This window comes from Bacillus sp. A01H (assembly GCF_045277205.1).
In the GTDB taxonomy this organism is placed as follows: domain Bacteria; phylum Bacillota; class Bacilli; order Bacillales; family Bacillaceae_G; genus Bacillus_A; species Bacillus_A paranthracis.
Window position 1 is genome coordinate 4,804,522 of record NZ_CP117702.1, and the last position, 55,408, is coordinate 4,859,929.

General features: G+C 35.1%; 70 protein-coding genes, 1 pseudogene and 1 riboswitch (3 of these 72 only partly in view). Of the genes and pseudogenes, 39 read left to right on the forward strand and 32 right to left on the reverse strand.

All coding sequences use genetic code 11. The annotated features are described in order from the left end of the window. Both PSR14_RS25480 and PSR14_RS25485 read right to left on the reverse strand, forming a co-directional pair. Nucleotides 1-14 carry the beginning of a hypothetical protein gene (locus PSR14_RS25480; protein ID WP_001129345.1) on the reverse strand. It extends 136 nt beyond the left edge of the window, so only the first 14 of its 150 coding nucleotides appear in the window; its start codon is at nt 12-14; the stop codon falls past the left edge of the window. Between the two features lie 15 nt (nt 15-29). Then, the gene (locus tag PSR14_RS25485; RefSeq protein WP_000840869.1) at nt 30-293 is read right to left on the reverse strand and encodes a YtzC family protein; all 264 of its coding nucleotides are present in this window, start codon (nt 291-293) and stop codon (nt 30-32) included. A 110-nt stretch (nt 294-403) separates the two neighbouring features. On the opposite strand from PSR14_RS25485, the gene PSR14_RS25490 reads away from it, so the two are divergent. From PSR14_RS25490 to PSR14_RS25520, 7 genes are all read left to right on the forward strand, one after another. Then, nucleotides 404-1,363: a TIGR01212 family radical SAM protein gene (locus tag PSR14_RS25490; protein ID WP_000868043.1), complete on the forward strand. Its 960-nt coding sequence runs from the start codon at nt 404-406 to the stop codon at nt 1,361-1,363. After that, the gene (locus tag PSR14_RS25495) at nt 1,360-1,932 is read left to right on the forward strand and encodes a class I SAM-dependent methyltransferase (protein ID WP_000764489.1); all 573 of its coding nucleotides are present in this window, start codon (nt 1,360-1,362) and stop codon (nt 1,930-1,932) included. Before PSR14_RS25490 ends, PSR14_RS25495 begins: the two co-directional genes overlap by 4 nt. A 192-nt stretch (nt 1,933-2,124) precedes the next feature. Beyond that, nucleotides 2,125-2,958, forward strand: a complete 834-nt coding sequence (locus PSR14_RS25500) for an ABC transporter ATP-binding protein (protein WP_061185185.1) — start codon at nt 2,125-2,127, stop codon at nt 2,956-2,958. A gap of 18 nt (nt 2,959-2,976) precedes the next feature. After that, nucleotides 2,977-3,657, forward strand: a complete 681-nt coding sequence (locus PSR14_RS25505) for an ABC transporter permease (protein WP_076855876.1) — start codon at nt 2,977-2,979, stop codon at nt 3,655-3,657. A gap of 24 nt (nt 3,658-3,681) precedes the next feature. Continuing rightward, the gene (locus tag PSR14_RS25510) at nt 3,682-4,356 is read left to right on the forward strand and encodes an aspartate/glutamate racemase family protein (protein WP_000579312.1); all 675 of its coding nucleotides are present in this window, start codon (nt 3,682-3,684) and stop codon (nt 4,354-4,356) included. Next, nucleotides 4,353-4,874 (forward strand): hypothetical protein, encoded by a 522-nt coding sequence (locus tag PSR14_RS25515; RefSeq protein WP_076867793.1) that lies wholly within the window; start codon nt 4,353-4,355, stop codon nt 4,872-4,874. Before PSR14_RS25510 ends, PSR14_RS25515 begins: the two co-directional genes overlap by 4 nt. 115 nt (nt 4,875-4,989) lie before the next feature. Further along, a complete protein-coding gene (locus tag PSR14_RS25520) occupies nt 4,990-6,291 on the forward strand; it encodes a PepSY domain-containing protein (RefSeq protein ID WP_000867806.1) in 1,302 nt (433 codons plus the stop codon). A 37-nt stretch (nt 6,292-6,328) separates the two neighbouring features. On the opposite strand, the gene PSR14_RS25525 is transcribed toward PSR14_RS25520, so the two are convergent. The 3 genes from PSR14_RS25525 to PSR14_RS25535 form a co-directional block, all read right to left on the reverse strand. Next, a complete protein-coding gene (locus tag PSR14_RS25525; protein WP_046198233.1) occupies nt 6,329-6,541 on the reverse strand; it encodes a hypothetical protein in 213 nt (70 codons plus the stop codon). A gap of 62 nt (nt 6,542-6,603) precedes the next feature. Continuing rightward, nucleotides 6,604-7,668 (reverse strand): tetraprenyl-beta-curcumene synthase family protein, encoded by a 1,065-nt coding sequence (locus PSR14_RS25530; protein WP_001102457.1) that lies wholly within the window; start codon nt 7,666-7,668, stop codon nt 6,604-6,606. 37 nt (nt 7,669-7,705) lie between these two features. After that, entirely contained in the window at nt 7,706-8,509 is an 804-nt protein-coding gene (locus PSR14_RS25535) for an alpha/beta hydrolase (RefSeq protein ID WP_000267442.1), read from the reverse strand. A gap of 74 nt (nt 8,510-8,583) precedes the next feature. Here PSR14_RS25535 and PSR14_RS25540 point away from each other — a divergent pair, with 74 nt between their 5' ends. The 3 genes from PSR14_RS25540 to PSR14_RS25550 all read left to right on the forward strand — a co-directional run bounded on the left by PSR14_RS25540 (nt 8,584) and on the right by PSR14_RS25550 (nt 10,928). Further along, complete coding sequence (locus PSR14_RS25540; RefSeq protein WP_000640211.1) at nt 8,584-9,096, forward strand: gamma carbonic anhydrase family protein; 513 nt, start codon at nt 8,584-8,586, stop codon at nt 9,094-9,096. Nucleotides 9,097-9,239: 143 nt separating this feature from the next. Next, nucleotides 9,240-9,773: a phosphatase PAP2 family protein gene (locus tag PSR14_RS25545; protein ID WP_000868600.1), complete on the forward strand. Its 534-nt coding sequence runs from the start codon at nt 9,240-9,242 to the stop codon at nt 9,771-9,773. Between the two features lie 12 nt (nt 9,774-9,785). Further along, nucleotides 9,786-10,928 (forward strand): glycosyltransferase family 1 protein, encoded by a 1,143-nt coding sequence (locus PSR14_RS25550; RefSeq protein ID WP_061185183.1) that lies wholly within the window; start codon nt 9,786-9,788, stop codon nt 10,926-10,928. A gap of 433 nt (nt 10,929-11,361) precedes the next feature. Here PSR14_RS25550 and PSR14_RS25555 read toward each other — a convergent pair whose 3' ends face one another. Both PSR14_RS25555 and PSR14_RS25560 read right to left on the reverse strand, forming a co-directional pair. Beyond that, nucleotides 11,362-11,964, reverse strand: a complete 603-nt coding sequence (locus PSR14_RS25555; RefSeq protein ID WP_098487230.1) for a molybdenum cofactor guanylyltransferase — start codon at nt 11,962-11,964, stop codon at nt 11,362-11,364. Continuing rightward, a complete protein-coding gene (locus PSR14_RS25560) occupies nt 11,961-12,470 on the reverse strand; it encodes a molybdenum cofactor biosynthesis protein B (RefSeq protein WP_000117140.1) in 510 nt (169 codons plus the stop codon). Before PSR14_RS25560 ends, PSR14_RS25555 begins: the two co-directional genes overlap by 4 nt. A gap of 239 nt (nt 12,471-12,709) precedes the next feature. Between PSR14_RS25560 and PSR14_RS25565 the strand changes: the two genes are divergently transcribed. Together PSR14_RS25565 and PSR14_RS25570 are read left to right on the forward strand one after the other, a co-directional pair. Then, a complete protein-coding gene (locus PSR14_RS25565; RefSeq protein WP_000424795.1) occupies nt 12,710-12,889 on the forward strand; it encodes a hypothetical protein in 180 nt (59 codons plus the stop codon). Between the two features lie 6 nt (nt 12,890-12,895). After that, nucleotides 12,896-13,075, forward strand: a complete 180-nt coding sequence (locus tag PSR14_RS25570; protein WP_061185182.1) for a hypothetical protein — start codon at nt 12,896-12,898, stop codon at nt 13,073-13,075. Between the two features lie 41 nt (nt 13,076-13,116). On the opposite strand, the gene metK is transcribed toward PSR14_RS25570, so the two are convergent. Continuing rightward, a complete protein-coding gene (gene metK, locus PSR14_RS25575; protein ID WP_000163125.1) occupies nt 13,117-14,316 on the reverse strand; it encodes a methionine adenosyltransferase in 1,200 nt (399 codons plus the stop codon). Nucleotides 14,317-14,485: 169 nt separating this feature from the next. Beyond that, a riboswitch (SAM riboswitch) is annotated at nt 14,486-14,607 on the reverse strand. 228 nt (nt 14,608-14,835) lie between these two features. Between metK and pckA the strand changes: the two genes are divergently transcribed. After that, nucleotides 14,836-16,422, forward strand: coding sequence for a phosphoenolpyruvate carboxykinase (ATP) (gene pckA / locus PSR14_RS25580; RefSeq protein WP_000108804.1), 1,587 nt, complete (start codon nt 14,836-14,838; stop codon nt 16,420-16,422). Between the two features lie 290 nt (nt 16,423-16,712). Beyond that, nucleotides 16,713-16,910, forward strand: a complete 198-nt coding sequence (locus tag PSR14_RS25585; protein ID WP_000788116.1) for a hypothetical protein — start codon at nt 16,713-16,715, stop codon at nt 16,908-16,910. Between the two features lie 234 nt (nt 16,911-17,144). Here the strand turns inward: PSR14_RS25585 and PSR14_RS25590 are convergent, their stop codons facing one another. Continuing rightward, nucleotides 17,145-17,528, reverse strand: a complete 384-nt coding sequence (locus PSR14_RS25590) for an ATP synthase subunit I (protein ID WP_000624930.1) — start codon at nt 17,526-17,528, stop codon at nt 17,145-17,147. A gap of 279 nt (nt 17,529-17,807) precedes the next feature. On the opposite strand from PSR14_RS25590, the gene PSR14_RS25595 reads away from it, so the two are divergent. Continuing rightward, on the forward strand, nt 17,808-18,029 hold the full coding sequence (locus tag PSR14_RS25595; protein WP_000639042.1) for a hypothetical protein: 222 nt from the start codon (nt 17,808-17,810) through the stop codon (nt 18,027-18,029). Between the two features lie 28 nt (nt 18,030-18,057). Here the strand turns inward: PSR14_RS25595 and PSR14_RS25600 are convergent, their stop codons facing one another. Together PSR14_RS25600 and PSR14_RS25605 are read right to left on the reverse strand one after the other, a co-directional pair. Then, nucleotides 18,058-18,963, reverse strand: a complete 906-nt coding sequence (locus PSR14_RS25600) for a DMT family transporter (RefSeq protein ID WP_001255398.1) — start codon at nt 18,961-18,963, stop codon at nt 18,058-18,060. A gap of 298 nt (nt 18,964-19,261) precedes the next feature. Then, the gene (locus PSR14_RS25605; RefSeq protein WP_000289565.1) at nt 19,262-19,585 is read right to left on the reverse strand and encodes an iron-sulfur cluster biosynthesis family protein; all 324 of its coding nucleotides are present in this window, start codon (nt 19,583-19,585) and stop codon (nt 19,262-19,264) included. A gap of 321 nt (nt 19,586-19,906) precedes the next feature. Between PSR14_RS25605 and PSR14_RS25610 the strand changes: the two genes are divergently transcribed. Then, nucleotides 19,907-20,827: a Nif3-like dinuclear metal center hexameric protein gene (locus PSR14_RS25610; protein WP_086405136.1), complete on the forward strand. Its 921-nt coding sequence runs from the start codon at nt 19,907-19,909 to the stop codon at nt 20,825-20,827. Nucleotides 20,828-20,848: 21 nt separating this feature from the next. Here PSR14_RS25610 and PSR14_RS25615 read toward each other — a convergent pair whose 3' ends face one another. Further along, a complete protein-coding gene (locus PSR14_RS25615; RefSeq protein ID WP_000676034.1) occupies nt 20,849-21,475 on the reverse strand; it encodes an HAD family hydrolase in 627 nt (208 codons plus the stop codon). A gap of 14 nt (nt 21,476-21,489) precedes the next feature. Continuing rightward, complete coding sequence (locus PSR14_RS25620) at nt 21,490-22,251, reverse strand: DeoR/GlpR family DNA-binding transcription regulator (protein ID WP_033671964.1); 762 nt, start codon at nt 22,249-22,251, stop codon at nt 21,490-21,492. Nucleotides 22,252-22,359: 108 nt separating this feature from the next. Between PSR14_RS25620 and PSR14_RS25625 the strand changes: the two genes are divergently transcribed. Beyond that, nucleotides 22,360-23,010: an HAD family hydrolase gene (locus tag PSR14_RS25625; RefSeq protein ID WP_098487229.1), complete on the forward strand. Its 651-nt coding sequence runs from the start codon at nt 22,360-22,362 to the stop codon at nt 23,008-23,010. Between the two features lie 416 nt (nt 23,011-23,426). Here the strand turns inward: PSR14_RS25625 and PSR14_RS25630 are convergent, their stop codons facing one another. Together PSR14_RS25630 and PSR14_RS25635 are read right to left on the reverse strand one after the other, a co-directional pair. Then, entirely contained in the window at nt 23,427-24,647 is a 1,221-nt protein-coding gene (locus PSR14_RS25630) for an ATP-binding protein (RefSeq protein WP_001030619.1), read from the reverse strand. Further along, complete coding sequence (locus PSR14_RS25635) at nt 24,644-25,897, reverse strand: ATP-binding protein (protein ID WP_000664894.1); 1,254 nt, start codon at nt 25,895-25,897, stop codon at nt 24,644-24,646. Before PSR14_RS25635 ends, PSR14_RS25630 begins: the two co-directional genes overlap by 4 nt. 268 nt (nt 25,898-26,165) lie before the next feature. Between PSR14_RS25635 and PSR14_RS25640 the strand changes: the two genes are divergently transcribed. Continuing rightward, complete coding sequence (locus tag PSR14_RS25640; protein ID WP_000498295.1) at nt 26,166-26,975, forward strand: alpha/beta fold hydrolase; 810 nt, start codon at nt 26,166-26,168, stop codon at nt 26,973-26,975. Nucleotides 26,976-27,332: 357 nt separating this feature from the next. Here the strand turns inward: PSR14_RS25640 and PSR14_RS25645 are convergent, their stop codons facing one another. After that, entirely contained in the window at nt 27,333-29,402 is a 2,070-nt protein-coding gene (locus PSR14_RS25645) for an LTA synthase family protein (protein WP_000873612.1), read from the reverse strand. A gap of 290 nt (nt 29,403-29,692) precedes the next feature. Here PSR14_RS25645 and PSR14_RS25650 point away from each other — a divergent pair, with 290 nt between their 5' ends. Next, the gene (locus tag PSR14_RS25650) at nt 29,693-30,946 is read left to right on the forward strand and encodes a glycosyltransferase family 39 protein (protein ID WP_000956217.1); all 1,254 of its coding nucleotides are present in this window, start codon (nt 29,693-29,695) and stop codon (nt 30,944-30,946) included. Between the two features lie 263 nt (nt 30,947-31,209). On the opposite strand, the gene PSR14_RS25655 is transcribed toward PSR14_RS25650, so the two are convergent. Both PSR14_RS25655 and PSR14_RS25660 read right to left on the reverse strand, forming a co-directional pair. After that, complete coding sequence (locus tag PSR14_RS25655) at nt 31,210-31,440, reverse strand: hypothetical protein (protein WP_000227427.1); 231 nt, start codon at nt 31,438-31,440, stop codon at nt 31,210-31,212. Nucleotides 31,441-31,451: 11 nt separating this feature from the next. Beyond that, the gene (locus PSR14_RS25660) at nt 31,452-31,748 is read right to left on the reverse strand and encodes a DUF3986 family protein (RefSeq protein ID WP_000455572.1); all 297 of its coding nucleotides are present in this window, start codon (nt 31,746-31,748) and stop codon (nt 31,452-31,454) included. A gap of 120 nt (nt 31,749-31,868) precedes the next feature. Here PSR14_RS25660 and PSR14_RS25665 point away from each other — a divergent pair, with 120 nt between their 5' ends. The 3 genes from PSR14_RS25665 to PSR14_RS25675 are packed head-to-tail and all read left to right on the forward strand — an operon-like array spanning nt 31,869 to nt 34,451. Continuing rightward, nucleotides 31,869-32,876 carry an ABC transporter substrate-binding protein gene (locus PSR14_RS25665; protein ID WP_000733214.1) on the forward strand — a complete coding sequence of 336 codons (1,008 nt, stop codon included), beginning with the start codon at nt 31,869-31,871 and terminating at the stop codon, nt 32,874-32,876. Nucleotides 32,877-32,887: 11 nt separating this feature from the next. After that, the gene (locus PSR14_RS25670; protein WP_061185177.1) at nt 32,888-33,652 is read left to right on the forward strand and encodes an ABC transporter ATP-binding protein; all 765 of its coding nucleotides are present in this window, start codon (nt 32,888-32,890) and stop codon (nt 33,650-33,652) included. Next, complete coding sequence (locus tag PSR14_RS25675) at nt 33,645-34,451, forward strand: ABC transporter permease (RefSeq protein WP_000368785.1); 807 nt, start codon at nt 33,645-33,647, stop codon at nt 34,449-34,451. The genes PSR14_RS25670 and PSR14_RS25675 overlap by 8 nt, the downstream gene beginning before the upstream one ends. Before the next feature lie 34 nt (nt 34,452-34,485). On the opposite strand, the gene PSR14_RS25680 is transcribed toward PSR14_RS25675, so the two are convergent. Both PSR14_RS25680 and PSR14_RS25685 read right to left on the reverse strand, forming a co-directional pair. Beyond that, nucleotides 34,486-34,713 (reverse strand): hypothetical protein, encoded by a 228-nt coding sequence (locus PSR14_RS25680; RefSeq protein WP_000849109.1) that lies wholly within the window; start codon nt 34,711-34,713, stop codon nt 34,486-34,488. A gap of 214 nt (nt 34,714-34,927) precedes the next feature. Then, on the reverse strand, nt 34,928-36,043 hold the full coding sequence (locus PSR14_RS25685) for a hypothetical protein (RefSeq protein WP_000827057.1): 1,116 nt from the start codon (nt 36,041-36,043) through the stop codon (nt 34,928-34,930). A 92-nt stretch (nt 36,044-36,135) separates the two neighbouring features. On the opposite strand from PSR14_RS25685, the gene PSR14_RS25690 reads away from it, so the two are divergent. Then, nucleotides 36,136-36,810: an HAD family hydrolase gene (locus PSR14_RS25690; RefSeq protein ID WP_061185176.1), complete on the forward strand. Its 675-nt coding sequence runs from the start codon at nt 36,136-36,138 to the stop codon at nt 36,808-36,810. A gap of 38 nt (nt 36,811-36,848) precedes the next feature. Here PSR14_RS25690 and PSR14_RS25695 read toward each other — a convergent pair whose 3' ends face one another. From PSR14_RS25695 to PSR14_RS25705, 3 genes are all read right to left on the reverse strand, one after another. Beyond that, the gene (locus PSR14_RS25695) at nt 36,849-37,388 is read right to left on the reverse strand and encodes a DUF3267 domain-containing protein (protein ID WP_000370319.1); all 540 of its coding nucleotides are present in this window, start codon (nt 37,386-37,388) and stop codon (nt 36,849-36,851) included. Nucleotides 37,389-37,496: 108 nt separating this feature from the next. Beyond that, nucleotides 37,497-37,976, reverse strand: coding sequence for an antimutator 8-oxo-(dGTP/GTP)ase (mutTA, locus tag PSR14_RS25700; protein ID WP_000276388.1), 480 nt, complete (start codon nt 37,974-37,976; stop codon nt 37,497-37,499). An 84-nt stretch (nt 37,977-38,060) separates the two neighbouring features. Then, a complete protein-coding gene (locus PSR14_RS25705) occupies nt 38,061-38,378 on the reverse strand; it encodes a hypothetical protein (protein ID WP_000435818.1) in 318 nt (105 codons plus the stop codon). A gap of 83 nt (nt 38,379-38,461) precedes the next feature. Between PSR14_RS25705 and ytzI the strand changes: the two genes are divergently transcribed. Genes ytzI through PSR14_RS25720 form a run of 3 tightly spaced genes read left to right on the forward strand, consistent with a single transcriptional unit; the run spans nt 38,462 to nt 39,055 of the window. Continuing rightward, complete coding sequence (gene ytzI / locus PSR14_RS25710; RefSeq protein WP_000472802.1) at nt 38,462-38,611, forward strand: YtzI protein; 150 nt, start codon at nt 38,462-38,464, stop codon at nt 38,609-38,611. Next, on the forward strand, nt 38,604-38,780 hold the full coding sequence (locus PSR14_RS25715) for a DUF3953 domain-containing protein (protein WP_219993374.1): 177 nt from the start codon (nt 38,604-38,606) through the stop codon (nt 38,778-38,780). The genes ytzI and PSR14_RS25715 overlap by 8 nt, the downstream gene beginning before the upstream one ends. Nucleotides 38,781-38,824: 44 nt before the next feature. Continuing rightward, nucleotides 38,825-39,055 (forward strand): YczI family protein, encoded by a 231-nt coding sequence (locus PSR14_RS25720; RefSeq protein WP_000911960.1) that lies wholly within the window; start codon nt 38,825-38,827, stop codon nt 39,053-39,055. A gap of 495 nt (nt 39,056-39,550) precedes the next feature. Here PSR14_RS25720 and luxS read toward each other — a convergent pair whose 3' ends face one another. After that, entirely contained in the window at nt 39,551-40,024 is a 474-nt protein-coding gene (gene luxS, locus PSR14_RS25725) for an S-ribosylhomocysteine lyase LuxS (RefSeq protein WP_001141369.1), read from the reverse strand. Nucleotides 40,025-40,152: 128 nt separating this feature from the next. On the opposite strand from luxS, the gene yidD reads away from it, so the two are divergent. Next, nucleotides 40,153-40,389, forward strand: a complete 237-nt coding sequence (gene yidD / locus PSR14_RS25730) for a membrane protein insertion efficiency factor YidD (RefSeq protein ID WP_000809334.1) — start codon at nt 40,153-40,155, stop codon at nt 40,387-40,389. On the opposite strand, the gene PSR14_RS25735 is transcribed toward yidD, so the two are convergent. After that, entirely contained in the window at nt 40,386-40,949 is a 564-nt protein-coding gene (locus tag PSR14_RS25735) for a carbonic anhydrase (RefSeq protein WP_000838159.1), read from the reverse strand. The two genes, yidD and PSR14_RS25735, sit on opposite strands and share 4 nt — an antisense overlap. A 224-nt stretch (nt 40,950-41,173) precedes the next feature. Between PSR14_RS25735 and cydA the strand changes: the two genes are divergently transcribed. Continuing rightward, nucleotides 41,174-42,523 (forward strand): cytochrome ubiquinol oxidase subunit I, encoded by a 1,350-nt coding sequence (gene cydA / locus PSR14_RS25740; protein ID WP_048557024.1) that lies wholly within the window; start codon nt 41,174-41,176, stop codon nt 42,521-42,523. Then, complete coding sequence (gene cydB / locus PSR14_RS25745; protein WP_000017662.1) at nt 42,513-43,541, forward strand: cytochrome d ubiquinol oxidase subunit II; 1,029 nt, start codon at nt 42,513-42,515, stop codon at nt 43,539-43,541. Before cydA ends, cydB begins: the two co-directional genes overlap by 11 nt. A 166-nt stretch (nt 43,542-43,707) precedes the next feature. On the opposite strand, the gene PSR14_RS25750 is transcribed toward cydB, so the two are convergent. Next, nucleotides 43,708-43,941 carry a spore germination protein gene (locus PSR14_RS25750; RefSeq protein ID WP_001998505.1) on the reverse strand — a complete coding sequence of 78 codons (234 nt, stop codon included), beginning with the start codon at nt 43,939-43,941 and terminating at the stop codon, nt 43,708-43,710. 84 nt (nt 43,942-44,025) lie between these two features. Further along, a complete protein-coding gene (locus PSR14_RS25755) occupies nt 44,026-44,844 on the reverse strand; it encodes an S-layer homology domain-containing protein (RefSeq protein ID WP_001211243.1) in 819 nt (272 codons plus the stop codon). A gap of 709 nt (nt 44,845-45,553) precedes the next feature. On the opposite strand from PSR14_RS25755, the gene PSR14_RS25760 reads away from it, so the two are divergent. Both PSR14_RS25760 and PSR14_RS25765 read left to right on the forward strand, forming a co-directional pair. Further along, nucleotides 45,554-46,588, forward strand: coding sequence for a YdcF family protein (locus tag PSR14_RS25760; RefSeq protein WP_000007818.1), 1,035 nt, complete (start codon nt 45,554-45,556; stop codon nt 46,586-46,588). Nucleotides 46,589-46,775: 187 nt separating this feature from the next. Further along, nucleotides 46,776-47,648, forward strand: coding sequence for a YitT family protein (locus tag PSR14_RS25765; RefSeq protein WP_000411240.1), 873 nt, complete (start codon nt 46,776-46,778; stop codon nt 47,646-47,648). A gap of 169 nt (nt 47,649-47,817) precedes the next feature. On the opposite strand, the gene PSR14_RS25770 is transcribed toward PSR14_RS25765, so the two are convergent. The 5 genes from PSR14_RS25770 to PSR14_RS25790 form a co-directional block, all read right to left on the reverse strand. After that, nucleotides 47,818-48,036, reverse strand: a complete 219-nt coding sequence (locus PSR14_RS25770; protein WP_000180098.1) for a hypothetical protein — start codon at nt 48,034-48,036, stop codon at nt 47,818-47,820. A gap of 100 nt (nt 48,037-48,136) precedes the next feature. Continuing rightward, nucleotides 48,137-48,952: a DUF4247 domain-containing protein gene (locus PSR14_RS25775; RefSeq protein WP_000071211.1), complete on the reverse strand. Its 816-nt coding sequence runs from the start codon at nt 48,950-48,952 to the stop codon at nt 48,137-48,139. A 12-nt stretch (nt 48,953-48,964) separates the two neighbouring features. Beyond that, nucleotides 48,965-49,471, reverse strand: coding sequence for a DUF4178 domain-containing protein (locus tag PSR14_RS25780; protein ID WP_098487228.1), 507 nt, complete (start codon nt 49,469-49,471; stop codon nt 48,965-48,967). A 21-nt stretch (nt 49,472-49,492) separates the two neighbouring features. Next, nucleotides 49,493-49,897, reverse strand: coding sequence for a DUF350 domain-containing protein (locus PSR14_RS25785; RefSeq protein WP_000220322.1), 405 nt, complete (start codon nt 49,895-49,897; stop codon nt 49,493-49,495). A gap of 80 nt (nt 49,898-49,977) precedes the next feature. Continuing rightward, a complete protein-coding gene (locus PSR14_RS25790; protein WP_000110284.1) occupies nt 49,978-50,643 on the reverse strand; it encodes a PspA/IM30 family protein in 666 nt (221 codons plus the stop codon). 403 nt (nt 50,644-51,046) lie between these two features. On the opposite strand from PSR14_RS25790, the gene PSR14_RS25795 reads away from it, so the two are divergent. Continuing rightward, complete coding sequence (locus PSR14_RS25795) at nt 51,047-51,625, forward strand: lipoprotein BA_5634 family protein (RefSeq protein WP_000737498.1); 579 nt, start codon at nt 51,047-51,049, stop codon at nt 51,623-51,625. A 726-nt stretch (nt 51,626-52,351) separates the two neighbouring features. After that, nucleotides 52,352-52,825: a hypothetical protein gene (locus PSR14_RS25800; RefSeq protein WP_000933426.1), complete on the forward strand. Its 474-nt coding sequence runs from the start codon at nt 52,352-52,354 to the stop codon at nt 52,823-52,825. Between the two features lie 48 nt (nt 52,826-52,873). Further along, a complete protein-coding gene (locus tag PSR14_RS25805; protein ID WP_001095277.1) occupies nt 52,874-53,305 on the forward strand; it encodes a hypothetical protein in 432 nt (143 codons plus the stop codon). A 46-nt stretch (nt 53,306-53,351) separates the two neighbouring features. Next, nucleotides 53,352-54,494 (forward strand): S8 family peptidase, encoded by a 1,143-nt coding sequence (locus PSR14_RS25810; RefSeq protein ID WP_000724386.1) that lies wholly within the window; start codon nt 53,352-53,354, stop codon nt 54,492-54,494. A 144-nt stretch (nt 54,495-54,638) separates the two neighbouring features. Further along, nucleotides 54,639-54,960 (forward strand): annotated as a pseudogene (locus tag PSR14_RS25815) (WXG100 family type VII secretion target); the annotation flags it as partial. Beyond that, nucleotides 54,934-55,143 carry a hypothetical protein gene (locus PSR14_RS25820; protein WP_370648076.1) on the forward strand — a complete coding sequence of 70 codons (210 nt, stop codon included), beginning with the start codon at nt 54,934-54,936 and terminating at the stop codon, nt 55,141-55,143. The pseudogene PSR14_RS25815 and the gene PSR14_RS25820, both read left to right, overlap by 27 nt. Continuing rightward, nucleotides 55,143-55,408: the 5' portion of an EndoU domain-containing protein gene (locus PSR14_RS25825; RefSeq protein WP_229131380.1), read on the forward strand. Its footprint extends 1 nt past the window's final position; 266 of the gene's 267 nt are visible here — the first part of the coding sequence; the start codon lies at nt 55,143-55,145; its stop codon straddles the right edge of the window (only 2 of its three bases are visible, at nt 55,407-55,408). The genes PSR14_RS25820 and PSR14_RS25825 overlap by 1 nt, the downstream gene beginning before the upstream one ends. After that, nucleotides 55,366-55,408: the beginning of a hypothetical protein gene (locus tag PSR14_RS25830; protein ID WP_000413492.1), read on the forward strand. The gene runs 359 nt beyond the window's last position; the window shows 43 of its 402 coding nt (coding positions 1-43); the start codon lies at nt 55,366-55,368; its stop codon lies off the right edge, out of view. The genes PSR14_RS25825 and PSR14_RS25830 overlap by 44 nt, the downstream gene beginning before the upstream one ends.

The following is a 55,408-nucleotide window of genomic DNA, read 5'->3' on the forward strand; positions in this document are numbered from 1 at the left end:
GAACGTTTCGCCATTACATTCACTCCTTATTAGTGCGGTGTAATAATCATTTGATGTTGCAACTGGCGAATTGCCATACGCGCTCTATTTAATTGCTCACGTTGCTCATCATTCGCATGTTGTTGCATCGTTTGTAAATCGTTATACGCTTGTTCTAATTGTAACTGCGCATCCGAATACTCCATCGTATTGTAATGCTCTTGTCTCATGCCTTGGTCTAATTGTTCTTTCGCATATTCCACCGCTTGTTCCGCTTGTGTAATATACGATTCAAGTGATTGACGCTCTGCCATAATTGTCCCTCCTTGCTTCAATTCCCCTTTAGTGTGTCCCTTCCATATGAACCTTATGAGTATGTTATAATGGATTTTGTTTCATTTTGATCGGCTTAGGAGGGAAAGTAATGAAGGTTCAAAACCCTTTTCCATATACAAACGACAATAAACGTTATCATACATGGAATTACCATTTACGAAATGAATTTGGTGGAAAAATCTTTAAAGTTTCATTAGATGCTGGCTTCGATTGTCCGAACCGTGACGGTACAGTTGCTTATGGCGGTTGTACATTTTGCAGTGCTGCTGGATCTGGTGACTTCGCTGGCGATCGCCGCGATGATGTTATAACGCAATATCATGAAATGAAAGAAAAAATGCACTCAAAGTGGAAAGATGGAAAATGTATCGCTTATTTTCAGGCTTACACAAATACACATGCACCACTTGAAGTATTAAAAGAAAAATTCGAACCGCTTCTAGCTGAAAAAGACGTTGTCGGTCTTTCTATCGCAACTCGTCCAGATTGTTTACCAGACGATGTCGTTGCATATTTAGCGGACTTAAATAAACGCACATACCTTTGGGTTGAACTCGGATTACAAACTGTTCATGAACGTACTGCAAACCTTATTAACCGCGCTCACGATTATCCTTCTTACGTTGAAGGCGTAAATAAATTACGTAAGCATGGTATTCGAGTTTGCTCTCATATTATTAACGGTCTTCCTCTTGAAGATTACGACATGATGATGGAAACAGCTCGTGAAGTAGCGAAGCTTGACGTACAAGGAATTAAAATTCATTTACTTCACTTATTAAAAGGAACGCCAATGGTGAAGCAATATGAAAAAGGACAACTCGAGTTCCTTTCTCTTGAGGATTACGTAAGTCTCGTTGTTGATCAACTTGAAATCATTCCAGAGGACGTAATTGTGCACCGCATCACAGGTGACGGTCCACCTGATTTAATGATTGGTCCAATGTGGAGCTTAAATAAATGGGAAGTATTAAATTCCATCGATGCAGAATTTGTACGCCGCGGAAGCTGGCAAGGAAAATATGCAAATGAGGAGAAACAAAAATGAAATTAGAACGTGTATTACCGTTTGCTCGCACTCTCTTGCAAACGGCAGTAAAAGAAGGCGATTACGCTGTAGATGCAACTTTAGGAAACGGGCATGACACATGCTTTCTAGCTGAAATCGTTGGCGATAACGGAAAAGTATTTGGATTTGATATTCAAAAAGAGGCAATTGAAAGCTCAACAACTCGTCTAAAAGAAAAAGAACTTTTCGAACGTACTGTTTTAGTTCACGATAGTCACGATACACTTCTATCCGTATTACCAGAAGATGCAAAAGGTAAAGTAACAGGCGCAATTTTCAACTTAGGTTACCTGCCAGGCGGAGACAAGCATATCGTTACAAAACCGAACTCAACAATCTCAGCAATCGAACAATTATTAGAAGTAATGGCACCTGAAGGTATCATCGTCCTTGTTATTTACCACGGACATCCAGAAGGACAAGTAGAACGGGACGCTGTTCTCAAATTTGCCGAAGAATTAGACCAAAAACAAGCACACGTACTGCGCTACGGCTTCATTAACCAACAAAATAACCCGCCATTTATTGTGGCGATTGAGAAGCGATAAATATATCGACGATTTTTCAATTATATCTATCGTAACTTAAAATATATCAACGATTTTTTCGATATATCGACGATTCGACACACTATATCGACTTATCGACAAAACATAACAAAAAAAGACGTGCACTCACTGCACGTCTTTTTGTTATTCTCCTATATAATGGATATATACACTGTATAGGAGGATAGAACTTTGCTAGTAGAACTAAGGGGAATTCAAAAGAAGTATGGCAAATCACTTATACTAGACAACATTGATTTATCCATTCCAGAAGGAGAAGCACTCGCCATTGTTGGCGGGAACGGGACTGGAAAAAGTACTCTACTCAAAATAATTGCAGGCTTTATTTCACATACGGCAGGGACAATTCAAAGGAAAGAACATATACAAATCGGTTATGTACCTGAACATTTTCCTGAAGGGATTCGTTTTACATTAGAGGATTATCTATTTCATCTCGGCCGCATTCACGGTTTATCAACAAAATATGTAAAAGATAAAATTCCGCTGCTTCTTGAAAGGTTTCATTTACTTCATGCAAGACATTCCGTTATACGAAACTTTTCAAAAGGTATGAAACAAAAAACCGGTATTATGCAAGCATTACTTACGGACGTCCATTTATTAATTTTAGACGAACCGCTTTCTGGACTCGATCCGAACTCTCAGCAAGAATTAGAACATATTTTACTCTCATTAAAACAACAAGGTATATCTATACTCTTCACATGTCACGAAAAACAGCTACTAGAAAACTTCGCCGATAGAATTGTGACGTTAGCAAATCATACAATCACAGAAAATATCTCTGCACAAAAAGGAGCAGAACAAGTCTATATTGAAGCAATTGTTCACGAAACATTTTCAGCGATAGAACTACAAAAACAATCCGGTTTTATACACGTTGCACACAATTCAAATCAAAACCTTATTCAATTACAAATCGAAAAAGAATATACAAACGAAATGCTTCAGTTTTTATTGCATAAAAAAGCATCTATCACACTGCTACAACCTAACTTTTAAATCGAAAGAAGGTTTATTATGTTTGCTCTTATTCGTTACCATTTTCTCGACTATACAAAATCGTATAAGTACGTCCCTCCTATTGCGATGTACTTCATGAGCTTACTTTTTGTATATGCATATAAACCGACTCCTATTGTACCGACATATTTAGAAACAGCAATTGCGCTTTATTTATTATCTGCCTGGATTACGGTCACAATTTTTCATACGGAAGATCCTGTACAAGAACAAATTACGATTTCTCACACAAATAATATTTCCGCACTATATGTAGGGAAATATATTACAGCTCTTCTCATTTGTACTGTTTTATCTTTTATATCCGTAATCTACCCAATTATTTTGCAAATGTTTAATGAAAAAATGACAGTTTCTTTATTTTTAGTCGGATTTCTCGCTCATATGTCTTTCTCTATACTTGGAATTTCAATCGCATCTTTATTTACTAGAAATATGATTCCAAAAGCAAGCACCGCTTGGCTTAGTCTTACATTTATATTGCTTATAACGATTGCATCTATCCGGTTTAAAAAAGAGTTACTATGGTTTTTACCACCTGTCGAAAGCTTTCTAATGCTTGGACAATACAAATATAATATACTGACTCACACGCTATGGCTCACAGCTTGGGCTATCGTATATTCATTTTTATTATTTACCTTATTTCTTTTTATCGTTCGCAAAAAACGTTTTTAATTACATATTGAAGGAGACAAAACAATGATCGGAATACTAGCAGGAATGGGGCCAAAATCAACTGGACCATTCGTTGATACAGTTGTAGCAGAGTGCCAAACAATATACGGAGCAAAGCATGACATGGACTTTCCTCATATGATGATCTATTCGTGCCCAACACCGTTTTACATGGATCGCCCTATTGATCATGAAGCGATGAAAAAAGCGATTATTGAAGGAGCACAAAAACTCGAGAGTACTGGCGCAAGCTTTATCGCTATGCCGTGCAATACAGCGCATCTTTATTTTGAAGAATTACAGCAATCTCTTTCTATTCCTATTTTGAATATAGTTGATGAAACGTTAAAAGCGATTCCTGAAACTGCAAAAAGAGTCGCTCTTCTCGCAACAGAAGCAACTGTTCAAGCTGGTATTTACCAAGATGGGATTGCAAAGCGTAATATAGAGTACATTCATCATGAAAAATGGCAGGATATGATTAATCAAATTATTACTTATATTAAAAGTGGAAAAGTTGAAGAAGCTCGCGAATTGTGGAATGCGCTCGTTTTACAATTGAGAGAGGAAGTTGATACTGCAATTATTGCATGTACTGATTTGAATGTGGTGGCGATTGAGGATTTTGTTGATTCCTCTCAATGTCTTGCGAAAGCGGTTGTTAGGATGTATGTAGAAAATATAAGGGGGTCCAAATGAATATACCTTTTGAAATGGGATACACATTTGATGAAAATCTTAGAGAAAAGCCTATATCCCTTGCTGAAATGAAGCAGGGGATTTTATTTTTGAAAGAGCATTTACATGAAAGATCGTTATATGGAAAAAACTGCGGATTAATCGGTGTTTATGAACGAATCGCTGGCAACCTTTCTGACAGTAAGTATTACTTACAGGAAGCCATTGAATATTACACACAAACAGACAACATCCAAGGGATTTTTATTAACAAACTTCGTCTCGCACATACATATCATTGGGAAAGCAATTTTTCTGCTGCAAATACAATCTTTGCCGAACTTCTACAAACACTACCAGACTTACCCGCTTATGAAGATTTTTTCTACCAACATTACGGAAAAAGCAAATTAGATGAGGGTGACTTCCAAACCGCCCTTACTTGTTTTCAAAAAGCGCTTCAAATTAGGCTACAAAAAGGAGATGAAGAGCTAATTCATTCAACTAAGCTTTGCATTGCGTATTGTATGTCTCGCTGATAAAAATCCCCAAAACTTTTAACTTTCTTCACAATTCTTTCAAAGTAATCACACTTAATCTCGCTATATTAAATAAGTAGTTATTCATATAGGGAAGGTTAGGGGAACTAAGAGCATGAAAGTAAATCGTTCGCTTCATTACATTTTTTGGCGTTGGCATTTTTATGCTGGGCTTTTTATTACGCCGCTTCTTATTACGTTGTCACTGAGCGGAATTGGGTATTTATTTCGGGAAGAGGTTGAGGATTTCATCTATAAAGATTTATATTTTGGGAAGAGTGCTCAAACAGAATCTATTTCGATGGCTGATTCTATTTCCTTAACAGAGAAAAAATATCCACATTATAGTGTGGCGAAAATTAGTGAGTTTAATGGGGATTATAATACGAGACTTACGATTGCAAATGAGTATACTGGGCAACAAAAATATGTGTATTTAGATAGTAATAATCAAATTGTTGGGGATCAAAACGCAAGTGAAACGTTTGCCAATATCATGAGGGAATTACATAGTTCTCTTTTAGTTGGTGGCACTGTCGTTAACTATACGGTAGAACTTGCGGCATGTTGGACAATCTTTTTAATTGTAACTGGGTTGTACATGAGTATACGCCAATTCAAAAATACACCGGCATCCAATAAGCGAGAAAAAGCAAAACGACGTCATTCTATTATCGGTATTATATTTACAATTCCTCTCGTTTTGTTAGTTGCATCTGGGTTGCCATGGTCAGGATTTATGGGTAACCAAATTTATAAAATTGCATCGTCAAATGAATCACTCGGATATCCAAAATTGTATATGGCACCTCCTGAATCGAAGGTAAAAGAATTGCCGTGGGCAACTAGAAAAGAAGCACCTCCTGAATCGAATTCGAATGAGCCAAAAGCAATTTCTGTCGATGAATTGCGAAACGGAATTAAAATAAAGAAACCATATGTTATTTCACTACCAGCTGATCCAAAAGGTGTGTTCACTGTTTCGAAATCGAGCGGTTCTGGTATTACAGGTATGCATGTTGCACCAAATGAAGAAATAACAGCTTATTTTGATCAATATAGCGGAGAGCTCATTTCCAAAACGGACTATCGTGATTATGGATTACTTGCGCAATGGTTCACTTACGGTATCCCGCTTCACGAAGGTCATTTATTCGGATGGCCAAATAAAATATTATGCTTACTAACGACATTATCTTTATTACTTCTTATTTATTACGGAATAAAAATGTGGTTAGCAAGAAAGCCGAAAGGAAAATTAGCAGCACCGCCAAAGCAAAGAGATAAGAAAAGCATAATCGTTTTCTTTATCATGATGGTTATACTAGGCGCTGTCATGCCTTTATTCGGACTATCTGTTTTAGCTATTTTTGTGATTGAACTTCTTATATATGTATTTTCAAAAATACGCTCATAGTAAAAAAGCATTTGTACTACCGTGTACAAATGCTTTTTTATTTACTATTTTCTTTTTTTCTACCGCTTATTAAAAAGACAATATCTACTATAATAATCAATACAATAATAACTTGAGCTACATAATCCATCGTTGTAGGACCACCGGCTTTATTCATCATCATATACATTCCAGTTACAAATGAAATGGAGAGTAGCACGAGTAATGTTATTTCAATATGGTTATACAGCTTTTGAAACAATTGCTTCATTTCTGTCACCATCTTTACCATATTATAACAAAAAAACCACTCTACATGAGTGGTTTTCTTTATCACTGCGCCGTTTTCTTTCGGTACATCTTCCCGTTCCAATAGAAGAATCGTGAAGTGAGACCACCGTATTTTACAATGCGCCTTGCCATTTTGTGCATATTCTTTTGTGCTGATACTTTTTGGTCTGATAAATAAATACCAAGTAATCCGCGGCTTATGAGACGATGAAACTTCGCATGAGGCAAATCACCAATGCTCTTCTCTGCTTCTTCTACAAAATGTTTCATACGATCTAATATCACTTGCTCGTTTTCATAATAACTACAGAAATTCAAATCCCCGCCGATGCGGTCTTCTTCTTGATCAATGAAATAATCAAGTAAGATATGAAGTCCTTGTACGTAAGGAAAATATCCTTGTCTAATTTTCGCAATATCTTCATCATGTAATTCATCATGAAAGGCATATGCGACAAGACAGAAGATTCCAAGCGTAGAACCGGCACATGCTGAAAATTCAAACCAACTCATCTCCGGTAAGTTTTCTTTATGTGCTTCAAACCATGTTTGTAATCTTGGTTCTCTTTCTTCTAATTTCACATGTTTATGAATTTGCAGATCACAATAATAACAAGCAAGTTCATGAAGAATAGGAGCAATTTTGTCATAGTGCTTCGTTTTCTTTAAAACATCTTGGCATGTTTCAACAAGTTCATCTAAATAACCACCATCATCTTGATCATCACGATAGCGATAATAATTACCGCCACCTTCTACTTCAGGTGATAATGCCATTAACATAGATTCATGCAGTGCGGCAAAATCATTCGGATCAAGTGATGTACTGCGATCACATAAATTATCTAAGTAGTCACTAATCGTTTGATATGCGACGATAAAACGAATACATTCCTCACGGTGTTCATTTGCTAATAGTGCTAAAATGCCACCGCCTTCGCAATGAAACGTTTTATGCTCAATACTTGCGATTGCCTGACTATGAAGCTCATCATTCGGAATATGGTAGGCACGCTCTTTCCACATCGCTAGCTCATGGTGTACAACCGGAAACACATCACGGTATACTTTCGCCATGAGCGTTATGGGATTACTCGGTACGTTCACTTCTTCCTTCATCTCCTCTATTCAATGTACAAATAATTTACTTATTTGTTTCTATTATGTTATTGATGCGTATTTCAGTAAATGACTGAATATAATTCAAAATTTCATCACGCTCATACTCATTTAATAACTCATGATAACAATTCGGCCATTCTTTAAAAGCCTTATCACTTATTTTAACATTATTAAACCAAGTGCGGACACGTGTTTTATCTACAAGTTTATCCTCACATGCTTGCATTAGCAAGAGCGGAACATCTGGAAAATCATCTATTTTTTTATGAGCGATTTCAATAGACTTAATCAATTCACTATACCAACGTACTGATACTTTGCGCAAGAACAATGAATCGTTCTCCATCGCATCTCTCACTTCATGATTACGCGTTGACATTTCCACTGTAAGATTCGTTGCAAATTGTAACTTCGGAGCGATAATATTTAATATTTTTGAGGCAGCTTGAAGCGGTGCAGAAGGTCCAGCTAATACACCTAAACATGGCGAACTTAAAATAATGCCGTCTACATCTTCTCTCTTCGTCTCTTGCATCATACGAATGACGATAAGACCACCCATACTATGACCAAATAGAAAAATAGGTAATCGATACTTTCTTGCCTCTTTCACCCATAATTTAACTTCCTCTATGTATTCATCAAACGAATCAATATGTCCTCTATTTCTTGAAGTCGTTCCATGTGACGGAAGGTCCCCCATCACGACGTGATAGCCGATATGATTCCACATTTCCGCAACAGCTTCATAACGTCCGTGATATTCCATTGCGCCGTGCACAATAACGATGACAGCCTTTGCTTGCTCAGCTTCATAATTCCACATACGGCTCTCCTCCATTTCACTCTTTCTCATAATTTGATACACTGAAACTAGTCTCTAGGAAAGGAAGGCTTTACATGATATATCCTTACAAAGAAAAAAATCCGAAAATTGCGAGTAGTGCTTTTATCGCTGACTACGTAACCATTACTGGTGATGTGACAATTGGCGAGGAATCAAGTATTTGGTTTAATACAGTCATACGTGGTGATGTGTCACCGACAATTATTGGAGACCGAGTAAATGTACAAGACCAATGTACACTCCACCAAAGCCCGCAATATCCTCTTATTTTAGAAGATGACGTAACAATTGGGCATCAAGTGATTTTACATAGCTGCCATATTAAGAAAGATGCTTTAATTGGAATGGGATCTATTATATTAGATGGTGCTGAAATTGGCGAAGGAGCCTTTATCGGTGCTGGAAGCCTCGTTTCACAAGGAAAGAAAATCCCGCCGAATACATTAGCTTTCGGTCGTCCAGCGAAAGTCGTTCGTGAGTTAACAGAAGAAGACCGTAAAGACATGGAGCGAATTCGCACGCAATACGTTGAAAAAGGCCAATATTATAAATCACTACAAAAATGATTTTACAGCTGCCATAATACTGGCAGTTTTTTTATATAAAATCTAACTTTTTCTTTACAAAACATTATTACTCCCTCAACAAAATCTTATTAAAATAAAAGCTAATATCTCCATATATATGTAGATGAGGGAGGAGAATTTTCATGAAGGTCAGTGGATTATATAAAATAGAATGTTACATTTTCAGAGGAATTAACCGCTACTTTGATCAAAAAACGTTAAATCTCTTTTTCAGCAATATTACTCATATCGGTGGCGCGACTTTCTCTATCGCACTCACACTGTTCTTTTTAATTTTCGCAAGTGGAACTTTGCATCAAGCTGCAATTGCAACTGCTATTTCGCTAGCAATTAGCCATATTCCTGTGCAAATATTAAAAAGATGGTATCCACGAAAACGTCCTTATTTAACAATTCAGGATGCAAAATATCCAGTCCATCCATTACAAGACCACTCTTTCCCGTCTGGTCATACAACAGCCGTTTTCTCTGTCTTTATTCCATTTATTTGCTATAATCCAAGCTTACTTATTTTCCTATTACCGTTAGCATTATGCGTCGGTATTTCTCGCATTTATTTAGGGCTTCACTATCCATCTGATGTATTCGTCGGTATGTGTCTCGGCACTTGCTCTGGCATCATCTCTTTTTATCAATTCATCCCACTTTTCACATAAAGGAGTGATATGATGAGAGTCGCCATTTTTACCGATACTTTTACGCCACAAGTGAACGGGGTTGCGAAAACGTTAGAGCGGTTAACACGATATTTTCAGAAAGAAAAAATCGCCTATTCTGTTTTCGCCCCTCAGCATACAGCTGAAGATAATTTCGTAGCGAATGTGAACAAGATGAGAAGTATCCCGTTAACAATATTATATCCAGAATGTCGCTTTTCTTTTCCTACTCCGCGCATTAAGCGAGAACTTCTTTCCTTTAAACCTGACATAATTCACATTGCTACACCTTTCAACATGGGACTTTGTGGATTGTATTATGCGAAAAAGTTAAACATCCCAGTTGTCGGTTCTTATCATACTGATTTCGATGCTTATTTGCGCTATTACAAAATCGAATTTCTCTCCAATATGCTTTGGAACTATTTAAAATGGTTTCATAGTCATATGCAAAAAAATTTTGTCCCTTCTCCTGAAACATTACATCAATTAAAACATAAAGGCTTTCAGGCCCTCTCTATTTGGGGACGGGGTGTAGATTGCACACTCTTTCATCCAGCTTACAATACAGAAGTATTCCGGAAAAAATATAATATTACAGCGAAGTATGTCCTTTCCTATGTTGGACGGATTGCTCCTGAGAAAGATATTGATACGTTGCAAAATCTTATCGTTAAATCAGCGCATACTCGAAACGATATTCATTGGCTTATAGCAGGAGACGGTCCTCTAGCAACAAGTCTTCGTGAAGCTGTTCCGAAAACAAATGTCACGTTTACTGGCTATTTACAAGGCGGGGATTTAGCTGAAGCATATGCTTGTTCTAACATGATGGTATTTCCATCAGCCACTGAAACATTCGGAAATGTTGTACTTGAATCGCTTGCATGCGGCACACCTGTCATCGGTGCAAATAGTGGCGGGGTTAAAAATATTATTACAGATGGAAAAACGGGAGTTCTTTGCCCGTCAAAAAATGAGGACGCATTTCTATCATCCATTTATTTTTTATTGCAAAATGAAGAAAAATTGGAGCAGATGGGAGTAGCAGCTTTATCTTATGCGAAATCAAAAAGCTGGGATGAGATCTTTCGTGGCTTGCTTAACGAATATGAAGAAGTCCTTCAGCATAACGAATCAGAGTTGCTTGCTTAAATAGAAAAACTCCCTTCAAAAAACGAAGGGAGTTTATTATACAATTGTAAAATTTACTTAAATAAAGTGAAACTTTAATCAGTGGGGGTTTTCTTCATCCCCCACTGATTATCAGCCCTCACCAATCGGACTTTTATGGGCAGTTGATCCCCCACCTAACTTCTTTGCTTTTCCTGAATGTTGAGGTGGGGATCTTACTGCCCATTAAAGTCGGATAAATGATACACAAGGTGAAATATTATATTATTTCTATATTCATTATAACAAAAACAAACATAAACAAATAGACTTGTAATAAAAACCCATAAAAATTAATATATGGTTATACAGTATTTTAACTGTATAGTGATTTTAAGAATTCCCCTTAAAATCAACTTACTCACATACCTTTATACAGTAATTGTTCCCCAATTTCTGTATACAAAAAAACCTTTCATTCATTTGAAAGGTCTTTTTGAACCTGCACATATTCTTCTTTCGTATTCACATTTATAAACCAATCCGCATTTGCTTGTATATCTTCACCAGCAATATATTTCACATTACATTGTGATAAAAGCTGACCCATACTTCTTTTTTCTTCTTGAAGCAAAGTATAAATCTTTTCTTTCACGCGGTTATGGTACGCTGCAAGTAGCGGTTGTTTCCTTCCATTAATAATAGGTACAACTGCATCATACTCATTGCTTGTTTGCTCCAGTAAAATGGTAAACCATTCATGCGAAACATTTGGCGCATCGCAAGGCATAATAGCGTACCAATCTGCTTCTATGTATTCCATTCCTGATACAATTCCAGCAAGTGGCCCGTTCCCTTTATAGTGCGGAATATCTTCGATAACAGGAACTTGTACGAGTTTCTCTACTCGCTCTTTTATATCAGAATGACTAATGACTACAACTTCTTGGAGCGTGCTTGTCATCACTTTCAAAATATGCTCAATAAACGTACTCCCTTGCCAACTCGCTAACGCTTTCGGCTCACCGAATCTACTCGACATACCACCTGCTAATACAATTCCAGCATACTTACTCATTGGCGATGCAACTCAAATGTAATATGACCTAATTCTGGTAAAATTAATTTATTCATCGCAAGGCGAACCGCTCCGCTAGATCCTGGCATCGAGAAGACTACTTTGCGCCCAATTGTGCCGCCGATCGCTCTACTTAACATTGCGCTGCTTCCGATATCTTCTAAATAACTAATCATGCGGAACAACTCACCAAATCCAACAATTTCTTTATGTAATAACGCTGATACTGCTTCAATCGTCACATCGCGTTTCGTAATGCCAGTACCGCCATTTGTTAATACAACATCAACATCTTCCCTATGATAACCAGCTAACACTGCTTGCTGAATACTTTCTTTATCATCTTTCACAATTTCATAAGAAGTCACTGTATGGCCTGCTTCTTTTAACAATGTATGTAATAGTTGCCCGCTCTTATCTGTCTCTTCTGTACGTGTATCGGAAATCGTTACAATCTTGCAGCGCACTTCTTTTGGCGCTTGTTTTTTATGTTCGGTTACGCTCATTTTTTCATCTTTCCTTTCTTAAAGACTTTTCTTCATTTTATCATACATATCTTTACACAATTATGTATGAAGCCAACAATGCGCCATGATACAATATAAGTATAAAAAACCACAAAAAGGAAAGTGCACTTTCTTATACTCCTTAGACTACACACCTTTAGCTACTCTTTATATTTTCTACATACATAGAATTCAATTTTAAAACTTGTACTAAAAAATAAATTGGAGGTCTATCTATTATGGAACTATACAAAAAATTAACAACAACATTCATCCTCTTATTTATCGCTTCCATCACTGTCGGCTTTTCTCTAAAAGGCGCAATTCCATACGCTACATTAGTAAGTATTATATGCGCCACGCTATTTTTATTAAGCAGTGCATTTTGTGCGGGCAAAGCACGTCAAATGAAAGGTTGATTTCACATGTTTCAAAAAAAGCCAACTGTTTGTAAATCATGCCAAAAAGAAATGCAAACATATGAAAAAGCATGGATTCATATGCCGCTTCCGGCAAATGGCATGACGAATATGAAAAAGTATATTGAGCTAGATGGAGAAGTATATTGCAAATCATGCATTCAAATTGTAAATAAAACGAAATAAAAAAAGCTTTGCGCTCACCGCGCAAAGCTTTTTTTCATATATTATAGACCAGCTTGCTCTTTTAAAGCTGCAGCTTTGTCTGTACGTTCCCATGATAGATCTACATCAGTACGTCCGAAGTGGCCGTAAGCTGCTGTTTGTTTGTAAATTGGGCGACGTAAGTCTAGCATTTTAATAATACCAGCTGGGCGAAGATCGAAGTTGTTACGAACTAGTTCTACTAATACGTCTTCAGATACTTTACCAGTGCCGAATGTATCAACTGAAATTGATACTGGTTGTGCTACACCGATTGCGTATGCAAGTTGTACTTCTGCTTTCTCAGCAAGACCAGCTGCTACGATGTTTTTCGCAACATAACGAGCTGCATATGCTGCAGAACGGTCAACTTTCGTTGCATCTTTACCAGAGAATGCACCGCCACCATGGCGAGCGTATCCACCGTAAGTATCAACGATGATTTTACGTCCTGTTAAACCAGCATCACCTTGTGGTCCACCAATTACGAAGCGGCCAGTTGGGTTAATGAAGAATTTTGTTTCTCCATCGATTAATTCTGCTGGTACTACAGCTTTAATTACGTGCTCTTTTAAATCGCGATCGATTTCTTCCCATGTAACATCTGGGTGATGTTGTGTAGAAATTACGATAGTATCAACACGTACTGGTTTACCATTTTCATCATACTCAACTGTAACTTGCGTTTTTCCATCCGGACGTAGGTATGATAATGTATCATTTTTACGTACTTCAGTTAAACGGCGAGCTAATTTGTGAGCAAGCGAGATTGGAAGTGGCATTAACTCTTGTGTTTCATTACATGCGAAACCAAACATTAAACCTTGGTCTCCTGCACCAATTGCCTCAATCTCAGCGTCAGTCATTTGACCTTCGCGTGCTTCTAGCGCTTGGTCAACACCCATAGCGATGTCAGCAGATTGCTCATCGATAGATGTTAAAACTGCACAAGTTTCTGCATCGAATCCATATTTTGCGCGTGTGTAACCAATGCCTTGAATTGTTTCACGAACGATTTTTGGAATATCTACGTAAGTAGAAGTCGTAATTTCCCCCGCTACCAATACTAAACCAGTTGTTACAGTTGTTTCACAAGCTACACGTGCATTTGCGTCTTTTGATAAGATCGCATCTAAAATTGAATCAGAAATTTGGTCACAAATTTTATCTGGATGTCCTTCAGTTACAGACTCAGATGTGAACAGATGACGTTTTTTTGTCATGTGGTAAACCTCCCTACAGTAATTGTATATATTGTACGGAACTCATCCTTAATTTGCCACAGATTGCGACATACATTTATTCTCCCACACAAGCATACAGAAAAACCTTTCCTACATAATAGAGAGGAAAGGTTTAATTTGCTACTTGCATACTGCTTTTTGCCCTTCGCTCTTATCGTTCGAGACCTGTAGCCTCGCACAGGTTTTAGCACCTATTCACTTGTGTTTACCAATACAAGTGAGGTTGCTGGGCTTCATCGGGCCTGTCCCTCCGCCAGCTCGGGATAAGAGAGTATCCGTCCCAACCTATACTAAAGAAATGATATTCATTTGTCAATTAATATTCACATTTTCGTGAAAGTTTTTCTCAATGCGCCTAAAATGAAATATTAATAAGGAAATAATGTATTCACACAAACAAAAAGAAATAAATAGTATACATTATTTATATAATTGTGTTATACTCTTGTTGGGGATTACGAGAAATATTTCATTAAATGAAAAGGATGGTATATAAATATGAGTACTGTGAATGTCCAAATTGGTTTACACGAATTATTGAACGGAAGCAATGCACAGATTCAACTAAGTGTTCCGCAATTAGTGGAAAAAGTATTAATGCGAAATGAAGGGAAATTAACTTCGACTGGTGCCGTTTCTGCTTCAACTGGAAAATATACAGGACGTTCTCCTAAAGATAAATTTATTGTGAAAGAAGCATCGGTTGCTGACAAAATTGCTTGGGGAGCAGTGAACCAACCGATTTCTGAAGAACATTTTAATAAATTATATACGAAAGTTTTAGAATACTTAAAAGAGAAAGAAGAGTTATTCGTCTTCAAAGGATTTGCAGGCGCTGACCGCAATTACCGCCTACCAATTCAAGTTATTAATGAATATGCATGGCACAATTTATTTGTACATCAACTATTCATTCGTCCAACTGAAGAAGAATTAACAACTCATGAATCAGAGTTCACAATTGTTTCTGCACCGAATTTCAAAGCTGATCCAGCTGTTGACGGTACAAACTCTGAAGCATTCATTATGGTTTCATTCGAAAAACGTATCGTACTAATTGGTGGTACAGAATACGCTGGAGAAATGAAAAAATCAATCTTCTCTATTATGAACTTCTTATTACCTGAACAAGATATCCTTTCTATGCATTGCTCTGCAAACGTAGGTGAAGAAGGCGATGTAGCATTATTCTTCGGTTTATCTGGAACAGGTAAAACAACATTATCTGCTGATCCAAACCGTAAATTAATCGGTGATGATGAGCACGGTTGGTCTGATAACGGTGTATTCAATATTGAAGGCGGTTGCTACGCGAAATGTGTAAACCTTTCTCACGAGAAAGAACCACAAATTTTCGATGCAATCACATTTGGATCTGTTTTAGAAAACGTTATCATTAATGACCAAACGCGTATCGCAGACTATAACGATACTACTTTAACAGAAAATACTCGTGCTGCATACCCTATGCATGCGATTGACAATATCGTACTGCCAAGTGTTGCAGGACACCCAAATACAATTATCTTCTTAACTGCTGATGCATCTGGCGTATTGCCTCCAATCAGTAAGTTATCAAAAGAACAAGCTATGTATCACTTCTTAAGTGGTTACACTAGTAAACTAGCAGGAACAGAGCGCGGTGTTACATCTCCGCAAGCAACATTCTCAACTTGCTTCGGTTCACCATTCTTACCACTTGATGCATCTCGCTATGCTGAAATGCTTGGTGAAAAAATTGAGAAACACGATGCGAAAGTATTCTTAGTAAACACTGGCTGGACTGGTGGCGAATACGGCGTTGGTAAACGTATGAACTTAGGTTACACTCGTGCAATGATTCAAGCAGCATTAAGCGGTGAACTTGCGAAAACTGAAACAGCTAAACATGACATCTTCGGTCTTGAAGTTCCACTTCACGTACCAGGTGTACCTGACGAAGTGTTAATGCCTGAACAAACTTGGGCTGATAAAGCTGCTTATAAAGCAAAAGCAATCGAACTTGCAAATGAATTCAAAGCTAACTTCAAAAAGTTCGACAGCGTATCTGAAGACATTATTAACTTAGGCGGCCCAATCGCTTAAGCGCAAACTTTCTGTTGGAATAACCCTTTACTCATATGAATAAGTGTCGTGTAACCGTAAAGTTTCGCGTACTCACCGACAAAACCCAATGCGGCTTAACGGTTACACACACTTACATAAAAAAGAAGCTTACGTTTTTTACGTAAGCTTCTTTCTATATCTTATATAAAGTAAAACGTTACTCTCTTCATCTGTGACTTCGTTTGTTAATTTACAGAATTTTCACTTTATATTTACTTATTTTTAGTTTTTCATGATATAATTTACATATATAGGAAGGGGTGAAACCTATGAAAAATTTTTCTCGTACAGGAAAAATTTTATTCAGTTATGGAGCGATTCAAATGTTTTGGGGACTTGTAATGCTTAACGTTAATTTATTTGAGCATACAAGTGAAACGATAAAATATATTATTCTAATTACCGGAATAGTTTTTTGTATTATATCCAACTTTTTTAAAGAACATAAAAGTCATACTAATACGTAATTTCATGTTAACTTATCGGAAGCAAAAACCTGTATTTTATGCAATGTTTCGCTTCCTGTTGTACTATTCATCGCTGGATTCCTTATTCTAGGGTAAATTCATTTTTACACATACAACTTACGGATTCGAACATATAAATTACATCCCTCTAGTTTCACAACGTATGGAGCTAAAAAAGGATTTAAACGCTTCTATCCCTCGCTAGATCCTCTATTCCATCTAAAAAGAGGCTTTTTATCTTTTTGTTAGTTCCTTTTCATCTTTCATACTATAATAACCTAAGTTCACAACGATTAAAAAATAACCGCCCATAATCCCTACTGCAAATGCCCACATTACCATATGGTGCTCAATTTCGTACATAATAATAGCGCCTAAAATAGCAGCCGCAAAACGATTAAACATACCGAGCGTCGGCGCTTTCGTTTTCTTTACGATACTATCTCCAAGCTTCTCAATTCGTCTCCCTAAAAGCCAAACGCAATACATACTTACGATAAGTCCAATTCCTGCACCTAAAAAATGTGCTGAAAACGGTGTTACCATCCAGCCTAGTAAAAGAATACCTAGTATATAATACGATTGAATTTTAAACGACCTTAATGACATACTAATCATGCTGTTCTCCTCTTCAGTAATTTTTATCTATCCAACAAGAAATTTTTTTCAAGTTTATACTGCTTACATTCATTTCACTCAAATTAAAAACAACATAAACGGTATGTTTATGTTGTTTAAATATTTTTAGAAAATAATATTATACAAGATTTCAAAGATCATACCCTCATAATTTGTGACGTTTTTTCAAACATTTTTCGTCCATTTATGAAAAAAATGATATCAATCTATGAACATACGGATATGATGTAATAAGTACACAAATAAAGGGGGCGTCTAATGATTTATTTTTTAATGGCTCTCATTCACCTCATTATCCCTGCACTTATTGGACTTTCATTGTATTGGTACACGAAGAACCATAGTATTTTCTACGCTGTCCTCGGTGTCCTTCTTCCGGGTATTATTCTTATTACACTCTTCCGTATTCCATTTTTAAACTTAATTCCACTTATTACTGCGATCTTATTTCTCATCTTCTTACCAAAAATAAAAAAATAGGAAAGCAGATCATAGGTGATCTGTTTTCCTATTTTGATATAGGTTCCCCCGCAGTAGAATGCACTTTTACTTTCTCCGATTTCACAAACCATAAACCGAAGAAAATAATAATTCCACCGATTATTTGTTGAAATGATACGTATTCATTTGCCCATACAGCTGCAAATAAAACAGCTACAAGTGGCGTTATATACATATATACCATCGTATGTGATGCTCCAATTTTTTGAACACCAACATACCACATTACTAAACCAAATACTGTTACAAAGAAAATAGAATATAGTAAAGCGAATAGTGTTATTCCATGTGTAATATGAAATGGCATTATAAATACGTATGGTCCACTTAAAAGCAAGAGTGGAATCGCGCCAACTAGTGCTGACCATGCGGTAACACGTAGCGCTGAATATTTTTTAATTAATGGACCAGCTAAAACAGGATAAAGCCCCCAACATATTGATGTAATGAGTCCAATCCCATTCCCGTAAAAAGAACTAGCCAGTGAATGCCCTGCTACTAAAACTAAGGCTGCACCACAAAAGGCAATAATCGAACCGATAAGCTTTCGAGAAGAAAACTTTTCTTGTTTTAAGATAATCGCAAATACAGTTGTAAAAATAGGTGAAATAGAAATGAGTAAAGAGGCATTTGTAGCGGATGTATATTTAACAGTTTCCATAAATAACGTTTGATACAGTACAATACCTACAACGCTAACGATGATTAATCTAGGTATATCTTTTCTCTCCATATAAACCGACTTTTCAATAAAAAATGTAAGGAGTAACATAAGCGGTGCCGCCGATATCATCCGAAGTGCAGTAAACTCAATTGCTGTAAATTCTAAAAGTCCATATTTCGCAATCGTAAAATTAATCCCCCAAATAATAACGACTGCTAAAATTAATAACTCAATTCCCCATCTTCTCATGCGTATCCCCTCCGCAAATAAGATTATACAGAAAATTCAATCACATGTACATTTCATTATGTGAAAAAATCTTTTTATTGTATGAAACGTTTTGGGGCATGAAATTATATCAGCGATTTTCTGAATATATCAGCGCAACTCTGATTATATCGGCGATTTTCAAAATATATCGGCGCAACTCGAATTATATCAGCGATTTTTTAAATATATCGACTTATCAACAAAAAACGACAAGAATAGCGACGTATACAATAAAAAAGGTGGTTCCAAAATACATTTTGGAACCACCTTTTCTTTACTACACTCGAACGTGTAACTTCATATTTGGATTATAAAATTGGCTCGGGCTCTTCAGCTGAAACGTCCCTCCACCTTCATGCCAATCAACTGTTAATTTATCATCCATAAATACAAGTTTTGTGCGATCTGCGATAAAATTCATTGTGCTAGATTCGATATCCACATCGCGCTCATCTTTTTCTGCTACAGCTACTAAATCGATAATTCCGCTCATTACACAACCGCAACCTTCATTATCGTAAAATAACTTTATATATTTCGCTTCATTTGGAATCGTATCCATAATCTTTTTATATGCTGCTTCTGTTACAGTAACGTACATACTCTAATCTTCATCCTCTCTTCTCGTATCCTTCATATATTGTACCACCATTTTTCTTTAAAAATATATACAGAAAATTACGAACAATATACAATGTATGTAGTAAAGGAGGTTGTATCACTCATGCTCAAATTACTGCGATACCCCATCTTCCTAGGTCTACTCGGTAGCTTTTTTATTTCTAGCGGTATGATATTACAACATATACTTCCTTATTCTCCTTCTATTGGTTGGATTTTAGGTTTTATTTGTTTCCTAACCGCTTCTTATTTCGCTGTGAAGAACAAAAACATCTAATTAGTTCAAGGAGGATAACATAACATGCCAGCTTTAAAAGAAATAGAACAATCACTCAATCATTTGTTCCAAATCAAAAAATATGGAAAAGATAGTGCCTTTAGTCGATTTATCCCATCTGTATATGATCCTATCCACTTTCCATGGCAACAATTTTTCGAAACCAATTTTGTAGAGCTATTTAACGGTCTTATGATACGAGGAGCTGAAACTGTAAATAAAGTATTTTTAGCTGTTTTTCCTACAAATGACGTTCTTGAAACATTCATTTCACAGTCCACATCTGGTGATTTACTTTTTATGCACCACCCACTTGTAATGGAATGCGGTGATCCGCTTGGAAAATCAGGTCGTGGTTTTATTCCAATACCTGAAAAATATTTGCAAGCGATAAAAGAAAAACAACTTTCTATATATACATGTCACGGACCAATGGATATTCATCAAACGCATGGAACGAGCATTTCAATTGCAAAATCTTTACATGCTCATGTAGTTGACGGCTTTGCATATGAAGGTCCAGAACAAGAGCCAGTTGGCCTTATTTGTGAAATGGATGAAACATCCACAGAAGCACTCCAAAAACGTCTAAAAAATCTCTTCCATATTCCTTATACAGACTTCGAAGGTAAACAACATGATTCTATCAAAAAAATTGCAATTATTGCAGGATGTGGTGATGTCGTGTCTCTCATGAAAGAAGCAGAAGCAAAAGGTGCTGAAGCATATATTACTGGGGAAATCCATTGCCATATCGACAATGATTACGGTAAACAGAAATACTCGCTCATTATGGATTACGTAAAAGAAACGAATATGTCACTCATCGGTGTATCACACTCTGCCTCTGAATATTTAGTGAAAGAAACATTGATGTATAATTGGTTTAAAGAAAATTTTGAAGTGGATGTTACTTTGATTCCACAGGAAAAATGGTGGTTATAAATTTTTAAAGAGATAGCTAAATTAGCTATCTCTTTTTACTAAACTTAAAATTTCATGAGGCGTTTGAAAAATATAATCAGCCTCTTCGAATCCTTTCCTTGTCTTTGCTCCCCACAAGGCTAAACCAAATTTTGCTCCCGCTTGTTTTGCGCATTGTAAGTCATATACTGAGTCACCTATGTATATCGCTTCTTGTGCCTCTATATTCAATCTTTTTAGACATGTCACAAGTGGCTCTGGATGTGGTTTATGTTTCATTGTATCTTCCACACAAATAGAGTGTTCAAAATATGAATGTAATCCAAATGGCTGGAAATCATCGATAAACTCTTGACGTGTTTTTGAAGTCACAATACCAGTTCGAATCTTATATGAAGATACTATTTCAATCACTTCCGCAATTCCTTTAAATACTGTAATTTCATTCTTAAAATCTGCCATATTACGTATCCATTTCTCATGAACTGCTTTCATATTTTCCACACCAATTTCTTGTAACGTAGCCATACCAGGAATACCTAATGCAAAATGTAGCTTTTCTAATGAATAATTCATCCCTTCATCTCGCAACGTTCTCTGTAATGAATATAAAACTGCTTTTTCCGTATCTAACATCGTTCCGTCAATATCAAATATAATCCCCTTCATTTTTACGTCCCCCTTTACTTCACTCCAACGATTAGCTCAATTCCATATTCTTTCACTACTCTTTCTAAATCGCCAGGTATAGCATCATTCGTAATTATTGTATCTATCGCTTCTAATGACAGCGCCTTAAAGTTTTGACGTTGATTCATTTTTGTCTCATCAGCAAGTAAAAACACTTCATTTGTTTGTTTAACAATTTGACGCTTAAAATGAATATCTTCCTCATACGCATAATAGACACCATCTTCTGTAAGACCGGGTGATCCAATAAAAACCTTATCAAAATGATAATCTTTTAGTTTCTCCATTGCAGAAAAACCCGTCATATAACGTGAGTGTTTATTTAATTCTCCACCTAAAATATGAATATTTACATTCTCCATATCCATTAAATGATTTACTGTATCAATTGAATTTGTAACAACCGTTATGTTACTTGCTGTCAAAAATGAAGCCATACAGTTAACAGTTGTTGAAACATCAAGATAAATCACTTCATTATCTTCTACAAAAGAAGCAGCTCGCTTTCCAATAGATATCTTATATTCAATTTCTTTTTCCTCACGATTTACATAATCCGATATTTTATGGTGGAAAGATGATAAAGCTACACCACCATGGGTTCGCACTATTGTTGTTTCATTTGTTAACTTTACAATATCTCTTCTTGCTGTATCTCTGGAGACTTGAAATAGCTCACACATTATCTTCAAACTCATCGTCCTATGTTCATTCAAATACTCCATTATTTTTATTAAACGTTCCTCTTGATTCATACTCTCACCCATTTTTATTTACTTTTAAGTACTTTTAAGTTATTTTAAGTATATCACAACATAAATCCTTAAATAAACCTTAAAATAACTTAAAACAGGAGTGAGAAAATGCTACGTACAATTATTTTTGATTTTGATGGCACACTAGCTGATACTTTACCTTTATGTTATTACTCGTTTCAAAACGTTTTTTGGCAATTTGATAATAAAGAAATTACTGAAGCAGAGATTCTTTCTATGTTTGGCCCAAGTGAAATTGGTATTATTCATGAGAACTTACTCTCTGAAGAAAAAGAAGTAGCAGTTGAAAGATACTATGAATGTTATGAAGAAAAGCATCGTGATTACGTAGAGCGAAATCATAAAATAGTAGACCTTTTAATACATTTAAAAAAACAAGGGTTTCAGTTAGCTATCGTAACTGGAAAAGCAAGAAGAAGCCTGGACATTTCTCTAAAAGCATTAGGATTAGTTTCTTTCTTCGACTGTATAGTAGCTGGAGATGATGTAATGAAGCCAAAACCTGATCCTGAAGGTATTCTTCTTGTATTAAATACATTACATGTAAATGCAAACGAAGCAATTTTTATTGGAGATAGTGATGCTGACATACTTGCTGGAAAACAGGCAGATGTACGAACGATTGGCGTACAATGGTTACCAAACTATCAATCTGCTACATTTACTGTACAACCAGATTATTTTATTAAGAAAACAGATGATTTTCTCATCTCATTAAATACTACATTTTCAAAATAAGTAGTCTACTACTGACAAAATTACTGGATCGGGGTAACTTCAAGTATTTAATCCTACTTCAGCTGTAGGTCCAGCTACTGTAACTTGGAGTAGCATTACAACCGGAAACCTCGTTTCGAGAGGAGATGCTATATCCCTTTATATTAATCCTGGAATTACTACCAGTGCTGTATATTCTGTTTTTCTAATCACAAATATTTAGTTCTCTCTTAAAAATAATTTATTCAACAGAAAAAGCCTCAATAATTTAGGTCAACAACTAACAAACTCACTCTATATTACCACCATAAAAATACCCATATCTTAGATTCGTAATTATACATAATGCACCAATAGTGTAAACACTTCCGGATTTTTATTCACAAAAAAGGGAAATCACTCTCAAATAAATGATTTCCCTTTTTAAAATATATTTTTTATTGTATCGGCAACATAACCTTCACCGTCGTTCCAACCCCAACTTCACTTTCAAAACTCATTTTACCGTTGTGGTCTTTAATAATTTTTTCTGTAACTACTAAGCCTAAACCTGTTCCCGTTTCTTTTGTTGTGTAAAAGGCTTCATTTAGCTTCGGGATTTTGTCTTTTGGAATGCCGCAACCTTCATCCTTAACTTGAACAATGATTGCATCTTCTACAGTCACTTTAATCGTAATCGTTCCGCCAACTGACATTGCTTCAATCGCATTTTTAATTAAATTAAAAAACACTTGTTTTAATCGTTTTTCATCGCATGTAATCGATGGTATGTCTTTACTATAAATACCTTGTATGTGCACACCTTGATTTAAAGCAGGCTTCCCCATAACTCGAATAACATAAGCGATAATTTCTTCTATATTATGAACTTCTGATTCTATTGATTTAGATTTCTCAAATCCACTAAGTTCTGTAGCGATTGTATGAATTCGTTCTACTTCTTGTTTCATAATATCACTATATATTTTATCCTCTGGATATTTAACTGCTTGCTTATTTACAAATTTATCTAAATTAGCTAAAGGTCTTTTAATTTTGGAACCAATAACTGTAGCCATTTTCCCAACAGTTGCTAACTTTTCTGTTTGTTGTATTTCTTTATTCATCATCTCAAGCGTACGAACGTAAGATTGGAACCTTAAAAACATAATCCAACATATGATAGTAAATACGCTATATAATGCCATCGGGATTAAAACGAGTGATGAGTGAATAATGATTCCTATAAGAGCATATTTTCCAACAAGTATGCTCGGAACTAACCAAAAATATCTTTTATTCACAAAAAGTGGAGCAAATAAAATAAAAAATCCTTCTACTATATTCCCACCATCAAACTCAGTATCACTACCGTAGTAAATCATAATATTATGGATAAAATCTAATAGATTATACCCAATTAGAATAATATACTTTACTGCAAATGGATTTTTCCATTTCATAAAGTATATTCCAATGCAAAATAAAACCACCATCAGAAAATAAAGCCATAAACCTAAACCATCTTCAAATTGTCCTACTCCTTCTTGCTCTCCTCCTATTAAAGGTACAATAAATTCGTAGGCAAGATCGTATACAAAAAATATAATGAAAAATAAACTTAAATATATTTTCAGCGCCTTCATTTCTTCATTTTTAAATATACCGTCTTTATTCATATGGTAACTCCTAGCTTTTCTCTCAATTGGATTTCATTATTTCCACACTTTTTTGGAAGAATAATATCTATTCTCGTTCCCTTATCTCTTTCACTTGAAATATGTAACGTACCAAGGTGTTCGTTGACAATTCGATCTGCTACCGTAAGTCCCAAACCAATTTTATCTTGTTTTGTTGTATAAAAAGCTTCTGTAACACGAGCCACATTCTCTTTCTTAATACCGTAACCATTATCGATTACACTTAGCATTACATAATCTTGTCCTTTATTTTCTAACCGTAACTCTAATGTGCCACCTTGCTCCATCGCCTCCAGAGCATTTTTTATGACATATAGAAAAACTCCTCGCATTTTCCGCTCATCACATTCAATTTCTATCATCTTTTCTTCGATATTAGAAATAAGCTGGATACTAGATTCATTCATTTTTTCTCGAAGAATTGCTACTGCTTGTAATACAATTTCACCTATATTATGTTTCTTATAAATAGAAGGTTTACATGTAGCAACTTCCATCAATTCACTTATCATATTATTCATATTTTCTATTTCAAAAATCATCTGTTTATAAATAGGGTCCTCTTCATGCTTCTCTCGTTGTAATTGCGTAAACCCTTTCAATGAAGCAAGTGGATTTTTAATTTCATGTCCCACTGTCGCTGCCATCTTTCCGATTACTGCTAATTTTTGTGATTCACTAGCAATCTTAATACTTTCCTTTACCGCTGAAAGGTATTGTATAAATCGATTTAAAATGATGTATGCTGCTATTAATACGAGTGTATACATAATGAGGAACATAAATCCTTTTACTTCTTTTAATACAAATAAGTAAATTACATATTTCCCTACAATAGTTGAAAGTACAAACACAAAATATTTTTTATTTAAAAATATAGGTACAAAGAAGATAAGAATAATTTCTACTATATTTCCCCCATCAAATGCCGCCTCATTATAAAGCATATACGAAAATATGTTAGCAATTTCTATTCCTATGTATGCAAATACACATGCATATTTCACAAAATTCACTTTCTCTTTTTTTATTAAATATACATTCATACCGAGTATTGCAGTTCCGCAAATAACTTGCCATAGTATGCTATGTCCCTTATCCGTTAGTGATTTATTTTCTAATACGATTGCATAGAAAACTTGGTATGAAACAACAATGACGTATAGCACCCACAAAAGGATTTTGGCATTTCTTTCTTCTTCTTTATATGATAGAAAACTTTCTTTCACTTCAACACCCCTTCAACATAATATCTCGAAGAATACCATTTATTATAATAAATGATTTTCTTATACAAACAAAGATAAATCGAACATTTGAGGAAAATCATCCCAAAACCGTGATATTTTCAGACGATATACAATCATAAAAATTATAAACAATAATACGTATATTATGTGGGAGAGATTTTATATAAGCGGCAAAAAATGAAGGAAAGCTTAGTGTCTTAATAGAACAAAATCATACGCTCCTCGCGTATGAATAGGAGGCTCATTCATGTTTGTTACCGTTGAAAAAGATGTGCATATTTTTGTGCAAGACGTTAATCCCGGTCCCGGTAGTAAAACCGTGTTCTTCGTCCATGGCTGGCCTTTAAATCATCAAATGTACCAATATCAGCTCAACGTGTTACCACAACACGGTTTCCGCTGCATCGCTATGGATATACGCGGAAATGGACAATCTGATAAACCATGGACTGGTTACACATACAATCGTTTAGCAGACGATATCGCCATCGTTTTAGAAGCACTTCAAGTCGAAAATGCTACATTAATTGGTTTCTCAGTAGGTGGTGCTCTTTCTATTCGGTACATGTCTCGCTATAATGGTCATCGTATTTCTAAACTTGTATTAGTCGATGCCGTTTCCCCCTCTTTCGTTAAAAATCAAGAATCTCCCTATGGTGTCCCAAAAGAACAAGCAGACACTCTCATTAATCAAATGTATGCCAATATGCCTAAATTTTTAAATGATGTATCTTTATCATTTTTTAATAGAAACTTAGGATCTGCTACGCTAGAATGGTTTTCTTATCTCGGTATGCAGTCTGCTTCTTATGCTCTCATCAAAATATTGCAAGCAGCCGCAAATGAAGATGTAACGAAAGACTTAAGTAAAATTAACGTGCCAACAAAAATATTCCACGGTATTCATGATCAACTTATCCCATACAAAAGCGCTGAACTTACGCAAAAGCGTATTAAAAATTCTCAGTTACATCCTCTCACAAATAGTGGTCACGGCTCTCCAATTGATCAAGCGGATGAATTAAACGAAGAACTTATAAAGTTTTTGCATTCATAAAAAACTATGCCAAATGTATCGATAGGAACGTAGTTTTTAAAAAGGTTAAAATTCACACATTTCTCACAAATCATTCGATAAAACGGTTACATTTTCATTTATACTAAATGTACAGGTAATACTCCCTAAACCCAGCTTGTCTGGTTACCCCGTTAAATACTATAAAAAAGAACTTGTATCGTTATACAAGTTCTTTTTGTTTCTTTTATCCCGCTTTAACGGGCAGTAAGACCCCCACCTCAAAATTCAGCAAAGCAAAGAAGTTAGGTGGGGGTCGGGCTGCCCATAAAAGTCCGATTGGTGAAGGCTAATAATCAGTGGGGGATGAAGAAAACCCCCACTGATTAAAGTTTCACTTTATTTAAAGAGGATATCTTTACTATATTGATTTCCAACAAGTAAATCATACTGAAGCATTTTATATTGCTCTAACATTTCTTTTTGTTTCTTTGTTAAATCATTGATTACTTCTCCATTTTTATCAACTTTTAATTCATCTCTAAGCACCGGTATTTCCTTGTAAAATCCCGATAAAAATTGATAAAATAAAGATTTATTTAATCCTGCATAATCAAAAATAAGATTAGAAAAATAAATTGGACTTACTACACCTAAATTATCATTTGGCATATCAAAGTTTGCGTACATTAATAGCGGCGTTTGGGCCATCGCTAAACGTTCGCTCGGTGTTTTTTCATTCGTTATATACCCATTCTCTTTATAAAAAGATTTATTTGTTCCTAATGATGGAAGATGATCTCCAAAGAATACTAATAATGTAGGTCTATCTAAATTATCTAGTTGCTCTATTAAATATTGAAGGGCCTCATCTGAACGTCTTAACCCTTCTGTATACGTTTCTAATTCTCCCTTTGATTCTTCATTTTCTAGCCCGCTAATTTCTATTAGGTTTTCACCAAATCGGCCCTCTGTAAATGGAAAATGATTTTGCATCGTAACTGCATGAATAAATGTAGGTTGTTTTTGTTTCTCTAACTCAGCAATTATCTCTTTACTCATCGCTAAATCACTAATATAATCTCCATCAACATCTACATTTTCCATCGTATCAGCTGCATTAAATTTATCAAATCCTAACACCTTATATACATCATCACGTTTAAAGAATGTGCGACCAAATGAATGAATTGCACTTGTGTAATACCCTTCTTTTTTCAACGCCGTAGGGATTGATGGAATTTCTTTCTTATTTGTAATAACCTGCTGATATGGTATAGAACCTGGCTTTAACAAACTCATTGAATAACTCGTTAATGCCTCAAATTCAACGTTCGCCGTATTTCCCCCAAATGTAGGAGAAATAGTTTGTCCACCAGGAAAGTTTTCTATATAATGATGTAAATTTGGTACAGGATCTTCACTAAAAGAAAGGTTAGTTGCTTTCGTCGGATCCCAAAACGATTCACTCATTACAAAAATAATATTCGGTTTCTCTTTTTTCTTTTGGCTCCCTATATTTCCACTATATTGTTTTTTTATATCGTTTGCTATTTGAAGCATATTTTCTTTAGAATAATTTTTTGGTTTTTCCATAACTGTTGTATCTAAATTGCTAATAAACCCAAGTACAAAACCATTTGAAGCATAGTTCTCATTTTGATCCCACAAAACAAAATCTACACCTGATTTTTGAAATACTTTATTCATAAATGTGTTCGCAAAATTACCGTACGCATATAGAACAAAAATAGATCCTACTACTAATAAGGCTCTTATTCCTAGATGAGTCTTTACATTTTGAATATACCTTCTCATATATATCCCTGCTACAATACAAGCCACGATACTTAAGATAATGACAAAAATATAACTCCAGCTAAAATAGTCCATCACCATCGGTATAACAGATTGCATATGCATAATTTGTGTGAAATCAGAAGGATACAGCGGATCACCTCTAAAAATAAGCTTTAAATAATTCACAATACCTAAAATGACTAACGTACAGCTCGTTAAAATCATACTTAGAAAAACCTTGCCTATTAAATTATAAACAAGAATGTATATTGCATAAATTACTACAAAACTTAATATAAACTGCATGTTATACAAGTAAATCCAATTCATTGCCTCTATGAAACTCATATTAACTTGCATGACAATATAAAATAACGCTACTGTATGAGCTAGTAAAAATAATACAAAATGCACTCGTAGGGATGCCCTAAGTGTAGACATCTCTTTTTTATTAAAATGTGAAATATAAAATGTTATGCCCCATATGAAAATCATCATAACAATTAAAACAAGATTTTGATTTAAATGAGCTTTCATTATGTCTAAATTAAAAACCTTTAAAAGCATAAACAGCATAGTTATTACTAATAAAGTCACCATACTACTTATAATGCTAGAAATTAATATATTTCTTTTTGGAAGATCAAAAAGTGTAGAGCCATACTTCAATTCATTCCCTCGTTTCTATGTCTTAATTTCCCCCGCATCGAAAGAACTATTTCTATTAAAATAACATATATGACATATTTCGTCTGCATAGTTGATTCTATCATAAATGTATTGTCTTAATATTCCCTTAGTAAACAGTTAAATTATGGCATACAAATTACTCATTCTTGAAAAACTTAATTTCAGCATTCCACTTTATGATATAATAACTATGTTTTGGAAATCCTTAATACTATTAAAGATTTCACATGAAAATACGAAAGAATTAATAAAAAAGGAGTTGCTCATTTTTGCTTACTAAGTTTAAGAGTTTGCCTAAAGCGGTATATGCAATTTTGGCGCTTTCTTTCCTGTTGCACGTTTTTTGTTTAGTAAAACAGCCAGGATTAGATGGAGAGTTAGTCAAAGTAACATATGGTGCAAATGATGCCTTTAACTATTCGTTAACAGCTGAACAACTATTAAAACATGGTGTATTTGGTTATGTGTATTTAGAACCTAGTGAAGTTCCAGGGAAAAATGCATATATCACACCAGGTCAGCCATTACTATTAGCTGGCGCTATGATTATTTCTGATATTACATCAATTCCTTACTATTACGTAGCAACTGTTATTAACATGATTATGAACCTATGCACAGTGCTATTAGTATTCTTAATAGGAAAAGAATTGTTCGAAAAAAACATTTATGGAATTGTTGCAAGTATTTTATATGCTATTTATCCAAGTAACTATACATACTTCCGTACATTGCTAACAGAAGTTCCATCCATATTCTTATTAGCGTTATGTGTATATGTATTTGTTCTCGCATGGAAATACAATAAAGTGAAATTCCATATATGGTTTGGAATTGTCGTTTCAATTTTACTTATGTTCCGTCCAAATCCAGCTCCAATGATGCTCATTCCTGTTCTTGTTGTGTTATTTACATATGGATTTAAAGACTCCATTCGAATCGGATTGTTATGGTTTATCGGACCTTTCTTTATTATTGGTGCATGGGTTGTTCGTAACTATTTAGCACTCAACCAATTTATTTTATTCTCAACCCAAGGTGCTGATCCACTAATTGCGGGTGCTGATCCATTTAATAAAATTGGATATGAAAATATAGTAAATGAAATGAGAGCCAAAGGCTTAGATGACAAAGGGGCATACGCAAAAGAATTAATCAAGAACGGCTTTAAGACGGACTTCACTTATTGGTTCTCCTGGTTCACTGTCGGTAAAACAATTGAATTATTCAAAACAGCTCCTGCTGTAGACCAATACCGTATTCACAACTTTATGCAACTATGTCATAGAGTGTTTATCATCGGTACATTCTTGAGCAGCTTCTGCTTCATGCTAAATTCATTTAAACATAAACGCGTTATGATGCTAGTAGCAAGTTCTATTATTTACATTATCTTCTCAAACTTATTCTTAGCAATTAATCGCTATGGATTTTTCATTAATCCTCTTATGTGCTTAATTCTTGCATACGGATTAATTCACATTGTGCAGAAGCTTCCATTCTTCCGCACGAACCAAGCATAATAAGAAAGAGGTCGTCCAACGGTGGACGACCTCTTTCTTATTACCCCACACTTTGCACACAGCCAATTTGTCCATTCTGTAATCACACTTTAATTCCGTATGTATATGTTTCTGTATTTGTCAAAATATCTTTCACAATACTACTCACTATTTCACTTATAAATGCAAGTTTTTTACAACTATTACTATAACGAAAAGAACCCGCCACAAGACAGGTTCTTTTCGTTATTTTATGATAAAAGAAAAAATCATTAGCATGTGTATTATATAAAAGGAAACAGCCATATTTTCCATACGATACATACGAGTACAATAACTACAAAATCAAAAAAATCTAATCTCGGACCCTTTTTCATATTCATCTCTAGCCACATATGAATCCATTTTGTTTTTGTATATTTTTGGATGTTTTTCTTTGCAAATCGGTAAATGAGCACTTGCATAATAAAAAATCCCACTACAAAAATGAATAAGAAAATGAGAAAATCGACCACAAAATTCCTCCTTATTTTTGCAGCGATTTTTCTACTATATGATTTTTCAAAACCCACTCTTCAAATTGAGCACTTCCAAATTCCCAACTAAGATCACGAGCATGTACAGAAAAAACGTAATAGCCAGCATATTCGTCCATAAATTTACCCGTCTCGATCCCATCTTTCTGAAGACCATATGCTCCAAAATTAAAATATACATCCCACACGTCTTCATTCTTCCGTTTATAAGCAATCGATTCCATATCACATTCTGTTCCGAAATAGTCAAGATGTAAATGTACGCTATCATCATATTCGTACTCCATTTTATCACCCCTTATATTTGTACTTCTTTATCACCAAAAAAATTCCTGCTATCTACACTCACATGTGGGCACTTACCTACATATCATGCTTGTAGAGTGACTTCTAGGAGGTGTTATATAGTGAAAAAATTAATAGCTGTTTTTTGTATCATGTTACTAGCTGTCTTCACACTTGTTGCTTGCAGTAGTAAAAAAGAAGATACGAAAGAACAAACTCAAAATGTTCGAGTCGGCGAAGTTACCCACTCTCTCTTCTATGCCCCGTTATATGTCGGGATTGAAAAAGGATTTTTTAAAGATGAGGGATTACATGTTGACCTCCAAACAACAGCTGGAGGAGATAAAACGATGACTGCCTTATTATCTGGCGGGATTGATATTGCTCTCGTCGGTTCTGAAACGTCCATTTACGTTCATCAACAAGGCGCAAAAGACCCCGTCATTAACTTCGCACAACTTACACAAACAGATGGAACATTTTTAGTTTCACGTAAAAAATTAGACTCTTTTAATTGGAATGACGTAAAAGGTGTTACGTTTTTAGGACAGCGTAAAGGCGGTATGCCGCAAATGGTTGGAGAATACGTTTTAAAGAAAAATGGCATTGATCCTCACAAAGATACAAACTTAATTCAAAACATTGAATTTGCTAATATTGCAAATGCCTACGCATCTGGTACAGGGGAATTTGTCCAGCTCTTTGAACCGACTGCAAGTATATTCGAAAAAGAAGGAAAAGGATATATCGTCGCTTCGTTCGGAAATGAATCTGGTACTGTTCCGTATACATCGTTCATGGCAAAGGAAAGTTTCTTAAAGAAAGATAAAGCTGCTGCTGAAAAATTCACACGTGCGCTCTATAAAGCACAACAATGGGTTGATACTCATAGTCCAGAAGAGATTGCTGATGCCGTTTCTCCGGTATTTAAAGACACTTCAAAAGACATTACAGTAAAAGTAATTGAACGGTATAAAAAGCAACATTCTTATGCGACAAATCCGCTATTAGATGCTGAAGAATGGAAACAGCTCCAAACGATTATGAAAGACGCTGGCGAATTACAAAAAGAAGTTCCACATGAAGCGCTCGTCAATACAAAAATTGCCGAGAGCGTTATTAAGAAATAGAGGCGAAGTGTATGAGCTTTTTACAAATACGTAACGTTTCTCACTGCTTTTTCGCAAAAGAGAATGCCAAATTGATTCTCGAAGATATGAGTTTACAAGTGGAAGAAGGCGAATTCATTTCGATACTCGGTCCAAGTGGTTGCGGCAAAACGACACTCCTCTCCATTATTGCCGGGCTGCTTGATCCAATTGAAGGTATCGTCTTTTTAGATGGTGAGCCCATTACAACGAAAACTTCATCTATGGGGTATATGTTGCAGCAAGACTACTTGTTCCCTTGGAAGACAATTGAAGAAAATATTATGCTTGGACTTCATATCCGAAACATTTACGATGAACAGACGAAAGAACATACTTTACAGCTTTTAAAGCAAGTCGGTCTACATGATGTAGAGCAGCAATACCCTCGTGAACTATCCGGTGGTATGCGTCAACGTGCCGCCCTCGTTCGAACATTAGCGACCGATCCAAAAATTTTATTGCTAGATGAACCTTTTTCGGCGCTCGATTATCAAACGAAATTGAAACTAGAAGATCTCGTTTTCAGCTTACTACACAAATATAAGAAAACTTCACTACTCGTGACGCATGATATTGAAGAAGCAATTGCGATGAGTGATCGTATTTATTTACTACAAGCGAATCCCGGAAAAATTTCAAAAACATTTATCGTCCCAGAAAGCATCCGTTCCTTATCACCGTTAGAATCACGCCACCACCATGACTTCCCATCCCTCTTCCAAAATATATGGAAGGAGTTGGAGCGCCTTGGATAATATAAAGCAACTACATGAACAGTTTCGGAAAAAAGAACGCAGGCGCGCATGGTTAGCACGCTCTTTGCAACTTTTACTGCTCATTCTTTTCTTTGCACTATGGGAAATCGCTAGCAAAAAAGAATGGATTGACCCTTTACTCTTTAGCTCTCCTTCAAGCATTTGGGATCTCTTCCTTAATAAATGGATGGACGGTTCGCTTTGGGTCCACATATGGACGACATTACTTGAAACGGGAGTAGGTTTCATTCTTGGAACAGTGCTCGGAGCCATTATCGCTACTTTCCTTTGGTGGCTACCACTTCTCGCCCGCGTACTTGATCCATATCTCGTCGTCCTAAACGCCATGCCAAAAGTAGCACTTGGGCCAATTATCATTGTAATCTTCGGTCCAAATATTTCTTCTTCAATTGCAATGGGAGTAATCATTTCTATCATCATTACCATTCTCGTTATTTACAGCGCATTTCAAGAAGTCGATTCTAACTATATAAAAGTGATGGACACATTTGGCGCAAATAAATGGCAATGTTATAAACAAGTCGTTCTCCCTGCATCTTTCCCAGCCATTATTTCAACGTTAAAAGTGAACGTTGGATTATCGTGGGTCGGTGTTATATTCGGCGAACTTCTCGTCTCTAAACAAGGCCTTGGCTACTTAATTAGCTACGGATTTCAAGTATTTAATTTCACACTTGTCTTACTAAGCGTACTACTCACATGCGTCCTCGCAACACTTATGTATGTGTTTGTTGAGGCATTTGAAAAACTTCTAATTGGGAAACGAAAAAGAAGCTGACTTAGAGCGATAGACTATAGTCAGCTTCTTTCTTTTACTTTTTATCACACATCTTTGTTTCATTTTTAACGTTTCCATCCGCAACCGTAACTGTATGGAAACAATCTTTCACACGTACTGTAACGACATTATCTTTTCGATCTATTACATGATAATCATTAAACTTTTTATCCAATGCACTACGAATTTGCTCCCCTTCAAAAATCGGAAAACCGTGAGACATTACCCAAATGAGACCAGCGACAGCAAGAATCGTTTTCATACGTTTCATTACCTCCTCGAGAGTAAACTTATAGTCCCTATAACACGCGCATTATAATTGTGTCTAAATTGTGACATTTTTATACTAATTCTATTTTATAATGGTAGTTCCTTCTTCTTTTTAATAAAAATACAGAATTTTCAATTTTATCAACATAAAAAACGTAAAGAACTACAATTCTTTACGTTTTCTTAGCTAACATATATAACCCGCATTAGTTTCCACTTCGTTGTTCTATCGTTTTCGAAACATCATATAATCCTGCCAACACTTCCGCCCTCATTTTTACAAGCTCAGGGAATTGATAGAAAAAGGCAATTTTTTTATACTTTAACTCCGATCCTTCTTTCACCTTTTTTGAATCTTGCAAAATAAATGCTGTAAATGTATCTGCAATATCTTCTGCTACATTTGTCGTTCCATACTGTGAGACAAACTCATCATGTTTTTCTTTAAAAAATTCAATTTGCGTTTCTTCACTTTCTTCTACTTTCTTTTCTGTCCACTCCTGCTCAATAGGCTTCCAGAAAGAATTATAAAATTGATTGATATAAGAGTTTTCCTCCGCACATCCCTCTTGTAAGAAAAGATTGCCGCATTTATTTCGGTACGTCGAAATATCTTTATCCTCTTCAAAATCCTTTACATAGTTTTCATCTACTGGTATTTGCTTATGCCCGAGCGTTAACACGTGAGCCGTCTCATGAATTAATGTTTTCATCACTTCATCAATATTTACCGCAGAATCAAGCGTATCTAAGCTAAGAGTCCATTCTTTCGGATTCTCTATACTAGGCATAACGTGAGCAACAACACCGTCATAACCATCCGTTATTAGATCAAATTCTGTTATATTCCCGCGATATTTAGCTGGAATGAGCGTGCGATACATATCCCACAAGTCTTCATGATACCCTCTATCTTGACGTTGTTGCAGTACTTCTTCTTTCGCTTCTTTATCTTCAGCAAATACTTTATTTAAACGTTTCCGTTCTATTTTTTCAAAATAAGGATCTACAATTTCATCGCCATCAATATAATAAGAAGCTAAAAAGAAATAATTTTCATCATCATCTTCTTTTTTCTGCTCTGCCTCTTTCATATCTGCACTTTCATGCTCTTCTATTTCATAATCTTCTACTGCTTCAAGCTCAGATAATCCATCTATTTTTTCATATACTTTTTGAAGTTTCTTATCTCCTATTTCCACGCATTCTTCGTCTGTTTTACACACTTCTTTTTCTTTCACACTCTTCATAGAACTTTCGCACCCTGCTAGTAAGCCGATTGCAACGATAACCCCTACTAACTTGCCATACAGTCTCTTCATACAATCCTCCATTATTCCATTCTACAAAATATCATAATCATTTTTTAACGAATATGCGATAATGAATTATAAAAAATGTAAGGAGGTTTCCTATGATTCGGGCAGTCTTATTCGACTTAGATGGAACACTATTAGATCGTCGTCAATCTTTAGAACAATTTATTCATGATCAATATAATCGCTTTGCCTCTCATTTAATGAACATAGAAAAATCCGAGTATTGTTCTCGATTTCTCGAACTAGATAATAATGGCTATACGTGGAAAGATAAAGTATATGCTACTCTCCTTTCCGAATACAACATTACTACTTTAACGCAAGAGCAACTGCTGCACGACTACATTACAAATTTTCAACATCATTGTATCCCTTTCCAAAACATGCATGAATTACTTCAACGTTTAACACAACAAAATATTAAAATTGGTATTATTACAAACGGCTTTACTGACTTTCAGATAAATAATCTTCGCGCACTAAACATACATACGTATACAAATACAATTCTCGTTTCAGAAGCGGAAGGAATTAAAAAACCGCATCCTGAAATTTTCGAAAGAGCTTTAAAAAAGCTAGATGTGAAGGCAGAAGAATGTCTTTACGTTGGGGATCATCCTGAAAATGATGTACTGGGTTCTGAACAAGTAGGGATTCTTGGTGTTTGGAAAAGAGATTCATTTTGGGGTAATTTTGAGCATTCGCGTGTGGTGGATGATTTGTTGGAGGTGCTTTCGTTTTTAGAGATAGAGAAAAAAACAAGAAAATAGTAAAAGGAGGCTTCGTTTCCCGGACGCCTCCTCTTCCTTTATAATTCATATACTGTAAACTGCGGTTTACTCGGATGATCTTTAACTAGCGCATCATCTGGAAACTTTGAAACTTTTTGATATAAGGCAATGTCACCCATGCAACCTGCTGTTAGTAGAATTCCTAAAAATGAGAGTGGCTCCAGATTCATAGCTAACCCCAATACAATTGGCAAAATTCCAGTCGGTAAAAACGGCAGCATTAACACTTTCTTCATTTGCTTTACTGTAATTTCTTTTTTAGAATGAGCGTATGCAGCACCTAATTTCCAATTGACGCCCCATGTTAGTTCACTCCATGGAACACCTCCGATATAACGAAATCCAATTAAATGTATTGCCTCATGAATACAAACGAAAACAATCATTCCAATAATCAAAAGAAACATAACGGGCAATGTAAATTCAAATTGAACCCCGCCTGAAAGAAATATATGCAAATAACCAATTCCAAACGCCAACGCAAATATTATAAGTAATGAATAGATATTTAACTTAACCATCGAAACAGTAACAGTCGTTTCTTTTCTGTTATCCATCTTCCTCCTCCTAAAATGTAAATATATCTTTACAAAATTGTATAATATACCCAAAATAATGTAAAGATATATTTACATTTGATCTTATAAAAAAAGAAATCGGCCACTTTACTTCGTAAAACAGCCGATTTCTTCTATATGTTTCATCGTACGCGCCAATACATCGTCGCGCATTATAAAGCTAAATTTTCTATCCGTTTTAATGTTGTCAGGAATGTTTTTTAATAAAACAGACCCTTTCGTTTCTTCGTAATGCGTATGTTGTTCTACCGCACTAATTGTTGCAAAATAAATGTTTTTAATGATTATTTTGTCTTTTCCAGATACTTTATATTGTCCTAAGTAAGTTAAATCAGAAACTATGCCGCCGGTTTCTTCATGAACCTCTCGAACTGCCGCTTCTTCCGGTGTTTCCCCTAGTTCTACTTTTCCACCTGGAAATTCAAGACCGCGACGTAAATGATGCGTTAATAACCATTGATCCCCGTACCGGCATACAACCCAAACATGCTTTGGCTCAGGAGAAAATGGATAACGTTCAAACGATAATTGTACAGTGTTGTGGTAATAATCTTTAAATTTGTACATGCCATTACTCCCCTATTGATGGTTACAAGTTTTTCCTACCACAAATTGTAGCATATTCTCGCTTTTCTGCATAATATTATCCAATTATAATCCATTGATTATTCCCATTTGCGCGACTAATTCTTTCGTCTCATGATTTCCTAAATCGTAAATCATTTTATATGCTTTTTGTAGTTGTTCATCATATCGGTCATTATTTGAATCATGATGATACTCAACAAATGGAACGTGGGAGCGTACAAATGAACCTAAATCCTCTACATACGCTTGATCAAAGTACTCTCTTAACTCCGTAATTTCCTCATCATTTGCGGAAATCTCAAAATTATACGTATCCGCTGTCTTCACTTGTGAAATTTGACCGTTTGCTATTGATATATAATATGTTTTTTTCTGCTCCATGTAACACCCTTCTTTCATCCTTTTTATTTCTATTGTTTTCATCAATTACAAAATTATGTAAAATAAAGAAAAGGAGGGATTCCATGTTTAAAATATTAATTATCGGTATTATAATCGTCCTAGTCATATTAGTACTCTCCGTCATGACGATTAATAAAGGCTACGCTTATAAACATTCCGTCGATAAACCAGAAGATAACCCGTATACAAAAAACAGCAAGAAGAATTCATAATACGCTTCGTATACTACTACTTATTTTAGGCCACATCATATCCAGTATTCGTTTACTAGCAGGTCAACATAACTTTCTACCACTTTCACAATTTCTATTAGGAGCTTTACTATTCCTTATTGCCCTTGAACAAATAAAGAAAAAAGATTCAGGAACCGGATTTATTTAGATTTTCCTCATCATTAGCTATATAAAATAACAAGGGGGATATATATGCTAAAGGGATTACAGATTATTTTTGCACTCATTGCATTATGTATAGTAATTTACGGATATTTTACTGGTAATAGAGAAATGATGCCTTATATGTTCATTTTCTTAGGATTAATGGCTTTCACTATAGGACTAGGAGAAATAAAACAAGACAGAAAATCTAGTGGTATATTTGCTTTCATAGCTGGAGCTGGTGCTTTATTTCTTAGCTTCTCAGAAATATTCCGATAAATAATCTATTTAAGGGGGAATTACATGCTAATTGGATTACGGATTGCTTTAGGACTTTTCACGCTTCTCATACTCTTTCTTTGCACTTATATCCAGATTACCGATCATTTCTCACTTCTCCCATACGTACAATTTATTCTCAGTTTTTTCTTTATTCTTGTCGGAATTAACGAATTTATATCCGGACGAAAATCAATGAGCATTCCGTTTTTTTTTCGTTTCTATTCTTACACTCTTCGTTCTCATATCAAACTACCTTCGCTACATATAGAATGAAATCTTGAGCAATTTCGCATTTACAAGCACGTAATAAAATAGGGATGATTTTTTTGTCAGTTTTTGTCGGTAAGTCGATATCCAGTGTCGAAACGTCGATATATTAAAAAAATCGTTGATATATTTCAAGTTACGGTCGATATATTCGAAAAATCGTCGATATAATTTTATTTATTATCATGACACAAAAAAACTGCCCTTTCACAGGCAGTTTTCTTTCTATCCAAATACTTTCTCAAGTTCATCTTTATCTTGGCTTAACCAGAAGTTCATTAAACGTTTTGCTCCTTCTAAATCGTGAAGCTTCGCTTGACCACATTGCGTTTCATTTGCAGCTGGAATTTCTGTAATTTGAACCGCATCTTTTAATGTTAATTCTAATAAATCAATAATTTCTCGAACTGTCGGTGTTCCGCTTACTACAAGGTAGTATCCTGTTTGGCAGCCCATTGGTGAAATATCGATAATATCGAAATGCGGATAACGATCAATATATTTACGTAAATTAAATGCTAATAAATGTTCTAACGTATGAATAACATCTGGTTTCATCGCTTGTTTATTCGGTTGGCAAAAACGAATATCAAATTTATTTACAATACCGTCACTACCTACATTGTGAACTCCGCAATGTCTTACATAAGGTGCCTTTACAATCGTATGATCTAATTCAAAGCTTTCTACTGATGGCATACAACATCTCTCCCGCTTTTAATTTAATTCCGCTATATCCAATATGATATAACGGAAATGCACATTAGTAAAGTATTATGTACAGTCGTGCTATAATACTTTAAGAATATGCTGAAAAGGAGATCGTTATGAAACAGATTTTTATTGGGATTATACGCTTTTATCAAAAGTTCATTTCTCCGATGACACCACCCACTTGCCGCTTTTATCCAACTTGTTCTCATTACGGATTAGAGGCGTTTCAAAAGCATGGTGCCCTCAAAGGCTTTTGGCTTACTTGTAAGCGTATATTAAAATGTCACCCTTTCCACCCGGGAGGATTTGATCCTGTCCCAGATAAAAAGGATGACAAAGTAAATTCTTAATTGTCGTAACCATTCACAACTAAATCTAATTTTCCTGTATCAGGATCGATAACAAGACCGTGAACAGGTACTTCTTCCGGAAGTAATGGGTGGTTGCGAAGTACTGATACGCTATGTTCTACACTTTCTTCTACACTAGAGAAACCGCGCAAGAATTGTTCTAAATCGATTCCAGAATAACGAAGCATATCTAATTTCTCTTCTGTTATACCGCGTTCTTTCATTTTCTCAATCGTACTGCTTGCTTGAATTTTTGCCATACCACAATCATGGTGACCAACTACACATACTTCATCAGCGCCAAGTTCGTATACAGCGACTAAAATACTACGCATAATACTTCCAAATGGATGTGAAATAACAGCGCCTGCTACTTTAATAATTTTCACATCGCCGTTACGCATATTCATCGCTTTCGGCAATAGTTCAACAAGTCTTGTATCCATACAAGAAATAATTACCATCTTTTTGTTTGGAAATTTCCCCGCTACAAACTCTTCATACTTTTTCTCTTCAACAAATTTCTCATTGTATTGCAAAATCTCTTCTAATGACTTCATAGTAAAAGGCCCTCTTTTCTCTCGTTTACACTACATAATTAGTGTACCAAAATATGAAAAACTCAAAAAGGATATCGCTTTATAGTAAAAATAAGATATTTTCAGATAATCGACATAATTCTTTCAAAATATACACACAGCTTTGTAACAAGTCTCACATACTTTAAACGCATTTTCACTATAAACTGATTGTAGATAATGTAAAAAAGGAGTGAATATTTATTATGTCCGACGTTCTGTTACTGAGTCGTTTTCAATTTGCAATTACTGTTTTTTATCATTTTTTATTTGTACCTTTGACAATCGGACTTGTTATTTTAGTAGCGTGTATGGAGACTCAATACGCCCGCACATTGAATCCAACATACCGCAAAATGGCAAATTTCTGGGGTAAATTATTTACAATTAACTTCGTAATGGGGATTATAACCGGGATTACGATGGAATTCCAATTTGGAACAAACTGGTCTGAGTACTCCAAATATATGGGAGATATTTTCGGATCACCTCTCGCAATCGAAGCACTCGTTGCCTTCTTCTTAGAATCTACTTTCATGGGAATATGGTTATTCGGTAAAGACAAAATTTCACCAAAGTTCCGTGCCTTCTGTATGTGGATGGTTGCACTTGGCACAAATATTTCCGCCCTTTGGATTATTACAGCAAACGGCTTTATGCAAAACCCAGTTGGCTACGTCGTACGTAACGGCCGCGCTGAATTAAATGATTTCTGGGCACTCGTTACGAATCCATACGCTTGGAATATGTTCTTCCATACTGTAGTTGGTTGTTATATTGTTGGTGCTTTCTTCGTCATGGCAATTAGTGCCTATCACTTATTACGTAAAAATGAAGTTGAATTCTTCAAAAAATCATTTAAGTTTGGCTTAATGTTAGGCTTATTTGCCGCAACAATTACACCGTTTATGGGACATCAATCTGGTGTATCCGCGGCTAAATATCAACCTGCTAAAGGTGCTGCAATGGAAGCTGTTTGGGAAACTGGGAAAGGACAAGGCTTCTCGATTGTTCAAATTCCTGATGTGGAAAATGAAAAGAACTTTGAATTCCTTACGATTCCAAAGTTAGGAAGCTTCTTCTATACAAATTCATTTGATGGCGAAATTGTTGGTTTAAAAGATATTCCGAAAGAAGATCGTCCAAACGTTAACCTTGTGTACTATAGCTTCCGCTTAATGGTTGCACTTGGTATGTTCTTTATGGCATTAACTTGGTACGGTTTCTACTTAAACCGAAAAGGAAAACTAGAAAACTCAAAACGTTACTTAAAAATTACAATATGGTCTGTTTTACTACCATATATCGCAATTAATGCTGGTTGGATTGTTGCCGAAGTAGGTCGTCAACCATGGACAGTTTATAAACTCATGCGTACCGCAGAATCTGTATCACCTATATCTGTCCCGCAAATTTGGTTCTCATTAATTAGTTTAATCTTGTTCTACACTTTACTTTTAATCGCAGATGTATACTTAATGCTGAAGTTCGCCAAAAAAGGACCAGCAGCATTAGAAGAACCTGCTACTGAGGGAGGCGTGGCTCATGTCTCATGATATGCTTGCGATTATCTGGTTTGGTTTATGGGGCGTGATTTGGACAGTTTACTTTATTCTTGATGGATATGCACTTGGTAACGGAATGATTTTTCCTTTCGTTACGAAAGACCGACAAGAACGAAATCAATTACAAGAAGCAATTGGCCCGTTCTGGGGCGGTAATGAAGTGTGGTTAATTACAGCTGGTGGCGCAACATTTGCTGCCTTCCCAGTCACATATGCAAATATGTTTAGTTATTTATATACACCGTTATTCTTAGTATTACTTGCACTATTTGCTCGTGCTGCTGGACTTGAGTTCATGCATAAAGATGATTCACCAATTTGGCAAAAAACTTGTAAATGGGCATTTGCAATTGGTAGTTTCTTAATTGCTTTCCTATTCGGTGTTACATTTGCTAATCTTTATTACGGACTACAAATTGGAAAAAATGGCTATGAAGGAAATTTACTTAGCTTACTAAATCATTACGGTATTTTAGGAGGGCTGTTCTTCACTGCTATATTCGTCGTATCTGGTGCCCTTTGGGTTATGATTAAAACGACTGGTGAAGTATCTGACCGTGCTTATAAAATCGCAAGACCATTTTCAATGGCAGCTGCTATCATTTTAGCTATTTTCTATGTAGCAACTGCAAATCGTACAAATTTATTCCAAAACTTCACAGAGTACCCGGTACTATTCATTCTTCCAGTACTTGCAATGTTAATGAGTGTACTCGCACTTATTATGGTGTACAAACATAAAATCGGTCTTGCATTCACATTCGTTTGCTTAACAATCGCAATGTTTATGACAACTGGCTTTGCGGGTATGTTCCCAAGAATGTTACCATCTCGTATTAATGATGCTTATAGTACAACGTTATACAACGCAGCTGGTAGTCAATTAAACTTAAAAATTATGTTCTTCGTTGCAATGGTTATGGTACCAATTGTTATTGGATATCAACTTTGGAGTTACAGTATCTTTAAAAATAAAATTCATAAAGACTCTGCTAAAGGGTATCACTAAAATGAAAAAAGACACTTCGTTTGAAGTGTCTTTTTTATACGTATGATTTTCGATAAGATGTTATATTTCTAATCTAACAACTATAATACAGAAGAATCATTAACAGCTCACAGCTAGATTGTAGCACAGGACAAGTTCATCATTTTATGCAATTTTACATATTTCTCTATAAAGTAAACTGTATTCCCTGATCATTCACATCGCTATCCCCTACATCTGATGTACTAATCCCGCTAAATGTTTGTACTTTAATCCCTGTATTCGATGATCCCGATCCATTATAAGCTTTCGTTTTTTCAATCGGCTGCACGTTATATTTATCTCCTAAATTAATCGTTCCATTGCAGTTTTCAATAATAACGCCTTCCACAACTGACGGCATTTTGTCACCTACTTTCATTTCCTTACTTTCATTTTATGAAAAGCGCCTAAAAAAATAGCATGTTTCCATAAGAAAAAAGCACTCAGACTGAGTGCTTTTTTCTTATTTACCTTTTTTCTTTTTCTCACAAGCAATTCCATCGCCATCACGGTCTAAATGCTTACCATAATACGGGCTATCTCTTGTAATGTCATAATATCCCGCATCGTTTGCTTCTTTACAGTTCGCAAAACGTTTCGGATCTGGTTTCACTTCCGGTTTTACTTCTGGTTTCGGTTGTGGCTGTGGTTGTTTTGCTCCTGGTCTTTCTTCAAATGGTAACGTTGCATTATATAAGAACTGAACGTATTGCTCACGACTTACATGCATTTTAGGTGCGAATGTACCATCACCAGTTCCAGCCGTAATATAATTTGATTTAATTGCAGTAATCGCAGGATTCGCCCATCCATTTCTATCTACATCCGGGAAATTATGATCCCCTCTAATTTGCAATTGGAATCCTCTTGTCAAAATTTGTGCCATTTCTTCACGAGTTAACGAATCTTTCGGTCTAAATTTTCCTGTGTTATCTCCAACAAATATACCCATCTCTGTTAAAGCAAGAATCTCTTTTTTAAACATAGTTGAACGATCCGTAATATCTTTATATGGATTGTTATACTGTTCTTTTACTGTCGGTTTTAAATGGCGGAACATAAGAGCTGCAACTTGCTCACGCGTTACATCATCACCAAATCCAAAAATCCCATTTCCGTATCCAGCAACAACGTTTTTATTTGCTAAATCCATAATTGCTTTATAAGACCAATGATTGTTTGGAACATCTTTAAAACCTGCGCTTGCCTCCGCTGTTCCAATTGAAGTAAATGCTGTAGTTGCAACAAGTGCACCTGTTAAAATTAATTTTTTAAATCTCATACTTAAGTCTCCTTCTCTTTCCATAATAACCATTTAACAATATAACAAATTATTCAAATGTACTTTGTCATATTCTGTCGAACACAAAAAAGAATCCTGCAGGATTCTTTTTTGCTAAGCATGAATGGCAATTTTGGAGACAGTTGACTTCTTCAAAAATTTATTAGGGGTAATATTTTGAAAAAGAAAGCCTTTCATATGTAGGTTAACACTACTGGAATATATAGTAAATTGATAATATTTATACGGAAGATTGCTAATGTTTAGTATAGATACTTTCCACTATACCAACAGTGAAAAGCATCTACATGAAACAACAAAAAAGGCGCCTTCAAAGAAGATGCCTTTCATAAACAGACACTATAAAACAGAATTATTTATTGTTATACGATTGTTAGATACAAAAAGTAGAGGGAAATGTTTGTATTACATTCTGTTTTATAAAGTATGTCTACCACTTATATTTTAATCCTCTTCACTTGAAAATAAATATAATATGCATAATTACATATGAAAAAGAAAAGACACTCCATAGAGTGCCTCTTCAACCATTTTACTTTTAATATATCGCTTTACATACATTGTAACATATGTATCCATATATTTTATTGAGAAAATTCAAAATCCTTTTTTTTTCATTTTCAATTATAAAATCATGTAATATAAAAGGTATGTCAAATTCTTATACAAGTTGAGGTGTACTATATTTATGTCTTTCGGAATCATTCCTCTTATATTGTTTATTATTTTTCTTATCTCCTATTTAAAAGATCCACGAAAAATAATAAATGGTTTTTTATTTAATACTTTTATCTGTTTTTTCCTTCTGTTTTGTATACTTGTCTCTTGGAACTCAAGTAATACTATCCTAGGCTACATAATAGTCTTACCTATTTTAGCACTTATCGTTATGATTCCTTTTGGTATTGTTGCTTTAATGTTTGGACTATTTCTGAATGCGAGAATTTTAATGAAACGAGAAGGCCGACGTTTTACTAACTGTTTAACACTTATTGCTGCTTTAGGTATTTTATTCTGTATATTATTCCTTTTCATAAGTCCAGCAAGTTTCTTCTCATCACATTTCCAGCCTATTTTCGCTGGTATTTCTCTTATAACCGTATATTTCTTTATACACTTATCTAACTTCTTAAGCGCTTATTTTCTATATCAATTCAACAGACCAAGGCGTAATCAAGATTTCATTATCGTTCTCGGTAGCGGCTTAATTAATGATAAAGTACCACCTTTACTTGCCAGTCGTATTCATAAAGCGATCGACTTTTACTGGAAACAAGCCGCTGTGAATACGCCACCAACAATTATTTTCTCTGGTGGACAAGGTCCAGATGAAGGCCTTCCTGAAGCAGAAGCGATGCAAAAGTACGCTGTTGAAAAAGGAATTCCGCTTGAACATACAGTGCAAGAAAATCGCTCTGTAAACACATATCAAAATATGTTGTTCTCTAAAGAAATTATGGATTCTTTAAAACCAGACGGTAAGTATAAAAGTATTTTTACAACGAATAATTTCCACCTTTTCCGCGCTGGTATATATGCAAGACAAGCTGGTCTTAATAGCCAAGGAATTGGATCAAAGACAGCCTTTTATTATTGGCCTAATGCAATGATTCGTGAGTATGTTGCAATCGTTGTGATGGGACGTAAGCGCCATATGAAAATATGTGGAACTATTTTAGGTTTTGCTTTATTCCTATCCGTGCTTAGTTTTATCATTTCTTAATAGCATCCCATCCTTTGAAAGGATGGGATTTCTTATACTCATTTCAAAAATATTTTAAAGTTAATATGGTCATAATATTCCCTGCATACATCCATTAAAGGAGAATTTTTTCAAATAAAATGTTAAAATAAAATTTAAGTGTGAATGACGTAACAAATAAGAAACTAGTTTGAAACGAGGAAATCATATGGAGAAAATTATCAAAAACAAGCCCAATAAGCTTAAAATCGCTTCAAAAGCTTTGATGATTATTATTGGGGCATTTATTACAGCGTACGGATTAGAGGCAGTATTAATTCCAAATAACGTATCAGACGGTGGTGTAACTGGTTTAAGTATCGTTAGTTCAAGATTGTTTGGATTACCATTAGGAGCTCTAATCGCAGTTATTAACATTCCTTTCGTTTGGTTAGGATATAAGCAAATCGGTAAAAGCTTCGCGATTTATTCCATTATCGGGATTGCTTCATTAGCAATAGGTACCGTTGTCATGCACGGAATACCAGCTATTATTGAAGGCGATACATTATTAGTTACAGTTGTTGGTGGTATTATCATCGGTTTTGGTATGGGACTAGCATTGCGTAATGGCGGGGCATTAGATGGAATCGATATGCTAGCTGTATTGCTTTCTCGTAAGTTACCATTTGGAACGAGTGACCTTATTTTATTCTTAAACATGTTCGTATTTATTTTCGTATCAACCGTATTCGGTCTTCAAGGAGCTATCCTTTCGGCAATTGCTTACTTTATTGCTTCGAAAGTGATTCATATCGTTGAAGTTGGTTTAAGTGGTTCGAAAGCATTTAAAATCATTACAAAAGAGCCTGAATTGATGGTAGAAACCATTCGTGATCGTTTAGGCCGAAGTGCAACATATAACGAAGTATACGGCGGTTATTCTAGAGAGAAATTCAAAGAAATTTCTTGTGTAATTAACCGTTTAGAAGAAAGTAAAATGAAAGAACTTATTAATGAAATCGATCCACACGCCTTTATTACAGTTTATGACGTAGCAGAAGTAAAAGGCGGTAACTTTAAGAAACGTGATATTCATTAATCATTATGAAAGAAGGGGGTGTGCCAATATGTTGGCACACCCTCTTCTGTTATTGTTGTCAATTTTTGTCGGTAAGTCGATATATTCTAATAATCGCTGATATATTTGGAGTTGCGGGCGATATATTCCAATAATCGCTGATATATTTGGAGTTGTGGTCGATATATTTTTACTCCCCCCATCTTCCCCCGCTCTTAATCCATGCCACGTATTTTTGAAAGGCTGGCACTTCTTGTTGGAAACGAAGCGGAACATATAGAAAAAGAGTACACGTACATAGTATCCATAGAATACCTACTACAAAGTGAAATTTCATCGTTGTGCTAATAAACAAACTTAAGAATAATACGAGGAACATAATTACACTAAATCTTTTATACATAGTCATAATAATCTCCTCCTTATAACTTCATTATACCAGCTATAAGGAATTAATTTCCAGAATAAAAAAAAGACCGAAAAGCCACTTCCACTTTTCGGTCTCTACACTATCTTCTCTTCGTAATCTTTCCTGAACCACCGACCCTCGTTTTCGGAGGAGATGTATTCCTTGGCGGTGTTTTAATAGATGATTTCGGCTTCACATCTGATCCGCTCGAACCACCTGGTGTTTTCGTTATTTTCCCTTTGCTTCCAGTAGAAGGCGGAGGCGTGCTGCTTCCTTTTTTCGTAATACTTCCTGTATCTCCTACAGAAGATTTCGAATCTACATTATCGCCACGCTTAATGATAGACCCTTTCCCTTCCTTCGTAATTGGAGGCGGGGTTTTCTTTTCTTCTTTCGTAGGCGGTCTCTCTGGAATAACTGGTTTATGATTTTGTCTGTCATTATATCCGCGATAATCACCGTACGATGATTTTCGTGAACCGAATATATCATTTAATATACTACCCATAATATATCCTTGCAGGAAGGACGGTTGGTAATTTTGACGGACAAACTCTTTATTACTTATTTCAATTAACGTATCAGATGGCTTCTCTTTATCCTTTTGCAGATTATAAATCTTATCAGAATAAACGAGGAACATTTGATTTTCGTCTTCTTTAGATGCTTGCTTCGGTTCTCTTTCATTCATGAGTTCCTTCGCGACTTCAGGAACTGACCGATTGGCGGCCCTATACACGTAAGATTCTTGTTTACCTTCTTTTGCGACAGATTCAAGCGGATAACGATCTTGAATCGACTTTGTCTGTCCGCCTTGGCAACCTGATAAGGCATATCCAGCAACAACAAGTAACGTAACGATAGCAAGTATAGGGATCACGAACGATTTAATCATGGTAAACAATCGGTTTGACATGATTACGCCCCCTTACGTTGCTCTTATAATTTGTACATCAGCAGGAATAATTGCTTCTCCCTCATACATCATTGTGCGACCATTTTGCCATTCAATACGTAATAATTTTCGATTATCCGATTGGAACTCCCATACATACTGTTCTTCTGAAGCTGAGAATGGTGTTTTCCCCATCACAACAACACGTCCGTTATATTGCTCTTCCATATGGTACTCTGTATCATCCATCTCAATTGTCGTCGGAATTTCATCAATCGAATCTAAACGACCATCAATTGGTGTATATAATTTGTAATACGTATTTTCACGATCTTCAATTTTTAAATAACGAATATCTTTCCCGTCTTGCAGTGTTAAAACAATTTCTTTACGAGAATGCATACTCGTTTTCCCAATTAATTCATACATGACTAATGAAACTTCAACCATATCGCCAGGAGCTAACGTTAACAAACTTTTCTCTGGTTTCAGCGGTTCTGGGCTTTTCATTATATTTTTAATTCGTTTAAATAAACTCATGAGCTACCCCTCCTTCTCTCTTTATAAACAAGCACCTAAAATAAGTGCACCCACAATATGTAATGATCCGGCCAACATCGCGTGCGCAACACTGCCTTCTTTCGTACCTTCTTCTAAATCTAAACCAGCCATTTTCTTTAACACAAATTCGATAAACATTTCTACCACTAATAAAATAACGAAAGAAACGGCTGATGCAAGTAGTGCTTGCCATAAGTCATTTGCTTTCGTTATCGATTGAGATAAAATGTACCCTTGCGCGAATAATTTCATAACGAAACGAGTTGTTACAGCTGTATTCCCATTTTTTATTTCTTTTAAGTCATTGTATTTAGTAAAAATTGAATCAACCCACATAATTGCAAATAAAAGTACTGCACTCGCTCCAGTCCATACAAGCATGGCTAATACATTTGTCCATGTCATTGCAAAACCTCCTCTAAAAAGTAATAGAAAACCGACATGAATTTGTTTAGACATGTCGGTTCATTTGTCTCTATTCTATATTATTTCTCATACTGCTTCATAATACGAGCTAATTCATCGTCAACAGCAGAGTTTTTGTTTAAGCTTGCGAATTCATCATCTAATGATTTTTCTTTTTTGTACACTTCACCGCTTGCTTCTGCTTCAGCCTCTAATTGAAGAGCTTTCTCTTCCATACGGCTTAAACCAGCTTTCGCTGAGTTTGAATCAAATCCAGACATCGCCTGATTAATATTCTTTTGTGCTTTCGCCGCATTTACACGTGCTACAAGTGTCTCACGTTTATTTTTCAGCTCAGTTAATTGCTTGCGCATTTCTTCTAGCTTCAGGCGAAGATTATCAGCAGCAACTTTATTTTGCTCATAGCTTGCTTTATATTCATTCATCTTTTGCTCTGCGCTTTGTTTTTCTTCAAGAGCACGGCGCGCAAGATCTAAGTTGTTAGCTTGAACAGCCATATGAGCTTGCTCTTCACGTTTTTTCACAAGCGCTTCTTGCTCTTCAAATAAGATTTTGAATTTCTTCTCAAGTGCGATTTGAGCTGCTACACTTTTCTCAGCTTCTTGTACATCCGCTTGCATATCGCGTAAATATTGATCCGTCATCTTAACTGGATCTTCCGCTTTTTCAATTAATGAATATACGTTCGACATTGTTAAATCTCTTAATCGTTTAAATACAGACATCTAAATTCCTCCTATGATATACCTCATATTTCAAATTCACTACTTGGAAAACTGAAAAATCTCCCTTTACAGTAAAGAATATTCATTTTTACAGCCTATGTGTTTATTATAACAAAACTAATATGTCCTTACATGTTATTTCCAAAATACATCCATTATAATATGACATTCTATATATAATATTGTATTTCTAATATATTCTCATTATCCCTCTTTAAAATTAACTTGCTTTTGTGCAATTTCACTAAATTACATAAGTGTAATGTTACTGTAAGCTAACTCGATAGTTGCGTCTCCCTATTTCTTATACACTAATACCAGAAGCAACAAACAAGCTTCTCATCATTTCGGAACTAATACAAAAATTGTATTTACTATAAAACAGATAAAAGGAGAAATCATCATGAAAAAATTAGTAGGAATCGGGTTAGCAGCAGCAATTTCACTTGGGGCATTATCAGGTTGTTCTTTATTAGGAGAGAAAGCGAACGGTTTTGTAATTTACGGATCAGAAGAACAAGTTCAGCAAATTACAGATAAAAACAAAAAAGAAGTGAAAGAAAAAGACTTCTATAAAATGAAAATGACAACATTAGAAGGTAAAAAAGTTCTTGTCATGGATAAGAAAACTGGTGAAGAACTGGTGAAGAAAGAATTACTTAACAAAGTGGATGCAAAAGACAACACGAAGCCACTTGATAAATTACCAGCTGTAACAGCAGAACAAGGTGTATTATTTGCTAAAGAAAAAGTAGAAAATGCTACACTTGATGGAGCAAAATTAAAATATGAAGGCAACACAATTATCGGAAGTGGCCGTGCATATGCCGACATGTTCGCAATTGTTGATGATGCAACTTACGGAAATGTAAAAGGTGAAGAAAAATCTGTAGGTGTATTAAAATTCGATAAAGATCCAAGTAAAGAGTTCCCTGGAAAGAATGGTGTAGAATCATCACAACTTGTAAAAATTAAAAAGTAAAACAAAAAAGCTTCACGAAATGAAGTGCACCCCAATTGTTAGACACATAATTAACAATTGGAGGTGCATTTTTTATGGCTAAATTTTCTTCAAAAGATAAAATACAAGCAGTAAAACGATATCTAGAAGGTACTGAAGATGTTTTTTACTTACTAACTATATGACTGTCGTTGACATTGATCCGCTGAATAAATCTATAATTTGTACGGATGCATTTTACAATAATATGACGTTAATATTATTTTTCGAACCTTACATACTCACCTGAAATCCACTAATTACCATTAATGTTATACATACCATCTTTATATCCCTTTATTACTTCGCACTGCAATACTTCCATGTACTTTCTAAGAGTGCTATCACTTATTCCTAGTCGTTTGGATACTTCACTAGCAGATAAACAATTTCGTCCGTCATAACGTTACAACGGATTTGATTAATTAAGAAGATAACTATTTCAAATCGGAAGAGGGTTTAAAACAGTTAAAGAAAATGATTTTTGGATGTAACTTCACTTCACTTAAATAAATGACACCATTTTTATTTTAATCCCCTCTAATAAAGAACAGACATAAAAAATAATATTTTACCCAATAAATAATATATATATATATATAAATATATATATATGCAATATTGCATATCGCATGGACGCCCTAAATAAAATATGCAACAATTGGAATCGTTATTTTAAAAAAACATTTTTGGAGTAATTATACACTTATGTTAAACCTAAACTTAAAATCAAAATTCAAGAAAATCATCCCAGCTTCAATGGCATTCGCTGCACTTTTAACAGTTGCACCACTTTCTTCTTTTGCTGCTGAAACAGATGCACCTGTGAAAAATAATGTTGTGAATTTCCCACAAACAAACTACAATGTGACTGATTTAAATCAAAATCCAACAATTGATATAGATGAAGACGGCGAGGTATCTGCTCAAGGTTGGAAAAAGCAAGGATTAATTTACGGTTTAAAATGGGGCGGTGAAGCGTTAGAAAGCCTTCTTGGATACTTAGGTAAAGCAAAATATAAGAACGCTGTAAAAGAAAATCGTTTATCAATTGCCCACTATTTAGAGTACACAGAAAATGTAGCTAAACGAGGATTAAAAAACTTTTTAATTGATGATTGCGGCATAACACCTTCTACAGCAGATGTAGTAGCGGAAGGAATTTTATTTGTTATTCTATAATGTGTAATAATAGTATTGATACCTTATAGAAGTATGGAGATGATATACATGAACACGAATGAATTCGAATTATTAAAATATCAAATTGAACTATTGAAAAAAATGGTTAATATTGATGACAACCCTCTCTATGATTATATGATTGACTATAATTTTTCTAGAGAACAACATAATATTTTTGTAGATATTCTAAGTGCTTTTTCTCTTCAATTAAGACGTCAATCAGAGCAATTAGAAAAAGATGGAATTAAATATTTTGAATCTCATAAAGAAGCCATGTTATCTAAATACTCTCATTTAGATACTACAGGTTTTAATGGACTATCTATAGAAAATGCTCCAACTTTTGAAGCATTTTCATCTCTTATTACTCCATTTTTACCTGAAGATGTAAAACCTTTAATTTTATTAAAGCGTACGAATCGACAAGGTATACATACAGACATTTGTGAGTATTTAATTTCAGAATCACAAAAATAAGGCGCAATATGCGCCTTATTTTTACGTTTGAAAGGACTAACATTCGATGAAAAAAATAACTATTCATAATTTACCTTTATTTGCTTTTACTATTTTTTCTTTATTAATCTTTTTTATTGGTGGATTAAATGAAAAAAACGTATTTGCTGCTGAACATGATATAAAAAAAGACTACTTAATTATGTTTAATAACACAGTTGACGAACAACTTATCATTAAACATGGTGGTGTTATTAAGGAAACCTTTGAAAATTTACCTATTATTAAAGCTGAATTCTCCTATAATCCTGAAAAAGTTTTAAAACATAATAGTAATGTTAGTGAAGTGGAAGTAGATCAAACTATTAAAGCCCTTGGGGATAGTAATACTCAAACTAATCCCTCAATGACACAATCAAAATCCATCAACACTATTCCTTTCACTGGAAAAGGGGTATCTGTTGCTATATTGGATTCGGGAATTGATACAGAACATACAGATTTAAAAATAAAAGACGGTATTTCATTTGTAGAGAATCACCCAAGTTTTGATGATGATAACGGTCACGGGACACATTTAGCAGGAATTGTCGCAGCACAAGATAATGAATTAGGAATGACAGGTATAGCACCTAATGTAGATTTATATGCCGTAAAAGTATTAGATAAATATACAAATGGAAAATACAGTACAGTTGTAAAGGGAATAGACTGGGCCATTGAACATAATGTAAATATTGTTTTAATGAGCTTAGGAGGAAAGAAAGAGTCAGCATTTTTTAAAGAAGCTATGGACAAGGCTTATCAAAAGGGTATCTTATTAATTGCCTCAGCTGGTAATGAGGGGTATAAGGACGGAAATACAATTTCTTATCCTGCAAAATTCCAATCAGTAGTTGCTGTCGGAGCTTTAGATAAAAATGATGCACGCGGTTTTCTTTCAAGTAAAGGTGATGAACTTGAATTAATGGCACCTGGTGTTGATATTTTAAGTACATGGAAAGATGGAAATTACAGATTAGATAGCGGAACATCTATGGCAGCAGCCCACGTCGCGGGCGTTGCTTCATTAATATTTGAAAAGAACCCTTATTTATCAAATAAACAAGTTAGAGAGATTATGAATAAAGCGGCTATTTCTCTTGGTAATGCTTTTGAATATGGTAATGGTAAGATAAATGTAGACTACGCTCTAAATATGGCGGATTAAACATAATGTTAAAAGGTGCACTTAAATATGAGTGCACCTTTTAACATTATTTAACACAAATATTATTATGCTAATCTAAAGTTTCCGTATTTACATTTTTTCTTTTTATCTCATAATTTTAATTTGGGGAAAGGGAGGAAAGAAATGGTTCAAATCAAAGTAACAACTGAAATGCTAGAAGAAGTTGCTAATTGTGCAAATAATACCAGCATCGCATGAGAAACTATACATAATAATTTATGTAATGAAATAGATCATTTGTGTTTTCAATGGATTGGTGCCTCTAACCAACAGTTCATTCAAATGTTCAATGATGCAAGACCAAAAGCTTTTACATCTATCAATTCGATTATAAAAGTGGAAGAGAATTTGAAAAGAATTGCCGAAAAAATTCCGTACCGCAGATGCTTCATATGATGGAAATCTTGAAGAAGGAGCAATGTGTGGTAAGTTAAATAGTGAGAAAAATGATGGATTTTTACGTGACAAGGTTTGGCATGGTCTCAAGGAAACTTATGAGGATCTTAGTAAAGTAAAAAATTCCGATGAGTCTTTATATGATAAATTTAAACATGGTATCGATGCAGCGTATAAAGATGTGAATAAAATAAAAGACACTATTCACGAGAATATGATGGGGGAGAGATAATTCGCGTTACTAGGCCACCAAATCCTGCAGGATTATATGTTGCAGAGCTAAAGGTTGATGGTATTGTAAAACAAGCTAAATCTTCATTTTTCCCTAAGGATTGGAATAGAGTCCAGGTAGTTGATTCTATTAAAGAAGCATATACCAATCGTGTTCAAATCGCTCCAAATAAATACGTAGGGCAAACTTCTTCTGGATTTAAGGTTGAGATGATTATTGAAAATGGAGAAATTACCACTGCTTATCCAAAATATACGAGAAGATA

Excerpts from the sequence above, each read along its gene's own strand:
- mutTA (WP_000276388.1), bottom strand. The coding sequence starts at position 37,976 with ATGTACAAATTTAAAGATTATTACCACAACACTGTACAATTATCGTTT.
- PSR14_RS25510 (WP_000579312.1), top strand. The coding sequence starts at position 3,682 with ATGATCGGAATACTAGCAGGAATGGGGCCAAAATCAACTGGACCATTC.
- PSR14_RS25515 (WP_076867793.1), top strand. The coding sequence starts at position 4,353 with ATGAATATACCTTTTGAAATGGGATACACATTTGATGAAAATCTTAGA.
- PSR14_RS25565 (WP_000424795.1), top strand. The coding sequence starts at position 12,710 with ATGGAACTATACAAAAAATTAACAACAACATTCATCCTCTTATTTATC.
- PSR14_RS25505 (WP_076855876.1), top strand. The coding sequence starts at position 2,977 with ATGTTTGCTCTTATTCGTTACCATTTTCTCGACTATACAAAATCGTAT.
- PSR14_RS25490 (WP_000868043.1), top strand. The coding sequence starts at position 404 with ATGAAGGTTCAAAACCCTTTTCCATATACAAACGACAATAAACGTTAT.
- PSR14_RS25660 (WP_000455572.1), bottom strand. The coding sequence starts at position 31,748 with ATGGAGTACGAATATGATGATAGCGTACATTTACATCTTGACTATTTC.
- PSR14_RS25670 (WP_061185177.1), top strand. The coding sequence starts at position 32,888 with ATGAGCTTTTTACAAATACGTAACGTTTCTCACTGCTTTTTCGCAAAA.
- PSR14_RS25540 (WP_000640211.1), top strand. The coding sequence starts at position 8,584 with ATGATATATCCTTACAAAGAAAAAAATCCGAAAATTGCGAGTAGTGCT.
- PSR14_RS25765 (WP_000411240.1), top strand. The coding sequence starts at position 46,776 with ATGGAGAAAATTATCAAAAACAAGCCCAATAAGCTTAAAATCGCTTCA.
- PSR14_RS25615 (WP_000676034.1), bottom strand. The coding sequence starts at position 21,475 with ATGAAGGGGATTATATTTGATATTGACGGAACGATGTTAGATACGGAA.
- PSR14_RS25810 (WP_000724386.1), top strand. The coding sequence starts at position 53,352 with ATGAAAAAAATAACTATTCATAATTTACCTTTATTTGCTTTTACTATT.
- PSR14_RS25485 (WP_000840869.1), bottom strand. The coding sequence starts at position 293 with ATGGCAGAGCGTCAATCACTTGAATCGTATATTACACAAGCGGAACAA.
- PSR14_RS25685 (WP_000827057.1), bottom strand. The coding sequence starts at position 36,043 with ATGAAGAGACTGTATGGCAAGTTAGTAGGGGTTATCGTTGCAATCGGC.
- cydB (WP_000017662.1), top strand. The coding sequence starts at position 42,513 with ATGTCTCATGATATGCTTGCGATTATCTGGTTTGGTTTATGGGGCGTG.
- PSR14_RS25525 (WP_046198233.1), bottom strand. The coding sequence starts at position 6,541 with ATGAAGCAATTGTTTCAAAAGCTGTATAACCATATTGAAATAACATTA.
- PSR14_RS25780 (WP_098487228.1), bottom strand. The coding sequence starts at position 49,471 with ATGAGTTTATTTAAACGAATTAAAAATATAATGAAAAGCCCAGAACCG.
- PSR14_RS25785 (WP_000220322.1), bottom strand. The coding sequence starts at position 49,897 with ATGACATGGACAAATGTATTAGCCATGCTTGTATGGACTGGAGCGAGT.
- PSR14_RS25610 (WP_086405136.1), top strand. The coding sequence starts at position 19,907 with ATGCCAGCTTTAAAAGAAATAGAACAATCACTCAATCATTTGTTCCAA.
- PSR14_RS25795 (WP_000737498.1), top strand. The coding sequence starts at position 51,047 with ATGAAAAAATTAGTAGGAATCGGGTTAGCAGCAGCAATTTCACTTGGG.
- luxS (WP_001141369.1), bottom strand. The coding sequence starts at position 40,024 with ATGCCATCAGTAGAAAGCTTTGAATTAGATCATACGATTGTAAAGGCA.
- PSR14_RS25775 (WP_000071211.1), bottom strand. The coding sequence starts at position 48,952 with ATGTCAAACCGATTGTTTACCATGATTAAATCGTTCGTGATCCCTATA.
- PSR14_RS25720 (WP_000911960.1), top strand. The coding sequence starts at position 38,825 with ATGCTAAAGGGATTACAGATTATTTTTGCACTCATTGCATTATGTATA.
- PSR14_RS25600 (WP_001255398.1), bottom strand. The coding sequence starts at position 18,963 with ATGAGAAGATGGGGAATTGAGTTATTAATTTTAGCAGTCGTTATTATT.
- PSR14_RS25805 (WP_001095277.1), top strand. The coding sequence starts at position 52,874 with ATGAACACGAATGAATTCGAATTATTAAAATATCAAATTGAACTATTG.
- PSR14_RS25495 (WP_000764489.1), top strand. The coding sequence starts at position 1,360 with ATGAAATTAGAACGTGTATTACCGTTTGCTCGCACTCTCTTGCAAACG.
- PSR14_RS25625 (WP_098487229.1), top strand. The coding sequence starts at position 22,360 with ATGCTACGTACAATTATTTTTGATTTTGATGGCACACTAGCTGATACT.
- PSR14_RS25760 (WP_000007818.1), top strand. The coding sequence starts at position 45,554 with ATGTCTTTCGGAATCATTCCTCTTATATTGTTTATTATTTTTCTTATC.
- PSR14_RS25545 (WP_000868600.1), top strand. The coding sequence starts at position 9,240 with ATGAAGGTCAGTGGATTATATAAAATAGAATGTTACATTTTCAGAGGA.
- PSR14_RS25570 (WP_061185182.1), top strand. The coding sequence starts at position 12,896 with ATGTTTCAAAAAAAGCCAACTGTTTGTAAATCATGCCAAAAAGAAATG.
- PSR14_RS25595 (WP_000639042.1), top strand. The coding sequence starts at position 17,808 with ATGATTTATTTTTTAATGGCTCTCATTCACCTCATTATCCCTGCACTT.
- PSR14_RS25770 (WP_000180098.1), bottom strand. The coding sequence starts at position 48,036 with ATGACTATGTATAAAAGATTTAGTGTAATTATGTTCCTCGTATTATTC.
- PSR14_RS25640 (WP_000498295.1), top strand. The coding sequence starts at position 26,166 with ATGTTTGTTACCGTTGAAAAAGATGTGCATATTTTTGTGCAAGACGTT.
- PSR14_RS25560 (WP_000117140.1), bottom strand. The coding sequence starts at position 12,470 with ATGAGCGTAACCGAACATAAAAAACAAGCGCCAAAAGAAGTGCGCTGC.
- PSR14_RS25620 (WP_033671964.1), bottom strand. The coding sequence starts at position 22,251 with ATGAATCAAGAGGAACGTTTAATAAAAATAATGGAGTATTTGAATGAA.
- PSR14_RS25800 (WP_000933426.1), top strand. The coding sequence starts at position 52,352 with ATGTTAAACCTAAACTTAAAATCAAAATTCAAGAAAATCATCCCAGCT.
- PSR14_RS25520 (WP_000867806.1), top strand. The coding sequence starts at position 4,990 with ATGAAAGTAAATCGTTCGCTTCATTACATTTTTTGGCGTTGGCATTTT.
- PSR14_RS25680 (WP_000849109.1), bottom strand. The coding sequence starts at position 34,713 with ATGAAAACGATTCTTGCTGTCGCTGGTCTCATTTGGGTAATGTCTCAC.
- PSR14_RS25705 (WP_000435818.1), bottom strand. The coding sequence starts at position 38,378 with ATGGAGCAGAAAAAAACATATTATATATCAATAGCAAACGGTCAAATT.
- PSR14_RS25820 (WP_370648076.1), top strand. The coding sequence starts at position 54,934 with ATGTGTGGTAAGTTAAATAGTGAGAAAAATGATGGATTTTTACGTGAC.
- cydA (WP_048557024.1), top strand. The coding sequence starts at position 41,174 with ATGTCCGACGTTCTGTTACTGAGTCGTTTTCAATTTGCAATTACTGTT.
- PSR14_RS25695 (WP_000370319.1), bottom strand. The coding sequence starts at position 37,388 with ATGGATAACAGAAAAGAAACGACTGTTACTGTTTCGATGGTTAAGTTA.
- PSR14_RS25630 (WP_001030619.1), bottom strand. The coding sequence starts at position 24,647 with ATGAATAAAGACGGTATATTTAAAAATGAAGAAATGAAGGCGCTGAAA.
- PSR14_RS25555 (WP_098487230.1), bottom strand. The coding sequence starts at position 11,964 with ATGAGTAAGTATGCTGGAATTGTATTAGCAGGTGGTATGTCGAGTAGA.
- PSR14_RS25585 (WP_000788116.1), top strand. The coding sequence starts at position 16,713 with ATGAAAAATTTTTCTCGTACAGGAAAAATTTTATTCAGTTATGGAGCG.
- PSR14_RS25535 (WP_000267442.1), bottom strand. The coding sequence starts at position 8,509 with ATGTGGAATTATGAAGCTGAGCAAGCAAAGGCTGTCATCGTTATTGTG.
- yidD (WP_000809334.1), top strand. The coding sequence starts at position 40,153 with ATGAAACAGATTTTTATTGGGATTATACGCTTTTATCAAAAGTTCATT.
- PSR14_RS25750 (WP_001998505.1), bottom strand. The coding sequence starts at position 43,941 with ATGAAAGTAGGTGACAAAATGCCGTCAGTTGTGGAAGGCGTTATTATT.
- ytzI (WP_000472802.1), top strand. The coding sequence starts at position 38,462 with ATGTTTAAAATATTAATTATCGGTATTATAATCGTCCTAGTCATATTA.
- PSR14_RS25735 (WP_000838159.1), bottom strand. The coding sequence starts at position 40,949 with ATGAAGTCATTAGAAGAGATTTTGCAATACAATGAGAAATTTGTTGAA.
- PSR14_RS25790 (WP_000110284.1), bottom strand. The coding sequence starts at position 50,643 with ATGTCTGTATTTAAACGATTAAGAGATTTAACAATGTCGAACGTATAT.
- PSR14_RS25605 (WP_000289565.1), bottom strand. The coding sequence starts at position 19,585 with ATGTACGTTACTGTAACAGAAGCAGCATATAAAAAGATTATGGATACG.
- pckA (WP_000108804.1), top strand. The coding sequence starts at position 14,836 with ATGAGTACTGTGAATGTCCAAATTGGTTTACACGAATTATTGAACGGA.
- PSR14_RS25590 (WP_000624930.1), bottom strand. The coding sequence starts at position 17,528 with ATGATTAGTATGTCATTAAGGTCGTTTAAAATTCAATCGTATTATATA.
- PSR14_RS25550 (WP_061185183.1), top strand. The coding sequence starts at position 9,786 with ATGAGAGTCGCCATTTTTACCGATACTTTTACGCCACAAGTGAACGGG.
- PSR14_RS25755 (WP_001211243.1), bottom strand. The coding sequence starts at position 44,844 with ATGAGATTTAAAAAATTAATTTTAACAGGTGCACTTGTTGCAACTACA.
- metK (WP_000163125.1), bottom strand. The coding sequence starts at position 14,316 with ATGACAAAAAAACGTCATCTGTTCACATCTGAGTCTGTAACTGAAGGA.
- PSR14_RS25690 (WP_061185176.1), top strand. The coding sequence starts at position 36,136 with ATGATTCGGGCAGTCTTATTCGACTTAGATGGAACACTATTAGATCGT.